This is a genomic window from Pedomonas sp., from assembly GCF_036515995.1.
GTDB lineage: Bacteria > Pseudomonadota > Alphaproteobacteria > Sphingomonadales > Sphingomonadaceae > Pedomonas.
Window position 1 is genome coordinate 1 of record NZ_DATBUP010000028.1, and the last position, 46,675, is coordinate 46,675.

29 protein-coding genes and 2 pseudogenes are annotated in these 46,675 nt (G+C 61.7%); 13 read left to right on the forward strand and 18 right to left on the reverse strand.

The window, feature by feature from the left end:
- Nucleotides 1-747 precede the first annotated feature (747 nt).
- The 5 genes and pseudogenes from VIG90_RS02255 to VIG90_RS02275 all read right to left on the reverse strand — a co-directional run bounded on the left by VIG90_RS02255 (nucleotide 748) and on the right by VIG90_RS02275 (nucleotide 8,673).
- Nucleotides 748-1,510, reverse strand: a pseudogene (locus tag VIG90_RS02255) (IS5 family transposase).
- 901 nt (nucleotides 1,511-2,411) lie between these two features.
- The gene (locus VIG90_RS02260; protein WP_331591806.1) at nucleotides 2,412-4,961 is read right to left on the reverse strand and encodes a hybrid sensor histidine kinase/response regulator; all 2,550 of its coding nucleotides are present in this window, start codon (nucleotides 4,959-4,961) and stop codon (nucleotides 2,412-2,414) included.
- Between the two features lie 476 nt (nucleotides 4,962-5,437).
- Entirely contained in the window at nucleotides 5,438-6,895 is a 1,458-nt protein-coding gene (locus VIG90_RS02265; RefSeq protein ID WP_331591807.1) for an FAD-dependent oxidoreductase, read from the reverse strand.
- Nucleotides 6,896-7,357: 462 nt separating this feature from the next.
- Entirely contained in the window at nucleotides 7,358-7,642 is a 285-nt protein-coding gene (locus tag VIG90_RS02270; protein ID WP_331591808.1) for an Lrp/AsnC ligand binding domain-containing protein, read from the reverse strand.
- A 137-nt stretch (nucleotides 7,643-7,779) separates the two neighbouring features.
- The gene (locus VIG90_RS02275) at nucleotides 7,780-8,673 is read right to left on the reverse strand and encodes a LysR substrate-binding domain-containing protein (RefSeq protein WP_331591809.1); all 894 of its coding nucleotides are present in this window, start codon (nucleotides 8,671-8,673) and stop codon (nucleotides 7,780-7,782) included.
- Nucleotides 8,674-8,874: 201 nt separating this feature from the next.
- On the opposite strand from VIG90_RS02275, the gene VIG90_RS02280 reads away from it, so the two are divergent.
- From VIG90_RS02280 to VIG90_RS02300, 5 genes are all read left to right on the forward strand, one after another.
- The gene (locus tag VIG90_RS02280) at nucleotides 8,875-12,069 is read left to right on the forward strand and encodes an efflux RND transporter permease subunit (protein WP_331591811.1); all 3,195 of its coding nucleotides are present in this window, start codon (nucleotides 8,875-8,877) and stop codon (nucleotides 12,067-12,069) included.
- Nucleotides 12,062-13,264 carry an efflux RND transporter periplasmic adaptor subunit gene (locus VIG90_RS02285; RefSeq protein WP_331591812.1) on the forward strand — a complete coding sequence of 401 codons (1,203 nt, stop codon included), beginning with the start codon at nucleotides 12,062-12,064 and terminating at the stop codon, nucleotides 13,262-13,264. The genes VIG90_RS02280 and VIG90_RS02285 overlap by 8 nt, the downstream gene beginning before the upstream one ends.
- Entirely contained in the window at nucleotides 13,254-14,660 is a 1,407-nt protein-coding gene (locus tag VIG90_RS02290) for an efflux transporter outer membrane subunit (protein WP_331591813.1), read from the forward strand. The genes VIG90_RS02285 and VIG90_RS02290 overlap by 11 nt, the downstream gene beginning before the upstream one ends.
- A gap of 109 nt (nucleotides 14,661-14,769) precedes the next feature.
- Nucleotides 14,770-17,190, forward strand: coding sequence for a hypothetical protein (locus tag VIG90_RS02295; protein ID WP_331591814.1), 2,421 nt, complete (start codon nucleotides 14,770-14,772; stop codon nucleotides 17,188-17,190).
- Between the two features lie 224 nt (nucleotides 17,191-17,414).
- Nucleotides 17,415-21,191 carry a hypothetical protein gene (locus VIG90_RS02300; protein WP_331591815.1) on the forward strand — a complete coding sequence of 1,259 codons (3,777 nt, stop codon included), beginning with the start codon at nucleotides 17,415-17,417 and terminating at the stop codon, nucleotides 21,189-21,191.
- Between the two features lie 141 nt (nucleotides 21,192-21,332).
- On the opposite strand, the gene VIG90_RS02305 is transcribed toward VIG90_RS02300, so the two are convergent.
- The 3 genes and pseudogenes from VIG90_RS02305 to VIG90_RS02315 form a co-directional block, all read right to left on the reverse strand.
- Complete coding sequence (locus VIG90_RS02305) at nucleotides 21,333-22,790, reverse strand: caspase family protein (RefSeq protein ID WP_331591816.1); 1,458 nt, start codon at nucleotides 22,788-22,790, stop codon at nucleotides 21,333-21,335.
- A 294-nt stretch (nucleotides 22,791-23,084) separates the two neighbouring features.
- Entirely contained in the window at nucleotides 23,085-23,408 is a 324-nt protein-coding gene (locus VIG90_RS02310; protein WP_331591817.1) for a DCL family protein, read from the reverse strand.
- A 187-nt stretch (nucleotides 23,409-23,595) separates the two neighbouring features.
- Nucleotides 23,596-24,855: pseudogene (locus tag VIG90_RS02315) on the reverse strand (helicase-related protein); the annotation flags it as partial.
- 104 nt (nucleotides 24,856-24,959) lie between these two features.
- On the opposite strand from VIG90_RS02315, the gene tnpA reads away from it, so the two are divergent.
- The 3 genes from tnpA to tnpC all read left to right on the forward strand — a co-directional run bounded on the left by tnpA (nucleotide 24,960) and on the right by tnpC (nucleotide 27,369).
- Nucleotides 24,960-25,385, forward strand: a complete 426-nt coding sequence (gene tnpA, locus VIG90_RS02320; RefSeq protein WP_331591818.1) for an IS66-like element accessory protein TnpA — start codon at nucleotides 24,960-24,962, stop codon at nucleotides 25,383-25,385.
- Entirely contained in the window at nucleotides 25,382-25,729 is a 348-nt protein-coding gene (tnpB, locus tag VIG90_RS02325; protein ID WP_331591819.1) for an IS66 family insertion sequence element accessory protein TnpB, read from the forward strand. The genes tnpA and tnpB overlap by 4 nt, the downstream gene beginning before the upstream one ends.
- Before the next feature lie 86 nt (nucleotides 25,730-25,815).
- Entirely contained in the window at nucleotides 25,816-27,369 is a 1,554-nt protein-coding gene (tnpC, locus tag VIG90_RS02330) for an IS66 family transposase (protein WP_331591820.1), read from the forward strand.
- Here tnpC and VIG90_RS02335 read toward each other — a convergent pair.
- From VIG90_RS02335 to VIG90_RS02355, 5 genes are all read right to left on the reverse strand, one after another.
- Nucleotides 27,269-28,741, reverse strand: coding sequence for a DEAD/DEAH box helicase (locus VIG90_RS02335; protein WP_331591821.1), 1,473 nt, complete (start codon nucleotides 28,739-28,741; stop codon nucleotides 27,269-27,271). The two genes, tnpC and VIG90_RS02335, sit on opposite strands and share 101 nt — an antisense overlap.
- The gene (locus VIG90_RS02340) at nucleotides 28,738-29,700 is read right to left on the reverse strand and encodes a DUF1837 domain-containing protein (protein WP_331591822.1); all 963 of its coding nucleotides are present in this window, start codon (nucleotides 29,698-29,700) and stop codon (nucleotides 28,738-28,740) included. The genes VIG90_RS02335 and VIG90_RS02340 overlap by 4 nt, the downstream gene beginning before the upstream one ends.
- Before the next feature lie 238 nt (nucleotides 29,701-29,938).
- Nucleotides 29,939-30,163: a hypothetical protein gene (locus tag VIG90_RS02345; RefSeq protein WP_331591823.1), complete on the reverse strand. Its 225-nt coding sequence runs from the start codon at nucleotides 30,161-30,163 to the stop codon at nucleotides 29,939-29,941.
- 66 nt (nucleotides 30,164-30,229) lie between these two features.
- Complete coding sequence (locus tag VIG90_RS02350) at nucleotides 30,230-30,493, reverse strand: hypothetical protein (protein WP_331591824.1); 264 nt, start codon at nucleotides 30,491-30,493, stop codon at nucleotides 30,230-30,232.
- A gap of 58 nt (nucleotides 30,494-30,551) precedes the next feature.
- On the reverse strand, nucleotides 30,552-31,970 hold the full coding sequence (locus tag VIG90_RS02355; RefSeq protein ID WP_331591825.1) for a class I adenylate-forming enzyme family protein: 1,419 nt from the start codon (nucleotides 31,968-31,970) through the stop codon (nucleotides 30,552-30,554).
- A 748-nt stretch (nucleotides 31,971-32,718) separates the two neighbouring features.
- Between VIG90_RS02355 and VIG90_RS02360 the strand changes: the two genes are divergently transcribed.
- The gene (locus VIG90_RS02360) at nucleotides 32,719-33,741 is read left to right on the forward strand and encodes a helix-turn-helix domain-containing protein (protein WP_331591826.1); all 1,023 of its coding nucleotides are present in this window, start codon (nucleotides 32,719-32,721) and stop codon (nucleotides 33,739-33,741) included.
- Between the two features lie 237 nt (nucleotides 33,742-33,978).
- Here VIG90_RS02360 and VIG90_RS02365 read toward each other — a convergent pair whose 3' ends face one another.
- From VIG90_RS02365 to VIG90_RS02385, 5 genes are all read right to left on the reverse strand, one after another.
- On the reverse strand, nucleotides 33,979-34,296 hold the full coding sequence (locus VIG90_RS02365; RefSeq protein WP_331591827.1) for an autotransporter domain-containing protein: 318 nt from the start codon (nucleotides 34,294-34,296) through the stop codon (nucleotides 33,979-33,981).
- A gap of 36 nt (nucleotides 34,297-34,332) precedes the next feature.
- Nucleotides 34,333-35,418, reverse strand: a complete 1,086-nt coding sequence (locus VIG90_RS02370) for a tyrosine-protein phosphatase (RefSeq protein WP_331591828.1) — start codon at nucleotides 35,416-35,418, stop codon at nucleotides 34,333-34,335.
- 14 nt (nucleotides 35,419-35,432) lie between these two features.
- Nucleotides 35,433-37,934 carry a TonB-dependent receptor gene (locus VIG90_RS02375; RefSeq protein ID WP_331591829.1) on the reverse strand — a complete coding sequence of 834 codons (2,502 nt, stop codon included), beginning with the start codon at nucleotides 37,932-37,934 and terminating at the stop codon, nucleotides 35,433-35,435.
- 85 nt (nucleotides 37,935-38,019) lie between these two features.
- The gene (locus VIG90_RS02380) at nucleotides 38,020-39,015 is read right to left on the reverse strand and encodes a FecR family protein (protein ID WP_331591830.1); all 996 of its coding nucleotides are present in this window, start codon (nucleotides 39,013-39,015) and stop codon (nucleotides 38,020-38,022) included.
- Complete coding sequence (locus VIG90_RS02385; protein ID WP_331591831.1) at nucleotides 39,012-39,524, reverse strand: sigma-70 family RNA polymerase sigma factor; 513 nt, start codon at nucleotides 39,522-39,524, stop codon at nucleotides 39,012-39,014. Before VIG90_RS02385 ends, VIG90_RS02380 begins: the two co-directional genes overlap by 4 nt.
- Nucleotides 39,525-40,087: 563 nt before the next feature.
- Between VIG90_RS02385 and VIG90_RS02390 the strand changes: the two genes are divergently transcribed.
- The 4 genes from VIG90_RS02390 to VIG90_RS02405 form a co-directional block, all read left to right on the forward strand.
- Entirely contained in the window at nucleotides 40,088-41,149 is a 1,062-nt protein-coding gene (locus tag VIG90_RS02390; protein WP_331591832.1) for a DUF475 domain-containing protein, read from the forward strand.
- A 1,263-nt stretch (nucleotides 41,150-42,412) separates the two neighbouring features.
- A complete protein-coding gene (locus VIG90_RS02395; protein WP_331591833.1) occupies nucleotides 42,413-44,557 on the forward strand; it encodes a TonB-dependent receptor in 2,145 nt (714 codons plus the stop codon).
- A gap of 22 nt (nucleotides 44,558-44,579) precedes the next feature.
- Nucleotides 44,580-45,452 carry a TauD/TfdA dioxygenase family protein gene (locus VIG90_RS02400; RefSeq protein ID WP_331591834.1) on the forward strand — a complete coding sequence of 291 codons (873 nt, stop codon included), beginning with the start codon at nucleotides 44,580-44,582 and terminating at the stop codon, nucleotides 45,450-45,452.
- A 54-nt stretch (nucleotides 45,453-45,506) separates the two neighbouring features.
- Nucleotides 45,507-46,675, forward strand: a 1,169-nt coding sequence (locus VIG90_RS02405) for an MFS transporter (RefSeq protein ID WP_331591835.1), incomplete at its 3' end; no start/stop codon positions are given.

Sequence of the window (46,675 nt, forward strand, 5' to 3'; positions counted from 1 at the left end):
GAAGATTTTTTTTAAAGATCAAATGAATTATCAGTAAATATAAATCACTATTATAAAGTAATTCAATTGCCTATTCTAATGCAAATATTTCCTTCTAAATTTCGTCGAAGCAGCCTATACTAGGTACACTTAATTCTAGGCCCGAGATTATGACAAATAATCGCGACCCTCGAGCTGCGCTTGAGATATTAATGAGCGTATCCAAAATTATAATTGCACTACGCAGCTCATCGCCTGTGCTTTTTTTCAAAAGGGTTGCCGTGTCTTATTGCGATAATAGTTCTGCGACATATTCCGCCCACTTTAACCCGGCACTCTGCTTTATTCTTGGCGCCACCTCTTCTGGTTCCCAACTGGGAAACTAATTAGATCCCTTGCTATAGATCGAGCATAGTTTTATGTTATACGAAGCGCACATAGGTGACTGGCTGGGAGCTGAGAGAATGCCGGCATACTTAGGGGGGCCAAAGGTCTGCCTAATTTTTTCCTCCGCGCTAAACGCGGGTGGTGGTACCGTAAGAATGGAAAGGTGATTATTGCCGTCTATATATGGTCAAATAGAATCACCGGTGACCGGCCTCCTAATTAACCCAGACAGATTTTACATGAATTTTTCGGCAGGATTATCCTGCGTCCGACGGGACTCTGTGGTGTAAGTTAGGGAATTCGGCCCGGCGTTCTGGGGAGGCTCAACAGGTAATATTGGTGTTCGGTCAATACTGGACGTGCGGTGATTAGGGCATAGCCTCATAACGAGGCGCACCTTAGGCGTGCAGAGATCAGTTTGACTGCGGCGATATAGTTGGCCAGATCCTTGTCATAGCGCGTGGCAATGCCCTGGAACTGATTGATCCGATGGAAGAAGCGTTCAACTAGATTTCGCTGACGGTAAAGCCAGGGCGAGAAGCCGAAGGGCTGCTTGCGGTTGGATCGGTTGGGAATATTGGCCCAGATGTTTCTGGCTTCTGCTGCCTAGCGGATTGCGTTGCTATCATAGCCTTTGTCGCCCAGCAGCGTCGGGCCATCGGGAGTATCCTCAATCAACGCCTCTGCCTCACAGGCGTCGTGCACTTGGCCTCCGGTCAACCGGAGGCGAACAGGACGTCCCTCAGCGTCGACAAGAGACTGGAGCTTTCTGGTAAGGCCGCCCCGGGAACGTCCCATGCCATGATCGCTGGATCCCCTTTTTTCGCGGTCGCACCGTTTTGGTGGACGCGGACACACGTGGAATCGATCATCACCAACTCGCCGTTGAAACCCACAGAAACTGCGGCCAGCAGCCGATCCCACACCCCGGCCCTGCGCCTGCAACGAACCGATTGTAACACGTTGTCGATAGCCCATACCGCTTCGGTATCTTTGCCCATGTCGCACCGGACCCTAACTTCCGGAGAATTGATTGATCATTATTCAGCGGTCGTCTACTCGCGCAACACCGCGCGGCTTGTTGGGAAGTAAGGGTGCGATATTCACCCATTCTCTCCGTCAGTGCGTATCGCCGCCGTGCGATCAGCCTCTCAGTGCCTAAAGGGCTGTAGAATCACGCGTTCGTGCTGAACTTAAGCAAGTTAAAGAATTTACGCCCTAGCCAATGTACAAGACCGCGCCCCCCCTCGAGGTGAGGCATGCCAGCGACATGGATATGATCGCGGGCGGTGCCAACAGGAGCCACCCCCATCTCATAGACCGAGCCCGCGGTCCGGGTGAGATCGCCGTTAACTGTCAAAGTGCCAATGGGATTGCTTGGCGCTATGGTGCTACCGACCTTGCCGGAGTCGTTGAGAGGCGCCTGTTACTTATTCGAACGTTGCGCAGGCGTGCCAGTACCGTCCTTGCCCACAATCACGTAGACCTCGGCAATCCGCACCGTGCCAGCAAAGCTGCTGTTGTCATTCGTGACGACGCCTGTGCCGTTCATGCTGCCAGTAGATGTCGTATCGCTTGCCTACGCAAAAGTGAGGCCGGCACTGCCGAGCGCGATGGTGCCATCCATTGCCGGAGAGCGAGACCACAGTCGCGACATGGCCATTCAGATCGAGCACGCCGCCGTTAACGGTATAGCTGCCGTTCGGGACAAAAGTGTTGATTGTGGCTTCATACAATGTGCCACTCTGAACGATCGGGACGCTTGTGCAAATGTTTGCACCCGCGAGCACCAGCGTTCCGGCCTCAGCTCTTACGACAGCTGGTTGCAGCGGAGATGGCTGCAGTGTCGGAACGGACGCCATGGTGCAAACGACCAAAGCCACTCTCTGCCTGCAGAGAGGAGCCTCTCAACTCGTACATTTGCTCTGGCCGAAGGAGCACAAGCAGCCAGACCAGGCAGGCTCCTGCATACTGCGCTCCCGGCAATAGGCGTGCACAGCGTTGGCAGTCAGGTTTCGGCAACCCCGGCTTTCCAACTACGCCGTTCAGCAATCTACCCGTGCGGCCTTCGTCACCTTTGCCAACACTCCCGCGACGTCCACGCTGCAATAAGGCTTGCGCAGGAGCACGGTCGCCGCGTTGAGGTCAGCGCCTGCCACGTCTTCGCTGCCTGTGGCGAAGACCACAGGCAGATCCGGTTGCAACGCCCTTGCCTTGCGAGCTAGATCCGTGCCGCAGGCGTCAGGAAGCCCGACATCGGTGAACAGCACATCGAACGCCTGTGCACGGAGCGCCGACGTTGCCTCCTCTGCACTGCCGGCCTCTACTACGCCATGGCCGAGGCTGGCGAGCAGTTCGGCGGTGTTCGTTCGGATGAGGGGATCATCCTCAACCAGAAGGATTTTGAGTTTCGCGGCTCCCTCAGGCGTCGCTAGGGTCTCCATCGCCCAGGCATCCGGCGAGCCAGGATTGGGGCTCCCGGTGGCGACGCTGCGCTGCTGCTGGTTGGCAAGCACATGGCGGATCTTGCGTGCAAGCATCTCGCGCGTATAGGGCTTGGATAAGAGCTCGACGCCCTCATCAAGCCGGCCGCCATGGACGATCGCATTTTCGGTGTATCCTGAAGCGAAGAGGACGGCGAGATTGGGCAACCGCTCCTTGGCCTTGCGGGCAAGCTCGGGGCTCTTGAGCGGGCCAGGCATCACCACGTCGGTGAACAAGAGGTCGATGGGAATGCCACTCTCGATGATTGCAAGCGCGCTGGCCGCATCCCGAGCCTTCAGCACTCGATAGCCAAAGTCGGTCAGTATCTCGACGGTGGTAGAGCGGACCTCATCGTCATCCTCGGCCACAAGAATGGTCTCGGTGCCACCAACAACCGGGCCCAAGTTCGCCGCCTCCACAACGTCCTCGCTTTGAAAGGCGCGCGGCAGGTAGAGTTTGATGGTCGTGCCCTGCCCGACCTCTGAATAGATCGCCACATGGCCACCCGACTGCTTGACGAAGCCATAGACCATCGAAAGCCCAAGGCCGGTGCCCTTGCCCTCCGGTTTGGTCGAGAAGAAGGGCTCAAAGACACGAGCCAGGGTATCAGGGGCTATGCCGCAGCCCGTATCCGATACCGCCAGCATGACATACTGGCCCTGCGCAACCTCGGCATGTCTGCGGGTGTAGGTGTCGTCCAGAAAAGCGTTGCCCACCTCGATCGTCAATTTGCCGTGGCCGTCCATCGCATCACGTGCGTTGATGGCCAGGTTCAGGAGCACGTTCTCAACCTGGCCAGGGTCGACGAAGGTGTTCCAGAGGCCACCGGAGACCATCGTCTCGATTTCGATCGCGTCGCCCAAGGCCCGGCGCAGCATGTCCTCCATGCCGTAGATGAAACGGCCGATATTGACGACCTTGGGCTCAAGCGGCTGGCGGCGGCCGAAGGCAAGGAGCTGGCTTGCAAGCTTGGCGCCGCGGCTGACACCGGCCAGCGCATTGGTGATGCGCCGTTCTGCCCGCTCGTTGCCTGCAATGTCCTTCGCCAGAAGCTGCAGGTTGCCCGATACGATCTGCAAGAGATTATTGAAGTCATGGGCGACGCCACCGGTCAGCTTACCGATCGCCTCCATTTTCTGCGCCTGCTGGAGCGCCGCCTCCGCCTGGCGTCGCTCGCTGATCTCGGCTGCCACTCGTGCCTCCAGCGTCTCGTTCAAGCGCCGCAGGGCCTCTGCCGCCTGTCTTTGCTCAGTGACGTCATTGCCTTGGACGAAAATACCCGAGACATTACCCCTGCCATCAAAAATCGGCTGATAGACGAAATCGACAAAGTGTTCGCCAGCGTTCCGGCTTTCGTCGGCCAGCAAGAGCTTGATCCCGCGCCCGACGAAGGGCTGGCCTGTCTCAAAGACGCGGTCGAGCAGCGCGAGGAAGTTCTGTCCGACAACCTCGGGCAAGGCATCGCGGATCGGCTTGCCGATAAGAGAATCGCGGCCGACCATCTGGTGGTAAGCGGCATTAGCCATGGTAAAGACATGCTCGGGGCCACTCAGCACGGCCATGAAGCCGGGCGCCTGGGCAAAGAGGCCGCGAAGGTACTGGCGTTCCTGCTCTAGCGCCAGATTACTCTCCTGCACGGCCTTGGCCCGCTGGAAGACATCGGATTCTATCAGGTTGGACGGACCGGCGCCGGTCACGTCGCGAGCAAGAGCGCGCAGGCGGTGCAATTCGGAAACGTCGACTGTATGCTGGAGAATATAGGCGATTTCACCTGCCCGATTGGGCACCGGCGTATGTGTTGCACTCCAGTAACGCTCCTGGAAGCCCTGGTCATCGGGAAGCGCAAGATCATAGCGGATGAGCGGCAAATGATCCGGTTCACCGGTCTTGATCACCCGCTCGAGCGATGCTCGCAGCATGCGATGGCCATCTGAGGCCGGATCGCTCGGGAAGGCCTCGAACATGTTGCGTCCAAGGATCTCTTCACGCTTACTCCCTGTAACGCGCAGATAGGCGTCGTTCATCGAGACGATAGCAAGCGTTGCGTCCATCAGGACATAAGGGTTAGGCGAGACGTTGAACAGCGCCTTGAAATCAACCGAACGCGGCATATCGGGAACGTCTTCTCGTTACACTGCCCTGAAATAGCAATAGCTAGGCTTGCTACTATAAAAAACCAGGCAGAATGTACTCTTAACCATAAAAGAAGGTGGCCATCGTCGAGGAAGCACCGCTAATCGGTACGATCTGATGTGGTATGGGTCTTGCCGGCTTGAAAGTCGCCGACCGCAATGCGCTTGCTGGGTAAAGTTTGTGCTGGGCGAGTGATAAGGCGGGCCTTTCGGCTTGCCCTACGCTGCCCAAGACCGACACCAGCCGAAGAGGACATCTGGCCAAGAATCCGCCGTCGCCCTGGCGACAGTCACGGCGCCTGCACGTTGAAAATGGCTATCGCGCAGGCGGCCAAAGGGCCTTCGCTCCCGCGTTCCGGCTCGGCTTCCCTGCGGTCGGCAGGCGCATATTGCTAAGATATATGAACGCCGAGGCGCGCTGCAGGAGATCCCTCTCCTGCAACGCTGGCACCGGATCACTGGGAGGCAGCTTGTCGGCCAGCCATGCGTCCGAAGAAGGTGCAGTCGGCCAGGCTCATGCCCGAGCTGTAACCGGCGCCCCAGCGGGGCAGACCGCAGGCGGCCCTGCCGGCGGCAAAAAGGCCTGGAACGACAACACCACCCGGATCCAGAACTTCGCCGGTCGGCAGGGTGTTCAGGCCGCCAAGGGTGAAGAACGAGAAGTAGCTGTCCTTGAAGTTGAGCTCGAGCGCTGCAAACGGGCCTTCCGTCAGTGGCTTCAACCAGCTCGGGTGCTTGTGAAAGACCGGGTCCTCGCCCTTTGCTGCATAATGGTTGAAGGTCTCAACCGTCTTGGCAAGGGTGCCGGAGGCCATGCCCAGTTCTGCCTCGACTTCCTCCCAGGTCTCGCCAACGGCTGCAATCTCAATGCGGGCAAGGTCAATGGGACGGGCAAAGATCTCGTTATCGACCAGAAGATAGACCTTGTCGCCCGGCTGGTCGAGCATGGTGCGGCTGACACGGCCGTGGTAGCAGTCTTCGTTGATGAAGCGGTTGCCGACCGAATTGACGAAGATGCCTTTCACGAGGCTTTCAGGAATGATCCAGGGGCAGGTCGAGAAGAACTGATCCATGTGAATGGCATCGCCCCCTGCGCCCATCCCCATGAGGATGCCGGAGCCGTTATCATTTTCGCCAATGGGATCGGAGCACTTCAGGGCCTGGGGTGCATAGCGCTCCAGCATCGCCTGGTTCATGCAGAAGCCGCCGGTGCACAGCACCACACCCTTGCGGGCCTTGACGTAGAGCGCCTCGTTGTTGATGCGAACGACAAGGCCGACGATCCGGTGGTCAGCATCCGCAATGAGACGGGTCACCTTGGCATCGGTGCGCACATCAACGCCCAGCGCCCGCACGCGCGCCTCCAGAACGTCGACCAGCTTGCGGCCGCCGCCCCAGCCCATGAACTGAATGACATGTCCGCGCGGCGCGGGCTTGGCATGATCGCGGAAGGGCCAGGCCTCCTCGCTGCCCGACCAGATCAGCGTGTCATCTCCGTCCGGCTCCATGATCTTGCCGGGCAGGTACGTGCCCTTGTAGGGAACACCCTGGGATTTAAGCCAGTCATAATGGTTGAGGCTCTCTGATGCATAGAGCTTGCACTTGGCCTCATCGGCGCCCGGTCCGCCCGCCATCTTGAGGTAGGTCTCAAGGGCCTCGACCGTATCTTCAAAGCCTGCGGCCCGCTGCACATCCGTGCCGCCGCCAATATAGATTTCACCGCCCGACAAGGCCGACGCGCCGCCACTGCCGGAGCCCGCCTCAAACAGGGTAACGCTGGCACCCGCCTCTGCCGCCTCAATGGCCGCACAAGCGCCCGATGCGCCAAACCCGACGACAGCAACGTCGGTTTCAATGTCCCAGGAGGCAACGTCTGCAACAGGCAACGGCCGAACTGCCACGGAAGTGCTCAAAATACCTCTCCCCTTTTTATAACTATGATTTCGGCAGGAAAACTTCTGGCGAGTGGCACTCTAAATGACCGCAAGGCAGCCGCAACCTTGCGCATCCGACAGGTTTTACCGGCCAAGCCCCCGGCCCTTCACAGGCTGTAAGCCCCTTCTGGCGAGGCGATCCGGTTTGAGGCCGCCGGAGCGCAAGAGGCGCACTGTCATAAAGGGTCGATCAGAAGCGGCCATGCGTCGGTCGACGTGTGGCCGGTCCTGATTTCAGGTGAACGAGGGCAGGCAGATGGCAGCGCTTCTGCCGCGAAGCATTCGCTGCCCCGGCCTGCAAGAACCCAGCCGTCAATCCGGACGGCTCTTGAGACAGCATCCACCCCTTCAGGTGAAAAGGGGTAGAGCCACCACCGCCGCACCGGCGACTCTCCCCATTACTTGGCAAAAGGCCCCTTGAGAGCGGGCCGTCTTTTCAAATCAATCGACGAAATCGCCGATGTCTTCCCCGAACACGCGGAAGGAGACGAAGGTGTGGGTTTCCTTGATGCCGGGGATGCGGTGAAGCTTCGTCAGCACCAGGTCCGACATGGCCTGCAGGTTCGGCAGCAGAAACTTGACCAGAAGATCATACTCGCCCGTGATGGAATAGACCTCCTGCGCCTCCTCGATCTCATCGACGATCTGCTGACCGACATCGCTGGCACGGCCTACCTCGCATTTTACAAGAACGAAGAGGCGGCTAAAGGCAGGCAGGTTTTCCATGATATCCTCCTGATTGAACTCTGATCAGCAATGAATGGCGACGGGCCCCTGTAACACGAGCGTTTGACGAGAGCGAGCACAGCACAGCAATCCGCGGGCAAGGCAAGCCTTGCGTGCCGCTTCCGGAGCAGCCCTGCCTAGCCGTGGTCCTCGCACAAAACCGTCGCCTTGAAGGTTCTGCCCGTCGGCGACAGGTCTTCGGCGTGAACGAGCCAGAGGCGGCTCCTGACCGGCGACGCAAAGGGCCGGAAGACGAGATTGTCTACATGCAAACGCGCCAGCGAGCGGGCCAGCAGCGTCGCCCCGAAGCCGGCCGCAACAAGGCCGAGCAAGGTCGCCAGACCGCTTGCCCGATAGGCGACATGAGGCACAAAGCCCGCCTCCTCGCAAAGCGAAAAGAAATGCTCGTTAAAGCCCGCGCCATTGGCCGGGTCGTAAATCACCAGCGGATAGGCCGCCAGATCGGCAATCTCGGGGCCTGCCGCGCGCTCGGCCAAGGGATGGTCCGAGCGGATGGCCAGCACCATGTCTTCCTCGAGCAGGCACTCTGTCACCAGGCCTGAGGGGAGGACCGGCGGCTCGAAACCACGGACGAGGCCCAGGTCCAGCTGCCGGTCGCGCACGCGCTCGATCAGCTGGTCCCGGCCCAGCTCCTGCAGCATGAGCTCGACCTTGGGGTAGGATTGCCGGAACCGGTAAAGCGCGCCTGCAATGCTCGGGACGAACGGCCCGGAGGGCGGAAAGCCGAGGCCTAAATGGCCGACCTCGCCTTGCTGGGCCAGCCGGGCGGTCTGCATTGCCCGCTCGGCCTGCTGCAAAGTCAGCCGGGCTTCCGGCTCGAACAGCTGCCCGGCCTCCGTCAGGCAGACCCGCCGGCTCGTGCGGTCGAACAGCCTGACACCCAGTTCGTCTTCGAGCGCACGGATCTGCTGGCTCAGCGGCGGCTGGGAGATCCCGAGCCTCATGGCAGCGCGGCCGAAGTGCATTTCCTCGGCAACACACAGGAAATAGCGAAGGTGCCTGAGGTCCACCGATCATGTCTTTCAGGATATTGATTCAGCCATATTATGTATTAGACGCGAAAAATCCAAGACGCCATCAATGCGGAAGAGTGATTGTCGCCAGCAAGGTTGTGTTTCGCCCCTGACGGCACCTCACAGGGCTTTCAGTACAGGTCGCGGGGCGAGACGGCGTGCGAGGGTTTTCCGACGTCTCGAGGGGGAGAGGCGTCGATGATCGGCATTGTTCAAGTTGCGTTGCGTCGCCCGCTCACATTCATCGTCATGGCCATCCTCATTGCCATTGCGGGTCTCCTGGCGGCGCTTCGCACGCCGGTCGACATTTTCCCCGATATCCGCATCCCTGTCGTTGCCGTCGCCTGGCAGTACTCGGGCCTGCCGCCCGAGGACATGGCAAACCGGATCATCACGCCTTACGAGCGCGTGCTGACAACAACCGTCAACGATATCGAACATATCGAGAGCCAGTCCCTGCAGGGCATCGGCATCGTTAAAATCTTCTTCCAGCCGGGCGCTGATATCCGCACTGCAACCGCGCAGGTGACGTCGATTTCCCAGACGATCCTGAAGCGCATGCCGCCCGGCATCAATCCGCCCCTCATCACCAACTACAGCGCCTCGACCGTGCCGATCCTGCAGCTGGCGCTCTCAGGCGAGGGCCTCTCGGAGCAGCAGCTCTTCGACATCGGCCAGAACCAGATCCGCCCGCAGCTGGTGACCGTCCCCGGCCTTGCCATGCCCTTCCCGTCAGGCGGCAAGGAGCGGCAGGTGCAGATCGATCTCAATCCACTTGCTCTTCAATCCAAGGGATTGTCGGCTCAGGATATCGGCAACGCCATTGCGGCCCAGAACCAGATCAACCCGGCCGGCTTCGTCAAGATCGGCCCGACGCAGTACAGCGTTCGCCTCAACAACGCGCCTGATTCCATCGAGGGTTTGAACGACCTGCCGGTCAAGGTGGTCAACGGCGCGACCATCTATATGCGCGACGTCGCTTATGTGCGCGATGGCAACGGCCCGCAGCAGAACATCGTGCATGTGGAAGGTCAGCGCTCGGTGCTTCTGACTTTGCTCAAGAACGGCGCGACGTCGACCCTTGCCATTATCGATGGCGTCAAGGCAGCGCTTCCCGGCATTGCCGCCACTTTGCCCGAGAACCTGAAGATCCTGGCGGTCGGCGACCAGTCCGTGTTCGTAAAGGCGGCCGTTGCCGGGGTCGTGCATGAAGGCGCCATTGCCGCCGCCCTTACCTCGCTCATGATCCTCCTGTTTCTGGGCTCGTGGCGCTCGACCGTCATCATTGCCCTCTCCATCCCGCTTGCCATTCTGGCAGCAATTGCGGCCTTGGCGGCGTTTGGCCAAACGCTGAACGTCATGACGCTGGGCGGCCTTGCGCTTGCCGTCGGCATCCTGGTTGATGATGCGACCGTGACGATCGAGAACATCAACTGGCATCTGGAACGGGGCAAGAGCGTCATTGACGCCATCCTGGACGGCGCGGTCCAGATCGTAACGCCCGCGTTTGTGGCATTACTCTGCATCTGCATCGTCTTCGTGCCGATGTTCTTCCTGCCCGGCGTTGCCGGCTTCCTCTTCGTGCCGATGGCGCTGTCGGTCGTCTTTGCAATGATCGCCTCGTTCATCCTGTCGCGCACGCTGGTGCCGACAATGGCGATGTATCTGCTCAAGCCCCACGCGCCTGATGGCGAGAACCGGCATCTGGCGGGCACGCCCCAGACCCGCAATCCGCTGGTGCGCTTCCAGCGCGGCTTCGAGCTTCGCTTCGAGCACGTCCGCTCCGGCTACATGGGCCTCCTCCGGCAGGCACTCGGCGCACGCAAGCCCTTCCTCCTCGGCTTCCTTGCGGTTGTCGTCCTCTCGTTCGGTCTCCTGCCGCTTTTGGGGAGCAACTTTTTCCCGAGCGTCGACTCCGGCCAGATCGCGATGCATGTTCGCGTGCCGACAGGCTCGCGCATCGAGGACACGGCAGCGCGCTTCGATCGGATCGGCCGCGCCATCCGCGAGATCATCCCGGCCTCCGAGCTCGGCTCGATCACCGACAACATCGGTCTGCCGGTCAGCTCCATCAACACGGTCTACAACAACAGCGGCACCATTGGCCCGCAGGACGGCGACGTCCTGATCGCCCTTAACAAGGGCCATCGCCCGACCGCGGAAATCGTTGCCGAACTGCGCCACGAGCTGCCGCGGCGCTTCCCGGGCACAAGCTTTGCCTTTCTGCCTGCCGACATCACAAGCCAGATCCTGAACTTCGGTGCGCCCGCTCCCATCGACATCCAGATCAGCGGAAAGAATGTGGAAGCCAACCGCGCCTACGCGCAAAAGCTCCTGGGCAGGATCGCAACCATCCCCGGGCTGGCCGATGCCCGTATTCATCAGCCCGCCCGCGCGCCCCAGATCAACGTGGACGTCAACCGGTCGCGCATCGGCCAGTTTGGTCTCACCGAACGCGATGTGACGACGAGCCTCTCGAGCTCGCTTGCCGGCACGGCGCAGACCGCGCCCGTGTTCTTTGTCGACCCTAAGAGCGGGGTCTCCTATGCGGTTGTTGCACAAGTACCCGAATACCTGGTGGGCTCGATCGATGACCTCTCGCGCATGCCTATTTCAAGCGCGGGTTCGAGCGTGACCCACCCGCTGGGAGGCCTGGCGACAATCACCCGCTCCAACACCGTGCCGGTTGTCTCCCACTACAACATCCAGCCGGTGCTCAACGTTTTTGCCACGACCCATGGACGCGACCTGGGTGCGGTTGCCGCCGACATCGACAAGGCCATCCAGTCCCTCGAGGCGGAAAAGCCCGCAGGCACAAGTGTGACCATCCGCGGCCAGTACGAGACGATGAACACGGCCTTCTCCGGCCTCGGCTTCGGGCTCGCCGCAGCGATCCTCCTCATCTACTTGCTCATCGTTGTCAACTTCCAGAGCTGGGTCGACCCGTTCGTCATCATCACGGCGCTGCCCGCAGCACTCGCCGGCATCGTCTGGATGCTCTTTGTCACCGGCACCACCTTGTCGGTGCCGGCGCTGACGGGCGCCATCATGTGCATGGGCGTTGCCACCGCCAACTCGATCCTCGTCGTCAGCTTCGCCCGCGAACAGCTGGCCGTCCTTGGCGATGCTACCCAGGCGGCGCTCCAGGCGGGTCTGGTGCGGTTTCGCCCGGTGCTGATGACCGCGCTTGCCATGATCATCGGCATGGCGCCCATGGCGCTCGGCCTTGGCGAGGGCGGCGAGCAGAATGCCCCGCTCGGCCGGGCCGTCATCGGCGGCCTCATCTTTGCAACCATCGCCACCCTGTTCTTCGTGCCCACCGTTTTCAGCTTCGTTCACCGGCACCGCCGGACCAGCGAGCTTCAGTTGGAAGTGCAGCCCAGCCATGTCTGAGACCCTGTCCGTTGACACCCCGTCCGAAACCAAGCCGGACACCCGCGCTCTGAAGCGTTTCGGCATCGGCGCGGCAATCGTCGCGCTCGGCGTCGTTGCCATCGGCACAGCGTCTCGCCTTCATGCAACCGATGAACTGCGCCAGACCGCAGCAGAAGCGGCCGTTCCTGTTGTGGCCGTCGTTGCTCCCTCAAGCGATGCCGGAGGCGGCGTGCTGAGCCTGCCGGGCAATGTGGAGGCCTATAATACCGCCGCCATCTATGCGCGCACCAACGGCTACGTGCGCCGCTGGCTGGTCGATATCGGCGATACTGTCCGGGCCGGTCAGACGCTCGCGGTGTTAGACGCCCCCGAGGTCGAGCAGCAGCTCGCCCAGGCCGAAGCGGATTACCAGACAGCGCTTGCCAACCAGAAGCTTGCCAGCACAACGGCCAGGCGTTGGAGCGCGCTTTTGGCAGAAGACGCGGTCTCGCAGCAGGAAGCGGATGAGAAATCCGGCGATCTTTCCGCCAAGACCGCTCTTGCCGAGGCGGCCCTTGCCAATGTACGGCGTCTGAAGGCGCTCCAAAGCTTCACCCAGCTGGTTGCGCCATTTGATGGCGTCGTCACCAGCCGGTCAGCGCAGATCGGCGCGCTTGTCGTGGCAGGCGCCGCCGCCCAGCCGCTCTTTACTATCGCGGACACCCACCGCATGCGAATTTACGTGCGCGTGCCGCAGAGCTATTCGGCTCAAGTAAAGCCCGGCCTTTCCGCAACGCTCGCGCTGCCCGAGTTCCCGGGCCGCAGCTTTCCTGCAAAAGTGACCCGCAGCGCCAATGCGGTTGATCCCAAGTCCGGAGCCGTGCTGGTCGAGTTGCAGGCAGACAACGCAGACGGCGCGCTGAAGCCCGGCGCCTATGCGCAGGTCGAGTTCAGCCTGGATGCTGGTCATGCACAGAGCCTTCGTCTGCCCGGCGGCTCGGTACTTTACGGCAATGATGGCCCGACCGTTGCCGTGGTTGATGATAAGGGCCAGGTCACCGTCAAGCCCATCACGATCGCCCGCGACGAAGGGCGCTCGATCATCGTGACGGGCGGGGTTGCACCGACGGACCGGGTCATCGACACGCCGCCCGATGCCATCCAGACCGGCGACTTTGTAAAGGTGCAGGCCCCTGCCCCCCTGGCCGCAAAGGGCGCAGCTCATGCAGGCTAAGGCAAGCGCGGCGCTTATCCTGGCGATGCTGAACGGCTGTTCCATGGCACCGGACTACCGCCCACCCGAAATGCAGGTCCCTGCCCAGTTCAAGGAGGCCGAAGGCTGGACGGCCGCGCAGCCGATGGATCACTTGCCGCGCGGGGCGTGGTGGGAAGCATTCAACGATCCGGTCCTCAATGATCTGGAAAAGCGCGCCGAGGAGGCCAGCCCGACGCTCTCGGCCGCCCTTGCCCGCTATGACCAGGCGCGCGCCATCGCCGGGATCGACGAGGCGGACCTTTACCCGTCTATTGTGGCCGCCGGCGAGGCCAGCCGCAGGCGTGTGTCGGGCAACCGCCCCCTCGGCAACGGTACACCCCAAACCTACAGCGACTATGTGGTCGGCGGTGCGCTCGACTATGAGCTGGATCTCTGGGGAAGCATCCGCAACAGCGCCCGCGCGTCTCGCGCCAATGCGGCTGCAAGCGCAGCTGACCTTGCCTCGGCGCGTCTCAGCCTGCAGGCGCAGGTCGCCGACGCTTACGTTCGCCTGCGCGGCTTAGACGCCGAAGCCGAACTCCTGCGCCAGACCGTTACGGCTTTTGAGCGAGCCCATGAGCTGACCGTCAAACGGCACAGGGGCGGCATTGCCTCCTCGATTGACGTCAATCGTGCCAAGACGGTGCTCGGCAATGCCCGCGCGCAAGTCTCTGCGGTTGCCAACGAGCGGGCCGCAACCGAGCACAAGATTGCAGCACTCATCGGCGCCCTTGCCTCTGATTTCAGGATCGAGGCACAGGTGCAGTCCCTGGTAGCCCCGTCGCTTCCGGCCGGGGTCCCGTCCGAGCTTTTGCAGCGCCGGCCCGATGTGGCCGCAGCCGAGCGGCGCATGTTCGCTGCCAATGCGCGGATCGGCGTTGCGCGTGCCGCCTTCTTTCCCTCGCTTACCCTTGGGCTCAGTGGCGGCTGGGAGACGACCAACGGCGCGCTTCTGAAAACGCCCAACAGCTTCTGGGGCCTGGGGCCTTTATCCGCCGTCGCGACCCTGTTCGACGGCGGGCGCCGCAGCGCACAGGTCAGGTTGTCCCGTGCCGATTACGACGAGCTTGCCGCCAACTATCGCGACACCGTGCTTACCGCCTTCCGGCAGGTGGAAGATGCGCTTGCGGCCAACCGGCATCTTGCAGCGCAGGCCGTTGACCAGCGCAGCGCAGCCGAGGCTGCCGGGCGCACCAGCAAGCTCGCCATGTCTCGCTATCGGGATGGGGCATGGGACTATCTGGCGGTCGTCACCGCACAGACGGATGCGCTGGATGCACAACGCGCTTTGCTTGTCGTCGAAACCCAGCGCATGCGGGCCAGCGTCGCGCTAATCCGGGCCTTGGGCGGCACGCCTGCAGACACACGGGCTTGAACCCTCATTACTACCACCGGAGAACACTCGGTTCAACGATGGTAAACGGCTGCAGCTGGCCGGGTGCGGACTGGCAGCTTTCGAATAACCATCCGGAGATAGCTGCCATTTGCGCACCCTTGGTGCGAGTTTAGCTTCCACCGACATTCCTTCGCCGATCCCGAAGTTCAAAGCCCGCGAGAGATCCCGCACAAGCCTTGAGCCACATCGCCGTCGTCGGCACATTGCATTCTTCTACCGCGCGAGCGGTCTGCCGTCGTTCGCGATGGCGAAGGAAGCGTCAGACAATATTGAAGGTGGGGATCTCGTGATCGACTGGGAGGGTATGCCGAAAGGAAGGCGATGGACGCCTGAAGGAATTGCCAAGGCAAACGAAGCGGGTGACACCGCCCAAACGATGTACGAGACAACTCTGTCTCGTCTCCGCGGCCTGATCACCGAACGCGATGCGATCGAGGTGCTTGCCCGCGTTGCCTTTGCGATGTTCTTCAGGATCGTCAGCCTTCAGAAGGAACCCAACAAGAAGGGCATCGAGGTCTGGCACGTTGAGATACTGCAGGCGTTGGCGCTGTCGGCCGAGCGGGTTGACGACGGCGACGGCGCCGGAATCGACTTAGCCGGTTTCACGCAGAATAGTATCGATCTCCTGGAGGAGAATGGACAGGCCTACCGGCATACTTGGCTTCGGAAGCTGACAACCGATCTGGAGAACAACGATCGGCTGGAACTGTTGTCGCTGCTGCGCGACTGGACGATGGCGATCAGGGGCCCTCGACATGTTCATCAGACCGAAGAATTTGTTCGCGCGCTAGCGGCTTCGGTGCGGGAAACTTTCCGGCGGCAGCACGGGTGCGATCCTGATGATCTCATCACGGTGATGCTGGGAGTGATCGAGACGATCAACCGGCGTCTCGAGTCGCACATGGCATGGCTTCGCAGCTGGATGCGAAAAAAGTCCGGCATAGCGATGATACGGGCGTTTGTGGAACCGCTCAGCGCAGAGGTTGCGGCTAAGGTCGAGACGGAAGTGATGCCGCACCGATATGATCGGCGTGTCGTCGAGGCTGGGCTTTGGTCGATCTCCGAAGGCCGGTTTGCATCCATGATGACGTTCACCAGCGAGGAGCTCGTGGCGCGCGCCGACGTCGCGGGCCGCCAAGGTTTGCTCGGGCTTATCGACACGATTTCTTTGCGCTTTGGGGAGGTTGGAAATGATCAGCTCCAGCACCTCCACCTTGATAACCCTGTCAGGCTGAGACCATTCATAAAGCTGGACGACGGCCGATACTTTCTGTGCAACTCACATAGTCTGGGGACCAATTTGGCTGAGACGTTCCAAGAGATCTGCAACAGATTGCCTTCGACAAAGTCTGGGGTCGAGGATGAGCGCGCAGAGTGGCTGGAGCGGAAGCTGCGCTCGACCTTGGCGACATTTCTGCCCGACGCCGAGATACACAGGTCAGTGCTCTGGACAGATCCGGCGGATGGACGGAACTACGAATCCGACATCGTCGCAGTGGTCGACAAGACGGTCATCGTGTTTGAGGCGAAGTCAGCTAAGATCGACGGTCCGGCTCGACGCGGAGCCTTGAACAGTCTGAAGGGCGCGCTGCGGAAGCTGGTTGTCGATCCATCCGACCAGTCGGCCCGTTTCAAGCGGATGCTGCAGGATGCGCACGGCGTCTTGAGTTTCCGGAGCGACGACGGTGTCCTGGAGATCGATTCCGACGCGATCCGCGACATCGTTCGGGTGAACGTGGTGCTGGATGCGGTTGGCCCACTCTCGGCGCATTGGCCGAGGCTGAAGGAGGCGGGGCTGATACCGGAGACGGCTGACATATCCCCGACGATGAGTATCTTCGAGCTGGAGACGGTCATGGAGGTGCTGACGATGCAGATCGAGCGGTGTCACTATCTGAGTCGCCGTGAGGCTTTCGAGCGGCAGGTGGCGTATGTCGCAGACGAACTGGATTTGGTGGCATTCTATCTGGAGACGCAGTTCAACGTGCCGAGCGTGGGTCGCGATGGCGAGCTGTGGCTGTATGGCCGTTCCGCGAAGGTCGCGCATGGTTACAGCGAGGCTAGGGCGGCGGGGGCCCTATCTTTTCCGATCCGTAGGACCGAAACGTGGGAGGCGATATTGCGATCCCTTGAGGACAAGAAGCCCGCGGGCTGGACGCGGTTCGGTCATCGGCTTCTGAGCTTCGACTTCCAGACGCAGAAGGCTGCCGATCGCTTGCTGCGCGAAGGCTGGCGGATCGTAGAGAAATCCGTCGACAGCTTTTTCACCAGTGGCATCACGTCGGGCGAGGCGGAGCGCGCATCGACCATCTCGTTCGTGATCGGTCCACCTCCCGATCCGAAGACCTTTCAGGCCAATGTCGCGCGGGCGACGAGCAGCGCGCTTGACCAAGGCGGGACGCGGGATCTGCTGTTGCTGTATTGGTTCGCGCCCCGAACCGGCGAGGCCTATGATTTCGTCGGGACGATGAAGGGGGCAGGGCTTCCGTCGCGAATGATGCAGGCGTGAGAACCTGGGCGGAGTAGTCGGACGAGCCTGGATCGCCGACGCGCAAAACTAGAATTCAGGCTCGTTCAGATCGTCCGGCGAGAGGTCGAGCGTGGGCGAGGCATCATGCGTGGCGACGGATCAACTGACAGTTCGGTCGCGGTCGTGGCGGACCAACTATCGCTTGACCACTCTTTGTTCTCCCGCATGCTCTCCTATATTTGATGAAAGGGGGATGGGGGACGATGTTTGAAATTACTGGCGCACAAGTCGCCGACCTCAATGACGCCGATCTGCGGACACTCGTTGCACGTCTCGCCTTGGCAGAATTGCGGGCGCAGGGTTGCCCCAGTTCGTCGGTAACCGCTGGCGGCAATCAGGATGCGGCCGATGGCGGGCTCGATGTCCGGGTCGAGTGCCCGTCGGCACTGCCGATGCCGGATTTCGTGCCGCGCCAGCACACAGGGTTTCAGGTGAAAAAGCCCGACATGCCGGCGAGCGCAATCCGCGATGAGATGCGTCCTGGCGGTGTACTACGGCCGGTCATCGCCGAACTCGCCGCTCGCTCGGGCGCCTACATCATCGTCAGCGCGCAAGGGTCGGTCGCAGACAAGCCGCTGAGCGATCGTCGCGATGCGATCCGGGCGCAGCTCGACGATCTGCCTGAGGCCGGGCAGTTGCATAGTGACTTCTACGATCGCGACCGGCTGGCGACATGGGTCAATCACTATCCCGGAATTGCCGCCTGGGTCCGCACGCGGCTCGGCATCGGTATGTCGGGCTGGAGCAGCATCAGCGATTGGTGCGGCGTCGGCGTGAGCGAGGAGACGCCCTATCTCTTCAACGACAAGGCCTGCCTAACCGATGAGCGAACGAGCGACCGCGAGCAACTCAGCATCGGCGAGGGTATCGCCCGGCTTCGCGTCTCTCTGACCAAAGCTCGCCAATGTATCCGGTTGATCGGCTTGTCCGGTCTCGGAAAGACTCGTCTCGTGCAGGCACTGTTCGAGGATGGTGTGGGCGAGGTGCCGCTCGATCCGGGGCTCGCCGTCTATACCGACTATTCGGCGGAGACTGACCCGACCGCACGGGACATGGCGCGCCAGCTGGTGATCGCACGGCAACGCGCGATCCTGATCGTCGACAACTGCAACCCGGCGACACACAGCGAACTGGCCCGTATCTGTTCGGAAGCGGGGAGCCAAGTCAGTCTCTTAACTGTCGAATATGATGTTCGCGACGACGAGCCCGAGCGTACCGAGGTCTTTCGCCTGCAATCAGCATCGCCCGAAATGGTGGAGCTGTGGCTGGAAAAGACCTTCCCCAATGTGACGCAGGTTGACCGGCGAACCATATCAGAGTTCAGCGACGGCAACTTCCGCGTGGCACGCGCTCTCGCCGACACGCTCGGAAATGGCGAAACCCTGGGAAAGCTCAAGAGCCGCGACCTCTTCGAGCGGATTTTTCATCAGCGCAACGAGCCTGACCGGGATCTGATTTCCGCTGCCGAAGAGCTTTCCCTGCTCTATTCGATCGATGGCGAGGACACTTCGGAAGGCGGTGAACTTGCGCGGGTCGCCGCTATTCGCGGTGTTCCCGTGGCGACGATATATGCGGCGCTGAACACGCTTCGACAGCGGGGGATCGCGCAGCTGCGGGGACAGTGGCGCGCTATCCTGCCGCATGCGATCGCCAACCCGCTCGCCGGGTTCGCCCTTGAACGCTTGCCGCCAGCCGATTTCGATCGCTTCTGCGCGTCGCTTACAACGCGGATGCAGAAGTCCCTTTCGCGCCGCCTCGGCTATCTGCACGACAGCGACGAGGCGCGGGCCGCGGTCGAGCGCTGGCTCCGTGCTTACGGGCCACTCGGCGATCTTGCAGTATTGGGAGAACACGGCCTTCAGATCATCGCCAACATCGCCCCGGTCGCGCCCGATGCCGTGCTCGCGAGGATCGAGCGAGATATTACCGGCCCAAATGGCGGCGAGATACTCGATCCGCAGTCGAGCAACCGGTGGCAATGGATACGGTTGATCAAGCTCCTCGCTTACGATCCGGCGCTGTTCGACCGCGCAGCAACCTTGCTTGCGCGGTTCCTTTCCGCTGAATCGCCCGACCACCACAACAACTCGGCATCGGGCATGTTCGCCGAGCTGTTTCACCTGCACCTGTCCGGCACCAAGGCTTTACCAGAGCAGCGGCGAGCGCTCGTGCGCCGATTCGCGCTATCGGGTGATCCGGCTTTGGTGCGCTGCGCCGGCGTCGCCCTCGATGCGCTGCTGAAGGCGCACCATTTCAGTTCATCCAGCGATTTCGACTTCGGTGCCCGGTCACGGGACTATGGCTGGCACCCACCGACCTATGGTGACATCTGGGCCTGGTACAACGGCGCGGTCGACCTAGCGGTCGAGCTCTCGCCAATCATCGAAAACGCCAGGGACCACCTTGCCCACAGCGTAAGAGAGCTGTGGCACTTCGGCGCCTGCCACGATGCGCTCGAACGAGCAGCGACCCACTTTTCTTCCGAGCGACCTTGGATCGAGGGGTGGATCGGCTTCCGCACAGCGCTGCGCTTCGAGGGCGACGTGATGCCGGATGAGGTGCGCGCCCGTCTCGTAGCGCTCATCGAACGCCTGAAACCCACCGATCTTCTCCATCAGGCCCGTGCGGTCGTACTGGGGCGCAGCAGTTTCGGTTGGGATGTGGCTGATGGCGACGCGGATGACGGCGACGTCATGAAACCCTATGAGCGCGCCTCCCAGCTGGCGCAAGAGATCGGCACCGCACTCGCGCACGACCCGGAGACGCGCGCTGCCTTCATCGCCGAACTGCTAGTCGAGCAAAATCCGCAGCGCGCCTATGAATGCGGCATTGGCCTGTCGGATGGTGCCGCCGAACTTGATGCGATGTGGCGGGAACTGCTGGACCTCTTCTCCGCCGCCGAGGCGGACAGCCGGAATGCGACGGTGCTGGGCGGGTTTATCCATGGCGCGCACGCCAAGGATTCGGCCTTTGCCAACGCTAAGCTAGAGGATGTGATCCAGAATCCCGATCTCGCTGCGAGTCTGCCGTATCTTCAGGCGTGTGTTGCTATCGATGCCCAAGGCATAGCGCGGCTTCGGCGTGCGATGGAACGTGGCGTCCTTTCGGCGCAGAATTTTTCAAGCATCGCCAATGGCAGTGTCGGGGAGTCTCCACCCGACGCGCTTGGCCCGCTGCTCACCGACATCGGTAATTTGGCCAATGGCGTCGAGATCGCGCTCGATATATTGCACATGCACTTCTACCGCGATCGGGAAGAAGGCCGCCAACGTGCGCCATCCCTGATCGCTGTTGGCCGTGAGTTGCTACTGCGCGCTGACTTCGGAAAGAAGCAGTCGTTGCGCGATTTTGGGCTGCATACCGTCATTCGGGTCTGCTGCGCCGGACCCGATGGAGAGGCGACATCGCGGGAAATCTGCGCTCGCGTGCGGGCCGGACTGGAGACCGTCTATCTCTCGTCCTACGATCTTGGTTATGTCCTGAAGGCGCTCTTTGAGACCCACCCCCTGATCGCACTCGACGAATTCCTGCTCCCCGAGCTCAGGCCGAGAAATCGGGGGCTGTTTGAGGGGGACTTCGGGTTTGGCACGCCGGTGGAAGATGTCGGCGCCGAGACCCTTGTTCAGTGGGCGAATATCGATCCGGATCGGCGCTATCCGCTGCTCGGCAAAAGCATCCCCATGTTCAAGCGGCAGCAGGGCGAAGAGGAGAATGGTGTCTCCACGCTTTTCCTGGAAATATTGGGCCACGCGCCAGATAAGCGGGCGTTCCTCGGTGATATCTGGTCGCGGCTGCATCCGCGCAGCTGGAGTGGCTCGCTCGCCGATATTCTGGTTCGGCGTCGCGCGGCTATCACAACGCTGGGTGACAATGTTGGAGGCGAGGTTCGGCAATGGGTCACCGACATGCTGCCCGAACTCGAACGCTGGATCGAACATGAGAGCAAGCGCGATCGGGAAGGCGAGCAGAGTTTCGAATAGCTGCTGATCCGTGCGTCCCCAGCGAGGCCCTGACGCCGATCGCGGCTTTCGCGGAGTCTTAGGCCAGGCCCGTCACCCTTTGCATTTCTGCTTGACGGCTTCGCGCTGGGTGAATGGCCGGTTTTGGTCGTTTGCGTCCCGTCAGCTCATCCACTCGAGCGAATAGCCAACAGGGTAACCGAATTCACCGGGTGGTATGGAGAGATCGGGGAAATTCAACACTTGCCGCGAAGTAGGCAGCGCAGCTTCGGCGGCGAGCCGATTCGCGAGGTCCTGCGGCCGGAACGCGAAGTATCTCGGTATCCCGTGCTCGTCGACATAGTCCGGGCTGTCGAGCGAGAGGATGTCGCGACCGCCTACTACAATCCCGGTGATGGACGGATTGGCTTTACCCGGGAGCATAGTTGTCGTGATGTCGACCGACACGTCGTCGTCGATGTTGGGGAAAGCGAGAAACCGCCGCCCGGTGTTGACCAACACTTCGCCGATAAACTCGAGGCTCGGCCGCAATACTTTCGCGCTCGCCGCGCCGTAGAGCTCGTCGAAGTGTTTCGCCTTCGGCTTGTTGCGCAGGATGCCGTCGCGATCGAAGAATACTTCGAAGAGCATCCCGTCGAGCAGCGCCTTGCGCTTGTCCGAGTCGACGCCACCCGTCTTCGCGATGAAGTTGGTCACCCAGAGTTCGGCATCTTTGGATTTGCCGTCGGCGGCGGAATAGAGCGCGCGGCCGATCATGAAACAAGCGTTCTCGCTGAAACCATTCAGGTCCGAAGCCTTGATGCCGCGAGCGGCGGGGTTCTGCCTATACCAGTCGTGCGACTTCAGTTCATCGAGGACCACGTCCGCCGGTTTCTTTGGATCCGCGATGAACCCGCCGTCGCTGACTGCCTGCTCGCTGTACTGGGTAACGGGCACGTTGCGACTGCGGTTGAAGAAGAACTCCGCGATCAGCGAAGTGTGCTCCCATGGCGTCTGCTTCTTGCCGGTTGAGGTCGCCATCGTCGCCCGTACGCGCTTGAACATCGTTTCGACCGGACAGACCGCATCGAAGTGCTGGAGCAGAGCCTCGGTGTAGCGGCCATGCTTGCCGGTGCCGTTCATCGCCTTCTCGCCGGGTGACGTGGCGAACGCGATCAGCGTGCCCCGTGGCGCTGTCACCGGCCCCAGTCCGCCCATGCCTAGCGACCGGTCCCAGTTCCTGCCGAACGGGTTCTCGCGGCAGGCGTCGAGGATAACGATGTTTGTCTCCGATCCGGCATGATCCATTAGGTCCACCAAGTAGTCGAGCTTGAGGGAGTTGTGCTTCGCGTCGACCGCGCTCGTCGGGTCGGCGTCAATGCCGATCAGGTAGTTGACGCCATCGATCTCGACGCCGTGTCCCGCGAAGTAGAAAGTGGCGGCACCGTCCCGCTTAAGCGACTTGCCGAACGCGAGTGCGGCGTCCTGCATGGCCGTATGGTCCAGGTCCGTGAACTCGTTCACCTCGAATCCGCTGCGGCGCAGCGCCCCGGCTACGGCCACGGCGTCGTTCACGGCGTTTTCGAGGTCGAACCCGGGCGCGTAGGCGCCGTTGCCGATGACCAAGGCCTTACGCTTCATCTACTTGCATGCCTTCCGAAATCGAGTGTGACGTGATGTAGGGTTGCGAAGGGCCCACGCTCAGATCGCTGACGTCGGCTCGGTCAACTTGACCGTCAGCAGGTCGGCAGGCACGCCAAAAACCTTCCGCCCCAATTCTGCGCCCCATCATAGGTCCAACCCTCGCTATCTTGACCGCGGTTACGGGTTCCAGTGCTAGTCAAACGAACGGCCGCATTCGAGATCGTCGTGTCACGGCGCGAACGACCGCAATGGGCGCATCAGCCGGAACTTGCATAGTATCTTACCAATCGCTCAGTCGTAGGGTTTCTGCTTCAAGCAGTGGCCGATGGAGAAATCGATCTTCGAGCCGTCGTCTCTGACAACCCAAAAACATCTCTTGGAAAACTGGCCTACGCCTTCGGGCGGCGTGTTCACTTCGAATCCAGCAACTCCGCTTCCGACCTTCTCATCACGTTCGTCATGGCGATCCAGCAATGCAGAGAGCTCGACTGAATCCTCCGTGCTTACCCGATCGCCGATGCTGTACCGGTTGAGCATAACCGTGAAGAATTTTCTCGCGTCCCCCGCCTTTTCAAAGGTCTGGGTTGCGAGCGTGACTCGTCGCGCCTTTCCCATCTCCGATTTCCTTCACCTATGAAATTAAAAGATTATCGGCGCCGCGCAACGGATTTTCCTCCAATCTCGCGAACTCTGAGGACCCGCCGGTGCCTGGCGCACCTCAGTTGAAGCGAGGCTGAGCGAAAGGCGCCATGCGTCTTCACCTGCAAAGAGCGATCTACGCAACTGCTTCCCATGGTCAGCCTCAAGTCGGCCTACCCGCCGCCGCCTGCCGCGGCTCGCCGAGTAGTTTCTCACGCAACTCCCGGATGATGATGGACGGCACACCGACGCCTTCTAAGGCGTCCGCGTTGACACGCATCCATTCGCGACATGCGTCTTGATCGAGGTCGTCCGTAGCGATGACCTCGTACAACGCTACAGCGCTCATCCTGGAAAGGCCCAATTCCATCAGCGAAAGCAGCGTCCGAGTGGAGATACCGAACTCGAGCTTCAAGCCGATGTCTAAGTCATCCTGAAGAAGATCAGACCGCCCAGCGTCTTCTAGATGCACTTTCAGAACGTCCACGTATGCGGCTATATATTTCGGGGCGGCGAACCGCGCGGTCTGTTCGACCATCTCCATCGTTTGCCGACAGATATTGGGGATGTTGACAGTCTCCCCTCTCCTTTCCAAGCCCTTGATGCGTGTCTTGATCATACGCGCCAGCGACCAGCCTCGAAGCCATCGGTGGACGGTCACGGCATGTCCGTAGAGCAGATCATCCGGCTTGAAGGCGGGGAAGAGATGATCATTGATCGCCTTCATGACGAACATCATTGAATTGACTGCCTCGTCATCCTCGGACAACGCCGGCACCAAGTCTTCGATTTCGCTTGGATATTGCTGGAAGAATGTGAGGAGGGACTGCATCGCAATCGCGCTCACGCCTGGATGCCGCGCGAACAACGTCGCGGGCAACGGGATCGCCTTGCACAGCTCAGCGAGAGCCTGATCTAACTTAGCAACGAAATTCGGATCGTGTCGTTTCGCGAATGCGGCCTCGCCAATCGAACCGGTTCGCAGGAATGTGGAGATCAGATAGGACGAGACCTGTTCGAGCTTCGCATTCCGGCCGACAGCGTCCATCGACATTCCCGCCCGATCTCCCAAGAAACGGAGTATCTTGTCCGGATCCTCCATCACCGCGTCGGTTTCGCGCTTAATCTCGTACCGAGCGCGCTTGGGCACGCCTTGCGGCCACGCGTTTACGTCGTGAGCATCAATACACACGATCTTGCCCTGAAACTCATCGCCCCACCGACCCGCTCGCCCAGCGAGATTCCAGAAGTCATGCGCCAGCATGTGCTTGCCGCTTCCCTTCCTCGGGCCACGAAGCACAATCATACGACATGAAAGGTTAACGCCTTCGATGAGGGTCGACGTGCAGACTAGGAAGCGTATCTTACCCAATTTGAAGAGCCGCTCGATCTCGGAGCGGATAAGCGACGGCATGTTGCCGTAGTGAAATGCTACTCCTCGTTCGACGGTAACCGTCGGCTGTAGGCCGCCTTGCGGATTGGCGGCTGGATGAGATGCTGCGGCTTTCTTTGCGGGGGAGCCGGGTAATGAACGAGACGATCCTGGAGGTGTCTAACCTTACGCCTGCGCTTAGGCGTAGGCGTAAGATTGACCTGGACGGCGAAGGCGAGGTGCTACCCGGTCCGGAGCGGCGACGGCGCTGGAGCGCAGAGGAGAAGCTGCGGATCCTGGCGGAGGTCGAAGCAGGCTCTCCTGTGGCTGTGGTATGCCGCCAGCACGGTTTATCCAACAGCTTGTTTTACCGCTGGCGCAGCGAGCATCGCGCCGGCGTGCTTCCTGGCTTTGTGCCAGTGCGGGTCGCGCCGGTCCGGACGGATACATTGGTGGGGACGGCGCCGGCTTACGATCCCCGGCTTGTGATTGACTTGCCCTCGGGCGCTCGCTTGACGATCGTGGGCGCATTGGAGGCCGGGCAACTGCGTCACGTCATTGATGCGGTCGAGGGACGATGATCGGGTTGCCAACCACGGTCCGGGTGTACCTGGCTTGCGGGCGCACCGACATGCGCAAGGGTTTTGACGGCCTGGCCGCGCTGGTCCAGACCGTGTTGCGGCAGGATCCGCATGGCGGATCGCTGTTCGTGTTCCGGGGGCGACGCGGCGATCTGATCAAGCTGTTGTGGTGGGATGGGCAAGGCCTGGTGTTGTATGCCAAGCGGCTCGAGCGCGGACGCTTCGTCTGGCCGCAGGCGGAGGGTGGCACGGTGACGCTCAGCCAGGCGCAGCTGTCGATGTTGCTCGAGGGGATCGATTGGCGCATGCCAGCCCGGACCTGGCAGCCGGAGGCTGCTTGCTAAGAGTGCGCCCATGCGGCGCGGCAGAATGACTCATTCGACGTCCGCCTCCCTGCTCGTGCACGTGCCTCTTTGTTAGTCTGGACGCCATGCAAGCCGCCCCTGACCTTGCCCGACGCGTCGCCGAACTTGAGGCCTTGCTCGCCGAGCGCGAGGCCGCGCTGCGCGGTGCCGAGCGGCTGATCGAGCAGTTGCGGTTGCAATTGGCCCAGCTCCGCCGGCAGCAGTTCGGCCGCTCCTCCGAGAAGCTGGAAGCCAGCATCCAGCAACTCGAGCTGCGTCTGGAAGATCTGGAGGAAGCACAAGGGGTAACGGCCGCCCGGACGGCGGCGCCGGCCCCTCGGACATCAGGCCGTCGGGCGGCGGCACGCCCGCCTTTGCCGCAGCATCTGCCACGCGAGGACGTGTTGCATCATCCCGGCTCGGTCTGCCCTGGCTGTGGCGGCACGCATCTGTCTGCCTTGGGTGAGGACGTGACCGAGGTGCTGGAGACAATCCCGGCCCGGCTCAAGGTTGTCCGCCATGTCCGCCCCAAGTTCAGCTGCCGGGCCTGCGAGACGATCCTGCAGGCCCCTGCACCCGATCTTCCGATCCGCAAGGGCCGGCCAGGCGCTGGGCTGATCGCCCAGGTGGTGGTCGACAAGTATCTGGATGGCCTGCCGCTCTACCGCCAGTCTGCCCGACTGGCGCGCGAGGGTCTCGAGATTGGCCGCGATGTGCTGGCCGACTGGGTCGGCCACGCCGCCTGGTGGCTGACGCCGCTGGCGGAGCGGATCGCCGCCCATGTCATGGCCGCGCCGGTGTTGCATACCGACGATACGCCCGTGGCTCTACTGGCGCCGGGGCTCGGCAAGACCCGCACCGCCCGGCTCTGGACCTATGTGCTGGATGAGCGCTCCTGGCTTGGCCCGCGACCGCCGGCCGCGCTCTACCGCTTCAGCCCGGACCGCAAGCAGGCGCGCCCGCACGGCCATCTGCAAGGCTTTGCCGGTGCCATCCAGGCCGATGCCTATAGCGGTTACGAGACGCTGACACGAGGTCAGGCGCCACCGAGGATTCTTCACGTGGCCTGCTGGGCCCATGCGCGACGCAAGTTCTTCGAGATCCATGAGACGACCGCCTCGCCGATCGCCGAGGAAGCGCTACGCCGCATCCAGGCACTCTACGCCATTGAGGCTCGGATCACCGGATCGCCCCCCGACATGCGCCGGGCAATCCGCCAGGCCGAGACCGTGCCACTGCTGGCACACTTCAAGGACTGGCTCGAAGACCAACGACGTCGACTCTCGGCCAAGTCCGCTCTGGCCAAAGCCATCGGCTATGCCCTCGCCCGCTGGAGCGCCTTGACCTGCTATGCCGGGGATGGCCGCTATGCCATCGACAACAACTCTGCCGAGAGGGCCCTGCGCGGCATCGCCGTCACGCGCAAAAACTACCTCTTCCTCGGATCCCAAACCGGGGGCGAGCGTGCTGCCACGCTCTACACCATCATCGAGACCGCCCGTATGAATGGTCTCGATCCCCAAGGCTATATTGCCGCGATCATCGACCGTATGGCCTGTGGCCATCCGATGACGCGCATCGACGAATTGCTGCCTTGGAATTGGCGCCAAGAGCACAATCAACCTGGCACTGCCGCGTAGTCGGCCGACGCTTACGTTCGACGAGGGGGGCCAGCAGATAGTCCGGGTGCACTCCCTTGCGTGAGAGATCCGCCAAGGCAGCCAATTCGGGATCAACAGCCTCCCGAGGAGAACCCTGGTTCAGCAGGAAGGCGATCTTTTCCGCTTCATCCGCGCCGTTGGCGTAGATCAACGTACCCGATCTCCCACCCGTGAGAGCTTCGGCGACGAATGCGATTCTCTTCCGAAGTCCGTCTGGACGGCTCGCCAGGCTCACCACGCCGATTTGCTCAGGCTCATCATCACGTCGGAGTGAAAGTTCGTACTTGGTGGTCTTGCGTTTGACTTGGCGGGCGAACAGCACGTTTTGGAGTACGGTTGGCGCATCGCTCTCGACAACCCGACGAGTAGCGAATGCTGGAGCGTCGTCCAGCAGGGTTTGCGGGTTCTTTGTCGCTGGACTTATGAAGACCGCCCGCACGTTCGGGCTCGCCCGCATTACGCGCTCGATCGCGTCCTGAAGGATCACGCCGCGCTTGGTGTCACCGATCTTGTGTGCCTCGTCCACGACCAGAAGGTCGATGTCCATTTCATCGGACAGTGCGTTTGCGAAAAGGTGGAGTCGCTCTTGGGTGAAGACCACGACCAGCGGGGGACCACCATCTCGCATCTTCAGATATTCGTCGGTTAGGGGAAGCGAACTGACTTTAATCTGATCGGGGCTGATGTCGGCAGTCGCCAACATGTTTCTGAGATTCGTCTCCGTCTCGGCAACAAGTGCACGGGTCGGCGCAAGGTACACCACCATCCGGACGCGCTTCGCCCGCACCTGATCCAACAACCACTGCAAAACCAAGTACGTCTTGCCGCAAGCTGTCGGTGCCGACGCGGACAGCCAGCTGCTTGCGTCTTCTGCGCCAGTCCAGAAAGATCGCTGGAAGGTATTCACCTGCATGAGTGCGCCGTCCACCTCCCGAACGACCGAATTTTTGAGCCGGTTCCGCGTCAGTTCTAGGCGCGCACCGACACCCAGGCGCCCATCGAGACCAACCCCGACCTCGTCCCTTTGCTCGGCAAGCTCGACCGCAAGCTTGTTCGACAGCTGCTCGAAGAGCAGGGCCGCAGCATCCCGCGTCGGTCCCCGTTCGGCCAACGTCATCGCTGACGTCGCGATCAGAAGCGCCGCCTCCCTCGGAGGCCGCCTTTCAGAGCGTGCCATGATGCTCCCGGCGAGCAGCAGCCGATGCCAGTCGACTGATGCGATCGACTTTCCGACGGCTTCCGCTGGCTCCACGTTCTCCAGCTCTTGAAGGGCATTGACGCGTGACAGCAGGGCCAGTTCGCTAGCCACGCCTTCGGCGAGCAGCCAGTCGATCAATTCGTCCTCGCTCACTTGTCCAATCCTAACGATGCGAGCACTGCCTCGCGGAAGGCCTCGGCGTTAGGAAGCGGCAGGCAGAGAAACTCGATGCGACAGTCGGTCAGCTGCTCGAAAACAAGCCGGTTCCCGACGTTCGCGGACCATTTTTTGAGCGCCTCTCTCGAGGCATCAACTATGTCGTTCGCGCCGCATGTCCCTCCGGCGGGATAACCGTCGCTATCGAAGCCGACCAGAGCCACTGCGCGATACCGCTTCCTCCTCACGAGCGGATCCGCTTGATCGAAGAACCGACGTAGCGAAGCGTTGAGTTCCGGCTTTCCGAGATCGGCCCTTTCGCTCAGAAGCACGAGGTCGCGCTCACGCTTCGCGGCTTCCCCCTCCTCCTCGTCGAGAAACGGCTTCAGCGAACTTAGACATTCGCGGATGGCCTTCGCCGCATTGGAGTGTATCTTGGACTCCCCCCAATAAAGATTCAGCACGCCGTCCTCATCGACGCTGGCGTATACGCCGTCAGCACCATGATAATGCACTTGGGCGCTGGTCTTTAGCGACATCTTGCAGAGGATTTGAGGCAGGCCAAGGAATCGTTCGGCCAGCAGGTAAAGGAGCAGTTCTCCTCCCTCGCCAGAGGTCTTCAAATCGGTGAACGTACCAAGTGCGCGGTGGTAGAGTTCGATCGCGGCTGCGAAACCACCCTCTCTGTCGTCCCGCTCCTTCGCGCGCTGACGAGCCTCATGTGGTATCGAGTATTCGATAACCGCTGTGCGAATGAATTCGGCGAGCCGCGCCATGCTTACTCGCCCATCGGCGCCCACCTTAAGGCAGTGGCAGTGAATGCGCACCTTGCAGCCCGCGATCTCGACGTCTCGCTCGACCAGATCAAGATGAATCTCAAGGGTCTTCGGCTTGGCCTCGATCGCTTGCCTGAAGTCCGCCAAGGATAGTGGCGCCACCACGCCCGTGTCAACCAAACCTACTCCCCCCAACGCAAGAAATCCGCCCCAACACAACTATTTACGCGTTACCCCGGCATTTATTCAAGCGTGAGGGATGTTTGAATCCGAACAGCGTTCAGACAGTTGTGACGGCGGCTAACGCGCGACGGATCACAAGGGCGAGCGTTACCCCATCGCAACGTGTTCTCGGACGCGGGATTGCTGCGCACTATTCACCGGAGAGCAACCGATAATATCGAGCCGTCGCGCTGGATTATGGCGCTTTCTTGAAATCCTCGACCAGGGCCCTGAGCTGAACACCAAGAATCAGACCCGGGCTGCCGGCCAGCCGCATGGAAAGCCCGCCGGGATGCCCGATTCTGCCTTGGACGAATTCGCAGAGAATTTCACGCACCGTCCCGTCGAAGAGTTCCTCTTCTCCCCCGGGCACCAGCTTCAGGACGGTCGCATAGTGATCAAGGTCGACGGCAGTGTTCATATAACAGGTGCTTTCTTCGTTCAGGCAAAGGCTAGCTATAGATCCGTAGCACCGCGTATTGCCAAGTCAATTCAGGACGATCTTTCCCTCAATGTCGGGCACGATGACGTGCTCAATGTCGGCGGTGGCTGACATCTGCACCCAGAGGCATAAGTGTCCGCCATCCCATTGCCGCGGCTCCAAAGGTGTCTGACCGGAAAGTCCCCAATGTCGGCCGTGCTTCCCCGCCACTTCAACAAGACGAGCGAGCGGCAGCTTTGAGGATCGGTGGAGCAAGCCCGGAATGGCCGGGATGGGCGCATAGCTGACTGCCTGCTTTAGCAGCGCCATGCCGTGCACCAGAGCAACCGGTTATGCTCAGAAAGCCGTCTGTGCACACTCAGTCCAACTACGCTTGGGAAACCAGCCCACGCGCCGCTTCCTTAAGCGCATCTCTGCGAGCCTTTCCCAAGGCAGTGCGCGGAATGACATCAATCCACGCGATCCTGACTGGCGGCAAGTCGGGCAGCGCCAACGCCTGGCCGATTGCCTCTTCCTTGAGATCTGCGTCTCGCACGATTGCCAGCCACGGCTGTTGGTTGCCGTCTGAATCCGCAACCGCGAAGGCGGCTGCGTCGATGACACCGGGTACCCTCAGCACCGGGTTTTCCAATGCCTGCGGCAGGAATCTCTGCCCTCCAACGTACATGATTTCATCTTCGCGGCCCTTGATGCTCAGCATCCCATCAACCGTGAGGGCTCCGATATCGCCGGGGTAGAACCAACCGTCCCTGAACCGCTCACTTACTTTCCCGGCTAATCCAAAGTCGCCGTCAACCACATCCGGGCCGCGCACGCGGATGCGACCGCTCATGCTCGCGGGGCGCGGCCGATCATTTTCATCCACGACCTCGATCGCGGTCCACGGCGTGACCCAACCGACACTACCTTCGCCCTTCAGGCTCGCAGAAAATGCGTTCGCACACACCCCCGCCTCGATAGAGCCGTAGATGACATTAACCGTCCCGAGGCGCAGCGTTGCACGCTGGTACAGGGCTGCGCTGGCGCGCTCGCCCGCAATTGCCACGTGCAGTCCGGCAAGCGGTGCGGCCTCCTCAGGCAGTGCATCAAGAACCAGCGCAAGCTGAGCTGGTGCCACAAGCATTCCTGTCGGCCGCAATGTTGGCAGGGAACGAGCCAGGATGTGGGGATCCGAAGAGCCGAACAGCACGCAGCCCCCACGGGCCCAACACGCGAGGTAGACTGGAAGCGAGCCGCTCTCCGGTCCAATCAGGCACAGCAGCCGCTCATATCCGAAAGTCCGCATCCAGCTATGCTCGATCCGCCGATCCATGAGCGCCCAGCTCAGCCCCACCGGTCCGAGCTCTCCAATCGTGCCTGACGAGAGTTCAACACGGCTCAGCGCCTTAGGATCGATCGCAGGCAACCCTACAGGCCGATGCTCTGCTGAGATAGCGTCGGCCAGCCACTCGGTGTCAATGAGGAGGTCCGGTTCCATCGCGCTGGCATCGCCAAGCATTATCGACACATTGGCGACGCGTCGCATGGCCTCAGCCGCATCCGGGACCAAGGAGACCGTTGCCACACCGAGCCTCGCGCACCCCAGTACGATGAGCAGATGACGATAGGTGTCACGGATGCTGACCCCAACAAGCGCTGGAGCACCCACGCCGCATCTGGCGAGCGCGCTTGCGACCTTATCAATGACCCGGTCAAAGTCGCGGTAGTTCAAATGCTCAGTGCCGCTGGATACTGCGATGGCAAGAGGCTCCAGCCGCGCCGAAAAGCGGATCAATCGATCAAACATGGGGAGCTCCGGCTCGTCAGGTACAAATAGCTTCCGGGGCCACCAGCGTGATGCTGATCAGCAGGGTCGAGCAGGGCAATCCAATCACCAAAGGCATACCGCATCGCAACTGCCTCAGGCGCACAGTGGAAGCTGCCGTAGCGACACCATTACAACGACCAGCCATAGAGCTCAGCCCATCCGATCCGTTCGGCGCGAACGCCAAGCCTTCAAAAAAAAAGCAAGCGTGTCCAAAACGAAGGGCCGTGCTTGGCTGAACGCCCAGCAATCGGGTCCGCATCTTGTCGTTCTGGATGAGCGTCTCCTCCCCCTCAGGAAAGATCGCTTCTCACGCTTGGCCCGTCAGAGACGTGAGGCTTGGGCAGTCCATCCTTATGCGCCAGCCTTCAGAGCAACTTGAAGCTCGCAAAACGGCCCGCCCACACGCCTTATGAACTGGCACTTCGGGAATGAGAATGCCCCAGCGTCTCAACTTTGAGACATAGAGAGCAGCGGCGAACATCGGGGTACAGCCGTCTTCTCATTCAGCACAGGCTTGCCTGGTAGGCCGCTGGAGGCCTGGCGTTCCGCCTGCCTTGAGTAAAGTTCACGTTGGGAATTTAGGCGCTATCAGCAATTATATGTACTCCGTTAAGCTGTCCGCCTGTATTAGAAGATCGCACCGGGTTTGAGACGGCTGGACAGCCCTCCTTCCTGCTGGGGAGACAGGGACGTCACCACCCCACGGTGATTAGAAGGAGAGCAGGAGATGCCGCAGCATTACCAGTGGGACGTGTCATCGGCCTCCCATCCTCATGCTCTTGATGAATACCGAGACAGCTTTGAGGGGCTCTATGACATCTCGGATGTCGATCTCGGGCCGCACAAGCAATTCGCCAACCGCACGCGCCTGACGCTGTTCCAGACCGGTGTGATTGGCCACGGGCAATCCAATACCCAGACCCTGCGCCGCACGGCACCGAGCGTCCGGCGGGCAGGCTTTGAATCGCTGAGCATCATCCTGGCCAATTCCCAGGTCGCCGGAAACATCGGCGACAGGAGCGTCTCACATGCCCCCGGAGCGGTGATGCTGGTCGATCTCAGCCGACCTTCTGAATCTCACTGGACTGATCTGGATCTGGTCAATCTCGTCATCCCAAGGGAGATCGCACCAACCTGGCTGATGGACCGCGACATTCACGGTATGAGCCTGGCGCCAGACAGCGCGGCCGGGCGCCTGATCGCCAGCCACCTGCGCACCTTCTCGCAGGTGGCTGGCGACCTCAGCGAAGCTGAAGGCGAAGCCGCCATTATGGCGACCCTTATGATCGCCGAGCGCGCGCTTGGTCGTACGCAGCCGCTGAGCCCGGACCGAGCCGCAGCCCTGTACCGAACCGTCCGGCACGCCGCCGGTCGATACCTGGCAACGCATATTCTCGACCCTGGCCTCAGCGTCGATCGGATCGCGCGGGCCTGCGCGGTGTCGCGCGCGACCCTTTACCGGGCATTCGAGGGCGAAGGGGGCCTGATGCGCCACATCCAGTCGCTTCGGCTCACACTGGCACACGAAGCCCTTGCCCGTCGCGTCGACGGCAAGCCCACCATCGCCGATATCGCAGACGCTCACGGCTTTGCATCCGCCGGACACTTTACACGGGTATTTCGCGAGCAGTTCGGACATCCCCCGTCCGATGTGCCGCCCCGGGCCAGGTTCGCTCGCAGATCCGCAACTGAAAGCGCCATCCGCCATCGCGCCGTGGTCGACTGGCTGACCAAGGCAAAGGGCAGCTAACACCAGAAGCCTTTCCGGTCCATGGGATCGCCGCCAAAGGCGCTGGACAGTCCGTGCCAAGACGTGCGTCTCTTCCCAGCTAGGCAGCCACGATCAAGTCAGGCCAGCATGCTCGGCCAGCACGTGCTGCCGCGCGATGGCGGCTAGCCCCGGCCAGTTCCAGAAAACAGTAAGGGCGGAGCGCAGACCGAACCTTGAGGTCCGGCGGCACCCCGCCCGCTTGTGCATCCGTTGTGATCAGAAGCCGACGGTCAGCGTCGCCTTGGCGGCATGCGTCTCGCCTGCATTAACGATCATGCCGGAATAGCCGGCGCCGATCGTCGTTGCAGGCGACAGGCGCCACACCGCCTCGCCGTCGAATACGCCGGCGTTACGCGACAGCGGAGCGCATTCGACTACAAAGAGTGCAGCCGAACCCAGGCGCAGCGCCTTGTCCGCGGCGCGATCGCCAAAGCCATGCTGCCAGCCGATCTTTGCGCGCAGCTGGAAGGAGCCGGCCTGCGGCGTCTCGAGCTTGAAGCCGCCTCGAGATGGTATAGGTCTCGGCTGCCGCATCACCCCTCAGCGCTGTCGTCCCACCGGTCTCGGGCATTATTCGAGCAGCTGTGCCCTGATCGATGCCAACTGTCCGTCAGTCAATTGCAGCACCTCGGCAAAGTAAGCCTCAACAGAGCCGTGCCTTTTCTCGATGGTTGCAAACATCTCGCGGATGTAGTCCGGATCCGAGGCCATGAGGGGGGCGAGCACCTCGGGCGGCACCTTGGCAAAGGCTGCGAACAGACCGTTTTCCTCCCTGTGCCGGGTCATTTCAGCGCCGAAGTTGGCAACCTTGTCGGAGAGGGCGTAGTCCTCGACAATGGTCTCGCGCGGCACGCCGAGCGCCGAGAGGATCAGGGCCGCAGCCGTGCCCGCCCGGTCCTTGCCGGCCGAGCAGTTGAACGCCAGCGGGATCTCGCCGGCGGCCAGACGCAGGAACATGTCGCGATAGGCTGCTGCCTGCTCATAGGGCAGCTGGCGATAGCCCTCGGTGATGGCTGCCTTCATCGTGCCCGCGGACAGGTCCTTTGACGAGAGCAGCTGCCCCCAGTCGCCCAGGCTCATGGAATAGTCCCGTGTCCAGTAGGCAACATTCTGGGTCTTGGCCCAGGTGTTCGGCTCGCCCTGGCGCTCGTCGGTTGTGCGGAAATCGCAGACGACCTTGATGCCAAGCCTGTTGAGATAAGCGTAATCCGCCTCGGTCAGCTGGGCCATGCTGCCTGATCGGAACACCTTGCCCCACTTGACCGTCTGGCCGCTGGCCGTTCTGTAGCCGCCCAGGTCCCGAAAATTCTTGCCGCCCTCAAGCGGCAATACCCGCTCCGCCGTCCAGACGCCCTTCCCGTCTGCATCAGTTAGATAAAAATACGGGCGCCCCTGGCCGGCATGCTTGATGACCGTTTGCGTGCCCTTGTTCCCTTGGCTGACAAGCGTCAGATCAGAGGGGCTGGCATTGGGCTGCGAGCCAACAAAGACGCTGACCGGCTTGCCTTCGCCTTGCGTGGTCCACCGCAGTTCATAGGTGCCGGCGGACAGACGAACAGCCTCTGCCTGGCTGACGGTTGCAGACCCGGGCGTTGATGCCAGGGCAAGAAGTGTCACAGCGGTTGCCATGACCGTGTGCAGCCTGAAAGTTTTCATGCTACTGCCTCCTCTTAGAATTTCACGCGGGCTTCGATGCCGTAGGTGCGGGGTTCATTGAAATGAGCCAGAACGGCGTTGGTCACGCCCGGGCCACGCAGGGCGAACTGATAGGTTTCCCACTGCGCATTTGTGATGTTCTTGGCCCAGAGGGATACGGACACGTCCGGTCCACCGGCTCCCAGAGCCAGGGCACCAAGCGTCAGTCGCCCGTTGAGCATCAGGTATTCGCCCGTCTTCGGGTTGTCGGAGCCCTGGGTGTAGAAGCTGCTGGAATAGGTTGCGTTCACGTGCGCGGACAGGGCGCCGAAGCTGAACGGCGGAAACTCGTAATCCAGCGCCGCGGTTGCGGCATGGCGGGGCGAATAGTTCAGAACCGACGGCTGCACCTGCCCGGTAAAGGGGTTACGATCCGTTGATGCATTCCAGTCGGTCAGCGCATATCCCAGCGTCACAGTCAGATCCGGGCTGAGCACGGCCGTCACATCGATTTCAACGCCCTTGATGATCTCCGCATCCGGCACGTTGATGGTCTCCGTGTTGGATGGATTGCCCGGATTGGGGAAACCGACCTGCCGGTTTTTATAGCGCGTATGATAGGCGGCGGCGTTCAGGCGCAGATGGCGATCCAGGAGATCCGACTTGATGCCGATCTCCCAGGTATCCACCTCCTCCTCGCCGAAGGCGCCGTAGGTTGCCGAGCGGGAATTTGCCCCGCCCGCACGGTAAGCCGTTGCCCAGCGCAGATACGTGTTGACGCCCTCACGCCAGTCAAAGGCAACGGTTGCAGAGGGATCGACGCGCTTGGAGGAAAACTCATACCGGAACGGGGTCGGGGCACCGCGCAGGGCGGTCAGTCGGCCATGCTTGCGGTCGTGGGTCCAGCGCAGGCCGCCGGTCAGGTGCAGCCGGTCATCCAGCACCGGGGGCGTGTAGGTTGCCTGACCAAAGAATGCGGTCGATTTGGCGTGAGACGTGCTTGCCCGGTCCGGGAACGGACCGCCGACCGGCTCGGGCAGGACGATGTAGCCGGTTCCGTCTGCATTGAACTGGTTGGTGTAAGGCGTATGGGCGTAGTCGGACGCGTCCTCGTCGAAGTAGAATGCGCCAAGGACATATGTCAGGCGGTCTAAAGAGCCGATCAGCTGCACCTCCTGGCTGAACTGATCCTGATCCACATTGGCAATGCTGACCCTGCCGAAAACGCCAAAGGGGCGGAACGCGACCGTGTTGCCGGCGGCATTGTCGGACTGGGACTGCTCCAGCTCCCTATAGGCCGAAATTGACTTGAGCGTCAGCGCATCAGACAGCTCCCATGTCACCTGGAGGCTGTGGCCCTGGACATCGCCGATGCCGGGCTTCAGGGGAACGCCCGCCCGCCCCTGCCGGACCCGCTCCGGCTCGACATCAAAGATCGGCGCCAGCGGCGGCGCGCCCTCGAGGAGACGCAATATCTGGGAGTAGCCGCTGACCGACTTGTCGCGCGACTTCTCGAAACTGTACCGAACCTCGAGCGTGTCCGCGGGCGTCCACAGCGCCGTGGCCCTTACACCATGGCGCTCATAATCGCCCCAGTCGGACTGGCCTGCCAGACTGTTCCTCACCCAGCCATCGCGCTTGCTCCAGACGCCATCCAGCTTGACCCGGATGCCGGCAAACTCCGGCAGGTTGAGATGGCCCTTGACGTTGAAGCCATCCAGGTTGCGCACCCCGGCCGTCAGGTCGAGCCCCAGCTCTCCGGTCGGTCGTCTGGAGACGATGCTGATGGCGCCGCCCACGGCATTGCGCCCGAAGAGGGTCCCTTGTGGCCCGCGCAGAACCTCGATGCGCTCGATGTCGAACATTTCCATGCCCAGGCCCTGCACGCGTCCAAGGTAAACGCCGTCGATGTAGATGCCATTGGCAGGATCGCGGCTGATCTGGGTCGGATCGCCCCCACCGATGCCACGCATTGTGATGTTGAGGCTGGAGGTGCGTCCGATATTGGGCATGATGCGCAGGGCCGGCACCGCACCACCGATGAAATCCGTAAGATTGGCGATGCCCTTCCTTTCCAGATCAGCGCCGCCGAGCACGGCAATGGAAATCGGTATGTCCTGCAGATTCTCTTCGCGCTTCTGAGCGGTGACGACGATGTCCTCGATCCCGCTGGTGGCGGCCGGAAAGCTCGCCTCCTGGGGCGGCATCGCCGACGGTACTGCCGCCGGGCCCGCTCCTGTCTGCAGCGCTGCAATCACGAAGGCATCGTCAACCCTTTGGAAGCGAAGGCGCGACCTGGACAGCAGGCTCCTCAATGCCGCATCGGCTTCAAACGCGCCGCTGATACCTGGCGAGTGCTGGCCCTCTACAGCATCCGGGCTGAACAGGATCTGGGTGTTCCCCTGCAGGGCAAACTGCTGCAGGGCGCTGGACAATGGCTGGGCCGGAATTTCATACTGCAGGGCCTTAGCGTGGCTTGCGCCGGCCTGGACTGCGGCCAGACTGGCGCTTGCCACTAAAATGCCGATAGAATTCATATCCTCCCCCTTTGATCTGCGTATCGTTCGCATTCAAAGGCAGGAGAGGCCGCCAGGCCGGGATCCCTCACTTAATAAATGAAAATTATTTCTGACCAAGCATGATACGCCCATCGGGCGCGACCGCGGCTTCTGCCATGCCGAGGGCCTCGATGGCGCGCGTGAAGCCCCTTGCATCCCCTGCATTCAGAACTGCCGTCAAGCGCTTGTTGCCAACGCTTGCCTCGGAAATGATGATGGGCTGGTCGAGATAGCGATTCATCTCGCTCACCACGTCGGCAAGCCGGTCGTTCTCGAAGATCAGCTTGCCCTGCATCCAGCTGACGGCCCGCCCCCTGTCGATATCCTGCGCCGTCCATTGCCCGCCTGCTGCAATTTCCAGCCGCATCCCCGGCACAAGCTCAACGGCCTTCTTCCTCGCAGCCGTTTCCTCTTTGACCTGGACGCGACCTTCCAGAAGATCGACCGTCAATTGCCGGCGGTATCTGTCAACGACGAAGGATGTTCCCAGGGCGATGACTGCGTGGTCACCCGAGGTCACGACAAACGGGCGCGCCGGATCCTTGGCCACCTGAAAATGTGCCCGGCCATGCTCGATCCGTACCGAGCGCCGATCGCCTGCCAGAACCACGTGCACCTTGGAATGGGCATCCACGGTCATGACGCTGCCATCCATGAGGGTCACGGGCAGCCCTCTGGCGGCAGATGTCGCCACCAGCATTTCCTGTCGCGGCCCCTCGGGCGGCGTTACGGCACGATGGCCGAGGAGGAGCGTTGTCAGCGCCAGCCCCGCAACGCCGGCTGCTATCAGCAGTTTTCTGGCGCGGGCGCGCCGATGCCCGCTGTCCCGCGCCTGCTCGCGCAGAGCAAGCATCTTTGGATCCTCGCGCAGCCCCCCCAGCTCCTGCCAAAGCCGCTCGGCACGGGCAAATGCCGCCGCATTGCCGGCCTCGCCTATCCAGGCTTCAAACGCCTGCGTCTGCTCGCTTGACATCTGGCCCGAGCGCAGGCGGGCCAGCCAGTGTGCGGCTTCATCCCTCTCCTGGGCAGTTTGGCGTAAGGGTCGGTCCAGGATGGTCATCCATCACGCTCTGTTGCGCTAAGCAACGCTTTGAGTGCGTTCATGATGTGCTTCTCGACAGCGCTGACTGAAATTCCGTACTGGGCGGCGATCCGAGCGTACGTCATTTCCTCAAAGCGATGGAGCAGAAAAATCTGGCGCGTCCTCTCCGGCAAGGCTTCCAGGGCCGCCAGGACCAGGTCAAGGCGCTCCCTGTCCAGCAGCCGCCGGTCCGCCAGAGGTGCCGCATCCGTACACTCCAGCGCGCCGGGCGTATCGTGATGCCCTGCGGACTTAACCTTCTGCCAGTGGCGGGCCAGAACATTCCGGGCAATGGCAAAAAGGTAAGCGGTGCCGTTCTCGATCTCGCCGGGCGCCTTGCGGGCATAAAGGCTGACGAAAACCTCCTGCGCCAGATCATCCGCCACATCGTCCTGTACCCGCCGGCGGAAGAAGCGCCGCAACACCGGAAGCAGCACCGCCGTTGTCTCGGCGGCCTGCTCGGGCTGTCGCTCAGGCTGGGTTTTCATGGCTCTTGTCAGCTCCGGCGGTCGCTTCAGGGGAAGTGCTCGTGTCTCATCGGGCACGCCCCGTCCCGCTCCCGCGCGCCGAACTTGCTCCATCAGGCGATTGTGGCAAAAGCTGGCGGCACAGTGCTCTGTGACCAGCCAGCCGTGGTGCCTGCCTGCCGTCATGAAGGAAACTTCCAACCCAGGTGTCAAAGCGCCCGGAGGGGGGGCAGGCAGATACCCCCCGGCTGCAATCGCCCTTCCAGCATGCGTGGTCGGCGCCACAGCTGGTTTCATCCGGCGCTCCCTTGGGTCTACCCCGCTTGCCAAGTTGGCAGGCTGGACCATCTGTTCGGGATATCGGACCCCCAAGCATGGAGAGCACAAGGAACCAGCGAGCGTGAATGAGAGGGCGCTGACCGCGTCATCCGCGTCAGACCCATAGAGGCCGGCCTCTGGTAAAGTGACATTGTGTCACTAAACGAGGGCTTGGCCCGGAGTGAACACCGTCTGGGTTTTGATTTGATATCCTGAGCGACGCGGTGGTATCTGCAGCCCACTTCAAATAACAAGGATTGCTTGGCATGTCGGCACAGCCGAGATCGGCCCTGAGTTTCTACTGGGGCTCAATTATCTTCTCCGTGCTCGCGGTCGTTGCGGGCTTTGCCCTTGGCGGCATCGAGATGGCGTTCCTGGTTGCGGTCCTGGCGATCCTTGAGACCAGCCTGTCGTTCGACAACGCCGTCGTGAACGCGAAGATTCTCGCCAACTGGGACGAGCGCTGGCGGCGCATCTTCCTGACCTGGGGCATCTGGATCGCCGTTTTCGGCATGCGTGTGGTCTTTCCGATCCTCATCGTCACCATCGCGACCGGCATCGGCCCGGTTCAGGTGATCGACATGGCGCTGAACCGGCCGGACGAATACGCCACGGCCATGACCGCCATTCACCACCAGGTTGCAGGCTTTGGCGGCACCTTCCTGCTGATGGTGGCGCTGGGCTTCTTCTTTGAGGACAAGGGCGTCTACTGGCTCGGCTGGGCCGAGCGCAAGGTTGCGCGCTTCGGTCAGATCGAGGGCATTTCAGCGGCCGTTGCCCTGACCGCCCTTATCCTGATGACGAACGTCTTCGAGAACCGGGATACCGCCGTTGAATTCCTCTACTCCGGCGTCTGGGGCCTCATCGCCTATATCATCTCCCACGGCCTTGGCACGCTGCTGGGCGGCACCGAAGCCGATGCGGAGACAGGCGCAGAAGAAGGCGCCGGCAACGGCGGCACCTTCGTCAAGGCCGGTCTTGCGGGTTTCATGTATCTGGAAATCCTTGATGCCTCCTTCTCCTTCGATGGTGTCATCGGCGCCTTTGCGCTGACCAACTACCTGCCCGTCATCGCGCTCGGCCTTGGCGTTGGCGCGTTCTTCGTCCGCTCGATGACCCTGCACCTCGTCCACGCCGGAACGCTCGGCCAGTTCCGCTATCTCGAGCACGGCGCTTTTTACGCGATCCTCGTACTTGCCGGCCTTCTGTACGCCAGCGCGCCGGGCTACCACATCCCTGAGTGGATCACCGGCCTTCTGGGAGCGGCCCTGATCCTGATCTCGCTTGGACACTCGATCCTGGCGAACCGGCGCGACAGGAACTCCTGAGCCGCGTACCTCTCAGAGCCTGACACCTGCTCTGCCATCGCCCCGGCCAGCCTTGTCTTGCCGGGGCGATGCTTTTAAAGGCCGCTTTCTGGAGCCGGGCGTGCCGTTGCGGAGCGCCTCGGACAGCCCCTTTCAGGAGGTGGAGTTACCAGGTCAGGCGCCGCCGCCCTCCCCCGCTTTGCCTCCCGCGGCTTCGACCAGGACTTGTCGCGTGGCGGATAGTTGCAACGCCGCACGAGCGCGTTTTTCCGGACCTGCTATAGGCTGATCCCATCAAGGCCGGGCATCCGGGGCCGAGGTGTCTTCCCTCCCCCCTGACATCCCCCCACCCCGGGTGCCCGCTTGAAACCTTGGCAACTGGCCGCTTCCTGAAAGCGGCCATTTTCTTTTTGGCGCATTTCCGAACTTGCCGGCTGCGCCAGGCCCAAATGCCGAACTAACTGAAGCTGCAGTGCCCGCTCACGTGTGACAGGCCGGTCTCGTCGGACTGTTAAGGGCAACGTTCCAGCCAGCAGCCATAGAAGGTGCCTGCAGCCAGCAGACGCTCTGCCATAAAGTTGCCAACGGCTGATAAGAACACGAGAGGACCGACGCCAAGCCGACCCGTCAGTATCGTCGCCAGGCAATGGCCACAGCTACGTCGCGGGCTGCCAAAGTTGCCTCCGGAGCAGCCTTGCTGGGCAGGAGGCGGCAACTGACAGTGTAGCGCCTCAGAACGAGCGCACGATACCGACCTCGCCGGCAAGGCGGCGATAGTCGTAGATGCCGACAGTTGATGTGTTGCGCTCGTAGTTGATCCGCACAACCGGTGCGAAGCCATGGACGGAGAACTGTCGCAGCGTGGCACCCGGCCTGTTCTGCGCCCGCCTTCGAGCGCAACGACAGCCGCACCTGGCTTACGTTCTGGCCCACGGATGATTGCCCGATGGGAACAGGCAGACCTCGCGCGAGTGATCTACCGCAAAAATATCCGGAGAAATCCTGCGCGCTGACGAAAGGATCGTCGGCAGACGGCTCACGCAAGCCGGAGGCCCGCTCACTGCCACCTCCTCTTACCGGGAAAGGGGAACGTTGCCCTCCTGCCGAGGAGAGCGCCCAAGCTGCCCCCCCATTCCCACAACTGTACATATGTTCAATTCTATGATGATTTAGGATGAGATTAAACTCACAATCGCTGCGCTCACTGGACCGAACGGCCGGTCCAGATTCTAGATGATCAGCGTGTGACTGTACAATAGTACAAGTGTTCAAGGGGAGAGGGCCATGGCCATCAGGCAATTCCGAGGGATTACAGCTTGCGCGAGCTTCATTCTGGCAGCCGTGCCCGTTGCCGCCCAGCAGTCCATCGGGCTCGATGATATTGTCGTCACCGCTCAGAAGCGTGAGGAGTCCCTGCAGAAAACCCCAATCTCGGTTGCAGCATTTACCGCCGCCAACCTCGAGGCGCGGGGCATTGCCAATCTGACCGACCTCAAGGCCCAAGTCCCCAATCTCCAGCTGACACCCCACCCGAACAGCGCCACGACCAGCCTCGTCTTCATTCGCGGCGTTGGCAACCTCGATGACCAGATCACGCAGGACCCAAGTGTTGCGGTCTATGCCGACGGTGTTTACATCGGCCGCAGCCAGGGATTGATCAACGAGGTGGCCGAGCTGGAGCGGATCGAGGTTCTGCGCGGCCCGCAAGGCTCGCTTTACGGCCGCAATGCGACGGGCGGCGCGATCAATTTCATCTCCAGCCCTCCCCAGCTTGGCGCTTTCGAGGCGAGCCAAAGTCTTGCAATCGGCAATTACGACCAGTTTCGCGCCCGCACCCGGCTCAATATTCCCGTCGGCGACACCTTAGCGGTCGAGCTGGGCTATGTGCACAGCCAGAAGGACGGCTACGTCAGGAACCGCGGCACCGGTGTGGCGCGTTTCGGCGACCAGCGCCGCGATGCCTATCGCGCCGCGGTACGCTGGGCCCCGAGCGATGTCATTGATGTGCGGTACACCTACGACCGCTCCGATATCGGCGACACCCCCCAGTATGTAGTGCCGGTCGCCTTCTATCCGGCGTTTGCCGAGCGGCCGAGCGAGGGTTCATCCGCCGTTGCCGGACTGATGCGCAATGACGTGCTCGCCCAGGGCCATAATCTGACAGCCAGCTGGGAGGTCGCGGACACCCTGACCCTCAAGTCGGTCACCGGCTATCGCAAGCTCGCCAATTTCTCGAACCAGAACTATCTGGCCGGTGCGCTCGGGCCGTTTGCCCTGTTCACCAACAGGTTCCAGGATCGCCAGAAGCAGTTCAGCGAGGAGTTGCAGCTGATCGGCTCAGGGCTGGGGGACCAGCTCGAATATGTCTTTGGTCTTTACTATTTCGATGAATCGGCGCGCACGCGGGCGATCACCGAGACGGCGGCCCGCGATGTCACGGACCGCGCCATCACCGCGGATAACCGGGCCTATGCCGCCTTCGGCCAGGCAACCTACAGCCCCGATGCCCTTGATCGGCGCCTCCACATGACCCTTGGGCTGCGCTGGTCGCGGGACGAGCGCCAAGCCTCCATGCAGGACCGGATCACGCGAGCAAGCGGCGCTGTTACCGTGCTGCCTGAGGGCCGGGGCGATAACTCGTTTGAGAACCTCAGCCCGACTGCGATCCTCGCCTATGACCTGACCGACAGGATAAATGCCTACGCCAAGGTCTCGCGCGGCTACAAATCAGGGGGCTACAACGTTCGTGCCTCAACGACGCAGCGGTTCAACGAAGGCTTTGGCCCTGAGACCCTGACGTCCTACGAGGTGGGCCTGCGCTCGGATCTGCTCGACCAGCGGCTGCGGATCAATGCAACCCTGTTCCATGCCGATTACAAGGACATCCAGCTCAGCATTCAGAGCGACCCGAGCAATCCGACACGCTCGGACGTCCTCAACGCCGGCAAGGCCCGTATCCAGGGCTTCGAGCTCGACGTTGCCGCCAAGCCGAGCAATGCCGTCACCTTTACGCTGAGCTACGGCTATACGGACGCGCAGTATCGCCGCATCGAGGGCCCGGGCGGACAGGATCTTGCAGCGCTTTATGTCTTCACCAACATCCCGAGACACAGCCTCAACCTGGGCGCGGACTATGTCCTGCCGGAAACCCCGATCGGTACACTGACCGCAAGCCTCAATTACAGCTTCCAGGACAAGATCTACACGAGCAGCAACGATCCGCGCTATATCATCCCGGACTACGCGCTCTTGAACGCCCGCCTGACGCTAACAGAAATTCCGGTAGGCGCTGGTGACCTGCGGCTTTCGCTCTGGGGCAAGAACCTGACCGACAAGAAGTATTACAGCTTCCACAGCAACTCCGGCCTGCCGTCTGCGATCTTCGGCGATCCGCGCAGCTATGGGCTGGAAGTCTCCTTTGCCTTTTAAGCTCTGAGGGAAGAGAAGAGTCATGACGCATCCTGTCCGCTTGCCCGAGCTTGCCCATGTGACGGTTGTGCCCACGCAGCCGCTCATCGGCGCCGAGATCAGCGGCATCGACCTGGCCTGCGCCAGCGACGCCGAACTCGACCTCGTTCACAAGGCTTTGCTGCGCTACAAGGTTATCTTCTTCCGCGATCAGGTCCTCAGCCGAGCGCAGCATGTGGCTCTGGGTCGCCATTTCGGCGCGCTCGAAGTCCATCCGCTCTCCGCCCATCCCGATCATCCGGAGCTGCTCGTGCTTGAATCCTTCGGCGGCACGACGGAGGGCCCGAAGGCGCCCGCGGCCGATTTCTGGCACAGCGATACGACGTTTCGGGCAACACCCTCGGCCGCATCGATCCTGATGGGCTATCATATTCCCCCGCTTGGCGGGGATACGCTCTGGTGCAATACCGCCGCGGTTTACGCGGGCCTGGATGAGGCGCTCAAGGAGCGGATCGAGACCCTGGAGGCTGTCCACAGCGGGCTCGTCTCCTTTGGCCGTCACCTGGATACCGAGGAAAAGCGCGCGGCATTTCTCGAGCGCCATCCGCCCCAGGTGCACCCGGTCGTCAGCATTCACCCGGAAACCGGGGAGCGGATCCTCAACGTCAACAGCGGCTTTACGACCCACATTCTGGGCGTCTCGGACGCAGAGAGCCAGGCACTGCTGACCCGTTTGTTCGATGAAGTGAAGCGCCCGGAATATCACGTCAGGTTCCGTTGGCAGCCCCGCTCGATCGCCTTCTGGGACAACCGATCGACCCAGCACTACGGCGTTGCCGATTATGCAGGACGGCGACATCTGGAGCGCGTGACGATCATCGGCGAGCGCCCCGTCGGCCCTGCCGGCAAAGCCTGATTTGACGGCCCCGATCATCCGGGCCTCATCTCGCACAAGAGAGGGCACACCCCCATGGACGCAAGACCCTCATCGATCAGCGCCAGCGCCGCACAGCCATGGGGTATCGCCAACCCCTGGTTTGCCCTGGCCGTTCTCTTTGTCGGGCAAATGCTCGCCGTTGGCACCATCGCCTACGGATTTGGGCTGCTCTCCAAGCCGATCGGCGATGAGTTCGCCCTTGCGCGGGGCGATCTCAATCTTGGCATGATGACGTTGATTGTCGGCATGGGCGTCTTCTCACCGCTCATCGGCCGCGCGCTTGACCGGCTCCCCAGCGGCCTTGTCGTCACCGGTGGCGCGATCCTCTTTTCGATCGGCTGCGGCATCATTGCGGTTGCCCCGTCGCTCAGTGTCATGCTGGCGGCCGCCTTCTTCCTTGTGGCCTCAGGCGGCGCCGCGCTCGGCCCCCTGACCGGCTCGACGCTGATCTCGCGAGCGTTTCAGGAGAACCGCGGCCGAGCATTGGGGCTGATCTCGGTTTCGTCCTCGGTCGGTGGCATGCTCTGGCTTCCGGCCATGGCTGGCCTTATTGGATCCTATGGCTGGCGGGCCGCGGTTGGCATAACGGGTCTCATTGCTCTTCTCGCCGTCGGCAGCCTCGGCTGGCTGATCCGGATCGCACCGCCCGGAGCCCCATCACCCCGAGCCGACAGTGACGCTGCGCCCTCCCGCCGGACGGCCGGGGCCTGCCTTCGATCGCTCGACTTCTGGGCGATCACGCTGGCCGTCGGGCTTGCCATGGCGGTGGACCAGGCCTTGCTCGTCTCCCTGATCCCTTACGGCACCGACCAGGGCTTTACTCTGCAATCCGCCACGCTTGTGGTCTCGGTGATCTCAGGGATGGCGATTGCCGGAAAAATCGCCATCGGGGCGCTGGCGGACCGGGTCGACCCGCGCTGGCTTTTCATCACCATTCTCGTTCTGACAGCAGGCTTCTTCCTGCTGCTTACACTGAGCCCGTCTTATCCTGTCCTCATCGGCTCTGCAGTTGTCGTCGGCATCGGCTTTGGCGGCACGATGCCGCTCTGGGCGACCTTCATCGCCAACCGCTTCGGGACCGCCTCGTTCGGGTCGATCATGGGACTGATGGTGCCGCTGCAGATCCCGCTGAATATTGCCGCGCTGCGTTATGTGGGCGAGGCCTATGACCAGGCTGGCACCTACGATACGGCGTTTCTGGT

Bases quoted from the DNA above. Each gene is read 5' to 3' on its own strand.
- tnpA (WP_331591818.1), top strand. From the start codon at position 24,960: ATGAACGAGACGATCCTGGAGGTGTCTAACCTTACGCCTGCGCTTAGG.
- tnpB (WP_331591819.1), top strand. From the start codon at position 25,382: ATGATCGGGTTGCCAACCACGGTCCGGGTGTACCTGGCTTGCGGGCGC.
- VIG90_RS02270 (WP_331591808.1), bottom strand. From the start codon at position 7,642: ATGGAAAACCTGCCTGCCTTTAGCCGCCTCTTCGTTCTTGTAAAATGC.
- VIG90_RS02280 (WP_331591811.1), top strand. From the start codon at position 8,875: ATGATCGGCATTGTTCAAGTTGCGTTGCGTCGCCCGCTCACATTCATC.
- VIG90_RS02385 (WP_331591831.1), bottom strand. From the start codon at position 39,524: ATGAAAACCCAGCCTGAGCGACAGCCCGAGCAGGCCGCCGAGACAACG.
- VIG90_RS02300 (WP_331591815.1), top strand. From the start codon at position 17,415: ATGTTTGAAATTACTGGCGCACAAGTCGCCGACCTCAATGACGCCGAT.
- VIG90_RS02345 (WP_331591823.1), bottom strand. From the start codon at position 30,163: ATGAACACTGCCGTCGACCTTGATCACTATGCGACCGTCCTGAAGCTG.
- VIG90_RS02380 (WP_331591830.1), bottom strand. From the start codon at position 39,015: ATGACCATCCTGGACCGACCCTTACGCCAAACTGCCCAGGAGAGGGAT.
- VIG90_RS02360 (WP_331591826.1), top strand. From the start codon at position 32,719: ATGCCGCAGCATTACCAGTGGGACGTGTCATCGGCCTCCCATCCTCAT.
- VIG90_RS02285 (WP_331591812.1), top strand. From the start codon at position 12,062: ATGTCTGAGACCCTGTCCGTTGACACCCCGTCCGAAACCAAGCCGGAC.
- VIG90_RS02305 (WP_331591816.1), bottom strand. From the start codon at position 22,790: ATGAAGCGTAAGGCCTTGGTCATCGGCAACGGCGCCTACGCGCCCGGG.
- VIG90_RS02395 (WP_331591833.1), top strand. From the start codon at position 42,413: ATGGCCATCAGGCAATTCCGAGGGATTACAGCTTGCGCGAGCTTCATT.
- VIG90_RS02310 (WP_331591817.1), bottom strand. From the start codon at position 23,408: ATGGGAAAGGCGCGACGAGTCACGCTCGCAACCCAGACCTTTGAAAAG.
- VIG90_RS02365 (WP_331591827.1), bottom strand. From the start codon at position 34,296: ATGCGGCAGCCGAGACCTATACCATCTCGAGGCGGCTTCAAGCTCGAG.
- VIG90_RS02375 (WP_331591829.1), bottom strand. From the start codon at position 37,934: ATGAATTCTATCGGCATTTTAGTGGCAAGCGCCAGTCTGGCCGCAGTC.
- VIG90_RS02370 (WP_331591828.1), bottom strand. From the start codon at position 35,418: ATGAAAACTTTCAGGCTGCACACGGTCATGGCAACCGCTGTGACACTT.
- VIG90_RS02355 (WP_331591825.1), bottom strand. From the start codon at position 31,970: ATGTTTGATCGATTGATCCGCTTTTCGGCGCGGCTGGAGCCTCTTGCC.
- VIG90_RS02400 (WP_331591834.1), top strand. From the start codon at position 44,580: ATGACGCATCCTGTCCGCTTGCCCGAGCTTGCCCATGTGACGGTTGTG.
- VIG90_RS02290 (WP_331591813.1), top strand. From the start codon at position 13,254: ATGCAGGCTAAGGCAAGCGCGGCGCTTATCCTGGCGATGCTGAACGGC.
- tnpC (WP_331591820.1), top strand. From the start codon at position 25,816: ATGCAAGCCGCCCCTGACCTTGCCCGACGCGTCGCCGAACTTGAGGCC.
- VIG90_RS02350 (WP_331591824.1), bottom strand. From the start codon at position 30,493: ATGGCGCTGCTAAAGCAGGCAGTCAGCTATGCGCCCATCCCGGCCATT.
- VIG90_RS02260 (WP_331591806.1), bottom strand. From the start codon at position 4,961: ATGCCGCGTTCGGTTGATTTCAAGGCGCTGTTCAACGTCTCGCCTAAC.
- VIG90_RS02390 (WP_331591832.1), top strand. From the start codon at position 40,088: ATGTCGGCACAGCCGAGATCGGCCCTGAGTTTCTACTGGGGCTCAATT.